At 43.6% G+C, this 42,195-nt stretch carries 31 protein-coding genes and 1 pseudogene (1 of these 32 running past the window's edge); 6 read left to right on the top strand and 26 right to left on the bottom strand.

Annotation, left to right across the window (positions count from 1 at the left end):
• Nucleotides 1-747, bottom strand: partial view of a two-component regulator propeller domain-containing protein gene (locus BSCG_RS13960; protein ID WP_032849528.1) — the beginning only. The gene continues 2,082 nt to the left of window position 1, outside the view; 747 of the gene's 2,829 nt are visible here — the first part of the coding sequence; the start codon lies at nt 745-747; the stop codon falls past the left edge of the window.
• Nucleotides 748-989: 242 nt separating this feature from the next.
• Here BSCG_RS13960 and BSCG_RS13955 point away from each other — a divergent pair, with 242 nt between their 5' ends.
• Together BSCG_RS13955 and BSCG_RS13950 are read left to right on the top strand one after the other, a co-directional pair.
• Complete coding sequence (locus tag BSCG_RS13955) at nt 990-3,359, top strand: TonB-dependent receptor (protein ID WP_032849529.1); 2,370 nt, start codon at nt 990-992, stop codon at nt 3,357-3,359.
• Between the two features lie 82 nt (nt 3,360-3,441).
• Nucleotides 3,442-5,631, top strand: coding sequence for an alpha-galactosidase (locus tag BSCG_RS13950; RefSeq protein ID WP_008776064.1), 2,190 nt, complete (start codon nt 3,442-3,444; stop codon nt 5,629-5,631).
• A 377-nt stretch (nt 5,632-6,008) separates the two neighbouring features.
• Here the strand turns inward: BSCG_RS13950 and BSCG_RS13945 are convergent, their stop codons facing one another.
• The 8 genes from BSCG_RS13945 to rimP all read right to left on the bottom strand — a co-directional run bounded on the left by BSCG_RS13945 (nt 6,009) and on the right by rimP (nt 16,551).
• Entirely contained in the window at nt 6,009-7,220 is a 1,212-nt protein-coding gene (locus tag BSCG_RS13945; RefSeq protein ID WP_008776065.1) for an aminotransferase class V-fold PLP-dependent enzyme, read from the bottom strand.
• Nucleotides 7,221-7,239: 19 nt separating this feature from the next.
• A complete protein-coding gene (sufD, locus tag BSCG_RS13940; protein WP_008776066.1) occupies nt 7,240-8,583 on the bottom strand; it encodes a Fe-S cluster assembly protein SufD in 1,344 nt (447 codons plus the stop codon).
• A gap of 13 nt (nt 8,584-8,596) precedes the next feature.
• Entirely contained in the window at nt 8,597-9,349 is a 753-nt protein-coding gene (gene sufC, locus BSCG_RS13935) for a Fe-S cluster assembly ATPase SufC (protein WP_004298251.1), read from the bottom strand.
• A gap of 42 nt (nt 9,350-9,391) precedes the next feature.
• The gene (sufB, locus tag BSCG_RS13930; RefSeq protein WP_008776067.1) at nt 9,392-10,870 is read right to left on the bottom strand and encodes a Fe-S cluster assembly protein SufB; all 1,479 of its coding nucleotides are present in this window, start codon (nt 10,868-10,870) and stop codon (nt 9,392-9,394) included.
• A 1-nt stretch (nt 10,871) separates the two neighbouring features.
• A complete protein-coding gene (locus BSCG_RS13925) occupies nt 10,872-11,405 on the bottom strand; it encodes a CvpA family protein (RefSeq protein WP_008776068.1) in 534 nt (177 codons plus the stop codon).
• Between the two features lie 190 nt (nt 11,406-11,595).
• Nucleotides 11,596-14,694: a translation initiation factor IF-2 gene (gene infB / locus BSCG_RS13920; protein WP_008776069.1), complete on the bottom strand. Its 3,099-nt coding sequence runs from the start codon at nt 14,692-14,694 to the stop codon at nt 11,596-11,598.
• Nucleotides 14,695-14,785: 91 nt separating this feature from the next.
• On the bottom strand, nt 14,786-16,081 hold the full coding sequence (gene nusA, locus BSCG_RS13915; RefSeq protein ID WP_004298255.1) for a transcription termination factor NusA: 1,296 nt from the start codon (nt 16,079-16,081) through the stop codon (nt 14,786-14,788).
• Between the two features lie 2 nt (nt 16,082-16,083).
• A complete protein-coding gene (gene rimP, locus BSCG_RS13910; RefSeq protein ID WP_004298256.1) occupies nt 16,084-16,551 on the bottom strand; it encodes a ribosome assembly cofactor RimP in 468 nt (155 codons plus the stop codon).
• A gap of 172 nt (nt 16,552-16,723) precedes the next feature.
• Between rimP and BSCG_RS13905 the strand changes: the two genes are divergently transcribed.
• Nucleotides 16,724-17,119, top strand: coding sequence for a hypothetical protein (locus tag BSCG_RS13905; protein WP_004298257.1), 396 nt, complete (start codon nt 16,724-16,726; stop codon nt 17,117-17,119).
• Nucleotides 17,120-17,243: 124 nt separating this feature from the next.
• Here the strand turns inward: BSCG_RS13905 and BSCG_RS13900 are convergent, their stop codons facing one another.
• A complete protein-coding gene (locus tag BSCG_RS13900; protein WP_008776070.1) occupies nt 17,244-17,942 on the bottom strand; it encodes a SprT family zinc-dependent metalloprotease in 699 nt (232 codons plus the stop codon).
• A 129-nt stretch (nt 17,943-18,071) separates the two neighbouring features.
• Here BSCG_RS13900 and BSCG_RS13895 point away from each other — a divergent pair, with 129 nt between their 5' ends.
• Nucleotides 18,072-18,854 (top strand): head GIN domain-containing protein, encoded by a 783-nt coding sequence (locus tag BSCG_RS13895; protein ID WP_004298259.1) that lies wholly within the window; start codon nt 18,072-18,074, stop codon nt 18,852-18,854.
• Nucleotides 18,855-19,036: 182 nt separating this feature from the next.
• On the opposite strand, the gene BSCG_RS13890 is transcribed toward BSCG_RS13895, so the two are convergent.
• The 9 genes and pseudogenes from BSCG_RS13890 to BSCG_RS13850 form a co-directional block, all read right to left on the bottom strand.
• Nucleotides 19,037-19,516 carry a hypothetical protein gene (locus BSCG_RS13890; protein ID WP_004309452.1) on the bottom strand — a complete coding sequence of 160 codons (480 nt, stop codon included), beginning with the start codon at nt 19,514-19,516 and terminating at the stop codon, nt 19,037-19,039.
• Nucleotides 19,506-20,015, bottom strand: coding sequence for an RNA polymerase sigma factor (locus BSCG_RS13885; protein ID WP_004309451.1), 510 nt, complete (start codon nt 20,013-20,015; stop codon nt 19,506-19,508). The genes BSCG_RS13890 and BSCG_RS13885 overlap by 11 nt, the downstream gene beginning before the upstream one ends.
• 33 nt (nt 20,016-20,048) lie before the next feature.
• Entirely contained in the window at nt 20,049-20,849 is an 801-nt protein-coding gene (gene argB, locus BSCG_RS13880; RefSeq protein WP_008776071.1) for an acetylglutamate kinase, read from the bottom strand.
• 56 nt (nt 20,850-20,905) lie between these two features.
• Entirely contained in the window at nt 20,906-22,798 is a 1,893-nt protein-coding gene (speA, locus tag BSCG_RS13875; RefSeq protein WP_004309449.1) for a biosynthetic arginine decarboxylase, read from the bottom strand.
• A 69-nt stretch (nt 22,799-22,867) separates the two neighbouring features.
• Nucleotides 22,868-23,938, bottom strand: coding sequence for a tetratricopeptide repeat protein (locus tag BSCG_RS13870; protein WP_008776072.1), 1,071 nt, complete (start codon nt 23,936-23,938; stop codon nt 22,868-22,870).
• Nucleotides 23,939-23,946: 8 nt separating this feature from the next.
• Nucleotides 23,947-25,713: an HSP90 family protein gene (locus tag BSCG_RS13865; RefSeq protein ID WP_004309447.1), complete on the bottom strand. Its 1,767-nt coding sequence runs from the start codon at nt 25,711-25,713 to the stop codon at nt 23,947-23,949.
• 9 nt (nt 25,714-25,722) lie between these two features.
• Nucleotides 25,723-28,222 (bottom strand): annotated as a pseudogene (locus BSCG_RS13860) (hypothetical protein).
• Nucleotides 28,223-28,478: 256 nt separating this feature from the next.
• On the bottom strand, nt 28,479-29,006 hold the full coding sequence (locus BSCG_RS13855; protein ID WP_004309445.1) for a shikimate kinase: 528 nt from the start codon (nt 29,004-29,006) through the stop codon (nt 28,479-28,481).
• Nucleotides 29,007-29,121: 115 nt separating this feature from the next.
• On the bottom strand, nt 29,122-29,724 hold the full coding sequence (locus tag BSCG_RS13850; RefSeq protein ID WP_004298268.1) for a nitroreductase family protein: 603 nt from the start codon (nt 29,722-29,724) through the stop codon (nt 29,122-29,124).
• A 139-nt stretch (nt 29,725-29,863) separates the two neighbouring features.
• On the opposite strand from BSCG_RS13850, the gene BSCG_RS13845 reads away from it, so the two are divergent.
• Nucleotides 29,864-30,499, top strand: a complete 636-nt coding sequence (locus BSCG_RS13845; RefSeq protein WP_008776075.1) for a viroplasmin family protein — start codon at nt 29,864-29,866, stop codon at nt 30,497-30,499.
• Between the two features lie 29 nt (nt 30,500-30,528).
• On the top strand, nt 30,529-32,301 hold the full coding sequence (locus BSCG_RS13840) for an ArnT family glycosyltransferase (protein ID WP_032849530.1): 1,773 nt from the start codon (nt 30,529-30,531) through the stop codon (nt 32,299-32,301).
• Here BSCG_RS13840 and BSCG_RS13835 read toward each other — a convergent pair.
• From BSCG_RS13835 to BSCG_RS13805, 7 genes are all read right to left on the bottom strand, one after another.
• Nucleotides 32,288-34,267 (bottom strand): LTA synthase family protein, encoded by a 1,980-nt coding sequence (locus BSCG_RS13835; protein ID WP_008776077.1) that lies wholly within the window; start codon nt 34,265-34,267, stop codon nt 32,288-32,290. The two genes, BSCG_RS13840 and BSCG_RS13835, sit on opposite strands and share 14 nt — an antisense overlap.
• A 46-nt stretch (nt 34,268-34,313) precedes the next feature.
• Nucleotides 34,314-34,733, bottom strand: a complete 420-nt coding sequence (locus BSCG_RS13830) for a GtrA family protein (protein WP_004314482.1) — start codon at nt 34,731-34,733, stop codon at nt 34,314-34,316.
• Entirely contained in the window at nt 34,717-35,673 is a 957-nt protein-coding gene (locus tag BSCG_RS13825) for a glycosyltransferase family 2 protein (protein WP_008776078.1), read from the bottom strand. Before BSCG_RS13825 ends, BSCG_RS13830 begins: the two co-directional genes overlap by 17 nt.
• Entirely contained in the window at nt 35,670-36,473 is an 804-nt protein-coding gene (locus BSCG_RS13820; RefSeq protein WP_004309441.1) for a polysaccharide deacetylase family protein, read from the bottom strand. The genes BSCG_RS13825 and BSCG_RS13820 overlap by 4 nt, the downstream gene beginning before the upstream one ends.
• A 14-nt stretch (nt 36,474-36,487) precedes the next feature.
• The gene (locus BSCG_RS13815; RefSeq protein WP_004298275.1) at nt 36,488-38,323 is read right to left on the bottom strand and encodes an ABC transporter ATP-binding protein; all 1,836 of its coding nucleotides are present in this window, start codon (nt 38,321-38,323) and stop codon (nt 36,488-36,490) included.
• Between the two features lie 120 nt (nt 38,324-38,443).
• On the bottom strand, nt 38,444-39,577 hold the full coding sequence (locus tag BSCG_RS13810) for an AAA family ATPase (RefSeq protein ID WP_004298276.1): 1,134 nt from the start codon (nt 39,575-39,577) through the stop codon (nt 38,444-38,446).
• Between the two features lie 78 nt (nt 39,578-39,655).
• Nucleotides 39,656-41,737 (bottom strand): BT4734/BF3469 family protein, encoded by a 2,082-nt coding sequence (locus BSCG_RS13805; protein ID WP_004309440.1) that lies wholly within the window; start codon nt 41,735-41,737, stop codon nt 39,656-39,658.
• Between the last annotated feature and the right edge of the window lie 458 nt (nt 41,738-42,195).

Raw genomic sequence — 42,195 nt, forward strand, 5'->3', positions numbered from 1 at the left:
TTCTCCAGTCTTTTTATTGAACCGTTTCAGTTCCTCTTCATGCACTCCGACAATCAGTTCATCGCCATAATCGCACAGAGTAAAGATGAAATCCCCTTTAAGGGCTTCTGTTGCATAGGGCACAAACTTATCCTGCTCCGGACTGTAACGGTAAATTCCCGCTCCATACGTACCCACCCAGACCGTACCTTCTTTATCTACACAGATAGACTGCGGAAAGTCCTTGCTTTTATCCTTACTGGGACAGGGAATATAGCGGAACAGTTTACCCGTCTCCACCTGATAGCGGAAAACTCCCTGATTCGGTGCATTCACCCAGATATTTCCTGAATGATCTGCCAGAATATCTTCAATCCAGTTGTATCTGATTTGCTCTCCGCTCTCTGTGCGGGCATCAAAGAACGAAAACTTCCCAGTAGCAAGCTCCTGAATATAAACACCATCATCCGTACCTACCCATAATTGACGGTGATTATCCTCAAAAAGAGCGGATATGACCTGATTGCCATGCTGCAAAGTTTCGTCATAGCAGTTATAAAGCTTCATCGACACGCCGTCATAACGATTAAGACCGTTGCGCGTACCCAGCCAGATAAAACCGTAACTATCTTGAATAATGGACTTGACATGACTGTTCGAAAGACCGCTTCCTCCATCTACACGGATAAAGTTATACTGTCCCGTCGCGGCAAAATCCGGAAGGAAAAAACAAATAGAAAGGAGAAAAAGCAGCAATTTCCTTTTCATACACAGATATTAGATAGCGACAAATATAGTTTTTTTTACGCTAAATGCATAGGAAGGATGAAACATTTGTTGCACGGATGGCAATAAATGTCGCACTGCAAAGGGCTATCGCACACTTGAAACATCTCTTGCACATCTTGACAAAAAAGAGTATAGCCACTTGTTTCTCCTCCTCCTATCTTTGCCTTCGTCAAAATGACACAACCGATGTGAACTTCCAAATCTTTAAATGAATACAAGTGATGAAAAAAGTAACCTTTAGTTGCCTTACTCTAGCAACCCTGTTGCAACTGATTCCTTCCAACGGGAATGCAGCGAACATTCAGGTGAACAAGAAAAAGACGAACCGAACCGAAATGAAGCAGGATACGATTCCTGCCAACTCTACTAAAAAAGAATCAGAAGAAGGCGAACGCAATGTGATGCTGAATGCTTCTGACGCCAACAAACCCCGCGAAATTCAAATCGGACTTCCCAGCGAGGACGTTAATGTCTATGAGAATGGACTTCCTGCCGTATATTCCTCTACCGTTCACAAACTTGCCGCTCATTGGCGTAGCGACAGCAGCCTGGGAGAAGTAGGACTTTTATCTCCTTCCGAATCGGCCATCACGACCGGTAATATTGCTTACTCCGTCAACTCATTCAGCAAACTGGGACAAAAGGATTTCCAAGGTATATTAAACTACCGCACCAATCATTTCGGTATGCAGAACTTCGACTTCAATGTTTCAGGAGCCATCAATGACCAATGGCTTTACACGGCAAGCATTTACCAGAACTTCGACCCGGGAAGTTTCGACCTGGAATTTACGAACTATGCAGACCGCACAGAGATTTATCATGCCGGCCTGACCCGTCTCTTCAACAACGGACGCGGCAAAATATCTTTGCTCTACAAACACTCCCGCAGTGAAAATCCGGCCAGCTATGCCAATGCAGCTCCTTTTATCTATGTCGGCGACGGCTCGGTCAAAGAGATAGACGGTTTCAAACTGGGAACAAATTCTTATGTTCCGCAGAACGGTTCTTTCCCATACATGGACGTAAGAGACGGAAAGATGAAAACATGGAACTTGGGCAATGGTTCTGAAAACCGTGCCAATGAGATTGCATTGATCTCCGATTATCGTTTCAGGAACGATCTGCTATGGAAATTCAATCTGAAATATATGGATGCTCCACGTGCCAACTATGTCGACTTCGGAGGCAGCACCATCAGCGAAGTAACCGCCAACGATGGTTTTACGTTATCAAACGGTGATCCGTATGAGGGACTGGCAGAAGGTCACCGCACCTGGTTGCACGTAGGCAAAGTGAAAAACTTCCTAATCACTTCCGAGCTAAACAAGACCTTTGGCAACCATGATCTGCGTCTGGGAGTGAACGAATGGTATTACCATCTTGATTATTATTCCTCTTCTCTGCAATGGATGGCCACCGTACAGAACTATCCACAGTTGCTGACTTCCACAACTACAAGTTCCCTGGACCCCACCCTGACCGGTCAGCGCGTACAGACATACGGGTACAACGAACTTAGTCCCGAATATACAAAGGGATATGAAAATAAACTCGCCCTTTACTTTACAGACAACTGGCAAGTAACTCCCCAATTCAATATCTATTATGGCGGACGCCTGGAATATTACCGGATGAGTGCCGATCAAATATCCGCTTCCCGTTTCCCGGGTTTCCGCATCGGCGACTTTACCACTTATAGCAAAGAGGAAGAAACAGGAAATATCATTGCCACACAACGCAGCATTCATCCCGCCAAAGTGGTAAAGGATAAACTGAACTATGCCGCCACGCTCCGCGCCGCTTACAACGTAACCGGGCAATTCGGCCTGACTGCCGACGGAACAGTAGCCACCCGCTTCCCACGTATCAACGAATATGCCGGAACAGGTCCTACGGAAGAGCAATACAAACGTGTCACCATACCGTTAATCCGTGGCGGTTTGTTCTACAAGAACAAGTGGATCAACCTCACCTCTATGGTTACCTATATCTCTAAATCTAATAATATTGACCAGCAAAACCTGACGAAACCGGGAACGGAAGAAGGAAAGACCGTATTGCTTATTTATAATATCAAAACACTGGGATGGACCACATCTGCCGAAATCGACCCGTTCAAAGGTTTTCACCTGCACGCTCTGTTCACGTATCAGAAACCTGTTTACAAGAACTATAACGCAAGCGTCACATTCAACGATGGTTCGGAAATGTCTGTCAACGCCAATGGGATGATTGTAAAAGAGATTCCGCAGATTCTTGTCGAACTCGACCCAAGCTATAATATCACGAAGGACTTACGCCTTTGGCTTAGTTTCCGCTATTTCGGCAAGACTTACGCCAATCTCCAGGAAGCCCTCTATTTCAACGGTCGCTGGGAAACTTTCGGGGGGATCAACTGGAATGTAAACAAGCATCTTTCTTTAGGGGCAACAGTCATCAACTTCCTGAATCAGAAGGGGGCCAGCGGAACCATCAACGGTTCGGAACTGATTACCAAAGAAGAAGCTGCCCAGTATGCCGGCAACTATATGAGTGGAAATTATTTACGCCCATTTACCGTAGAATTTAGCGCAAGCATTAAATTCTAGTTCATTCCTGACGAATTATAATTATCTTTGCGGCATTCTATGCCCACAAACTAACTAATACCTAATTAATTATTAAAAAACCATGAAGAAACTTTTCGTATTACTTATGGCATTGTTTACCCTGGCGCAAGTGGACGCCCAGGAAAAGAACGTTATCCGCATCGCAACGGACAACACAGACTTAATTCTCCAAGTAGCTCCTAACGGACGACTCTATCAGGCTTATCTGGGCGATAAGTTACTGAACGAGAAAGACATCAACAACTTTTCTCCTTACGTAAAAGGAGGAAGTGACGGTAGCGTATCCACCCGCGGATGGGAAGTATATCCGGGCTCCGGCGCCGAAGATTATTTTGAACCGGCTGTAGCTATCACGCACAATGACGGGAACCCGAGTACGATTCTCCGCTATATATCCTCCGAGCAGAAGGCAGTGGCGGGCGGAACGGAAACGATTATTCAACTAAAAGATAATCAGTATCCGGTAGAAGTCACACTGCATTACATCGCTTATCCGAAAGAAAACGTCATCAAGACGTGGAGCGAAATCAAACATGCTGAAAAGAAGCCTGTGACCTTATGGCGTTATGCTTCCACCATGCTTTATTTCTCCGGAAACGAATATTACCTGACAGAATTCAGTAGCGATTGGGCAAAAGAAGCACAAATGAGCACACAACCTCTGTTGTTCGGTAAAAAGGTGATCGACACCAAACTGGGAAGCCGTGCTGCCATGCACACCCACCCGTTCTTTGAGCTTGGTTTTGAACAACCGGCACAGGAAGCGCAGGGACGTGCCATGCTAGGTACTATCGGATGGACAGGAAACTTCCAGTTCACTTTCGAAGTGGACAACGTAGGTAACCTCCGTGTAATCCCCGCCATCAATCCTTATGCATCTGATTATGAACTGAAGCCGAATGAAGTGTTTACAACTCCTGAATTCATCTTTACTTTCAGCAACAACGGTACGGGCGAAGCCAGCCGCAACCTTCACGCATGGGCACGCAACTATCAGCTGAAAGACGGACAAGGCGACCGTATGACTTTATTAAACAACTGGGAAAATACTTACTTCAAATTCAATGAGGAACTGCTTGCCGAACTGATGAAGGAAGCTAAACATCTTGGTGTAGATATGTTCCTGCTGGATGACGGCTGGTTTGGCAACAAGCACCCACGCAACAGTGACAATGCCGGACTGGGTGACTGGGAAGTGATGAGATCCAAACTGCCGGGCGGTATTCCTGCCCTTGTACAGTCTGCCAAAGAAGCCGGAGTGAAATTTGGTATCTGGATTGAACCGGAAATGGTTAACCCTAAAAGTGAGTTGTTCGAAAAACATCCCGACTGGGCTATCCAACTGCCTAACCGCGAAACATATTATTACCGTAATCAGCTGGTACTCGATCTTAGCAATCCGAAAGTACAGGACTTTGTATATGGTGTAGTGGATAAGATCCTGACAGAGAATCCGGAAGTGGCTTTCTTTAAATGGGACTGTAACTCTCCAATTACAAATGTTTATTCTCCATATTTAAAAAATAAACAGGGACAGCTTTATATCGACCATGTACGTGGTATATACAATGTATTGAAACGTATCAAAGACAAATATCCAAACGTGCCAATGATGCTCTGCTCCGGCGGTGGCGCCCGTTGCGACTACGAAGCTCTGAAATATTACACAGAATTCTGGTGCAGCGACAACACAGACCCGATAGAACGTCTGTTTATCCAGTGGGGATTCTCACAAATCTTCCCGGCAAAAGCCATGTGTGCACACGTAACCAGCTGGAACAAGAACACAAGCGTGAAGTTCCGTACGGATGTGGCAAGTATGTGCAAACTGGGCTTTGACCTTGGACTGAAGGAACTGAATGCAGACGAACAGACTTACTGCCAGAATGCAGTTGCCAACTGGACGCGTCTGAAAAAAGTGATTCTGGACGGCGATCAATACAGATTGGTTTCTCCCTACGATGGCAATCACATGTCTCTCATGTATGCCTCACCGGATAAGAACAAAGCTGTGCTTTATACCTACGATATCCACCCACGTTTCGGTGAGAAACTGCTCCCGGTAAAACTTCAGGGACTGGATGCGAAGAAAATGTATAAGGTGAAAGAAATCAACCTGATGCCGAATTCCAAATCGAATCTGGCTGCCAATGAGAAAACTTATTCAGGAGATTATCTGATGAAAGTGGGAATCAATGCTTTCACAACAAATCAGGCTTTCAGCCGCGTAATTGAGCTGACTGCTGAATAAAAAGGAAGGAAATAATCGATAAAAAAGGGGGATTCGCTGTTATCAGCGTTTCCCCTTTCTTTTTACATACAATAATATTCAATTCATCTTCAATCGCAACAGCTGTTTCAATGGTTACAACTATTCTATTAGACGGAGGAAGTCTCTAAAAAAGTTGCAGCTACACCGTAACTTTTTACGATATAGCTGCATTAATGTTAAAGAGAGAGAATTTATATAATATAAGCATGGTCTCACGACCCTCCTGATATTCAATGAACATTTTGTTTCTTTACCTATTAGACGCACGAAAGCTCAAATCACTGCACTCGAGGCCCTCTTTTTTTAGTTAAAGAATAAAAAAAGCCGCTACTCCACAGGAATAGCAGCTCATATCTTTAAAACATCTTGCTGACACGTTCAATTCCTGCCACCAAAGTGTCTATTTCCGATTTGGTATTGTACATGGCAAACGAAGCACGTACAGTTCCTTCTATGCCAAGACGTTGCATGAGAGGTTGTGCACAATGATGCCCTGTTCTCACGGCAATACCTAGACGATCCAGCAACGTGCCGAGGTCGAAATGATGGATATCTCCCACCAGGAAAGAAATGACCGCTCCCCGTTCGGCTGCTTCACCGAATATACGTATATGGGGGATTTCTTTCAGACGTTGCAAAGCGTAAGTTGTCAGTTCATGCTCATGGGCGGCTATCTGTTCAATGCCATGTCCGTTCACATAATCAAGGGCTTTTGCCAGTCCGGTAGTTCCGATATAGTCGGGCGTACCGGCTTCAAACTTGAAAGGAAGTTCATTAAAAGTGGTCTTCTCGAAAGAGACATGCTGAATCATCTCTCCTCCTCCCTGATAAGGTGGAAGGCGATCTAACCATTCTTCTTTTCCATAAAGTACTCCGACACCTGTCGGACCATATATCTTATGGGCGGAGAATACCAGAAAATCGGCATCCAACTCCTGTACATCCACTTTCATGTGAGGAATAGACTGTGCAGCATCTATCAGGCAAGGTACACCATGCGCATGAGCTGTTGCGATCATCTCCTTCACCGGATTCACTGTACCCAGTACGTTCGATACATGAACTACGCTGACTATTTTCGTGCGTTCGGAAAATAGTTTTTCATATTCATCCAGCAGAAGTTCGCCTTTATCATTCATCGGGATGACTTTTATGGCAATTCCTTTACGGGCAGCCAACAGTTGCCAGGGAACGATGTTGCTATGATGTTCCATCACGGAAACAATCACTTCATCCCCTTCTTCCATAAACTCGTCGCCGAAGCTGGAAACAAGCAGGTTGATACTTTCTGTTGTTCCGCGTGTAAAGACAACTTCATTCGTGCTATGGGCATTGATAAACTCACGTACCGTTTCACGGGAAGCTTCATGCAGTTCCGTAGCTTGCTGGGAAAGATAATGTACGCCGCGATGCACATTGGCATTGACGGAATAATATTCATCCACCAACGCATCAACCACCAGACGGGGTTTCTGTGTTGTCGCACCGTTGTCGAAATAAACCAAAGGTTTACCGTAAACCGTACGGCTCAATATCGGAAAATCTTCACGTATCTTTTGAATATCCACGTTCATTATTTTTTAGTGGTTACTTACAAATGGCACAACCCTGACATCTATTCAACTCGCCACGGAAACGTTTCTCTACCAATAGATGCAAACGATCTTTCAGCGCTTCCAAACGAATGGTATCGATCACTTCGTTGACAAATGCGAACATCAACAGCAGACGGGCTTCTTTCTCTGCAATACCGCGCGAACGCATGTAGAATAATGCGCCTTCATCCAACTGGCCTACTGTTGCTCCATGCGAACATTTCACATCATCCGCATAAATCTCCAATTGAGGTTGTGTATACATTCTTGCATCACGCGTAGCACAAAGATTCCGGTTAGTCTGTTGGGAATTCGTATGTTGTGCATCGGGGCGCACGAGTACCAATCCGGCAAACGCACCTACCGACTGGTCGTCGAGCACATACTTGAACAGCTCATTGCTGGTACAGTTCGGTACGGCATGGTCAATACTTGTATGATTGTCTACATGCTGGTTTTTATCGGCAATCGCCATACCACAAAGGTTTATTTCGGCTCCTTCTCCTGCCAGCAACACTTCGGTTGTGTTGCGGGTAGTACCATTATGCAAAGTCATTCCGTTGAGCAATACATTACTGTTGGCCTCTTGCTTTACATACAGGTTACTGATACGAACTGTGCTTGTATGTGTTTCTTCCAGCTCATACATATCGAATACCGCATTCTCACCGGCAAATACTTCAATAACTTGTGTCGCCAGGAAGTTCACATTATCCATTGCATGGTCACAAATCAGCAAACGGGCTTGCGCGCCATCCTCCAGGATAATCAGTACGCGACGGTTCACCATAAAGTTAACATCTGCACGCAGGATATTTACCAACTGGATTGTTTTTTCCACCACCACATTCTTCGGCACATAAAAGACAACGCCATCTTGTGCAAAAGCGGTATTAAAAGCAGTCACACCATCTTTGGAGGTATCTGCCAGTTGACCGTAATATTCCTTCACCAATTCCGGGTGTTGCTCGGCCACTTCTTTCAGACTACCGAAAATCACACCTTCCGGCAGATTTCCTGTGGGAAGCGCTCTATTATAAAATGTGTCATTTACCACAAAATACAAGGAGGTACTCATATTCGGCACATCACACTTAAACACTTCATACGGATTGACCGGAATAGCCAAACGATTCAAGTTCAAACCGAAATCCGGTTCAAAGTACTTGCTCACATCCGTATATTTGTACTTCTCCATCTTACGGGTCGGAAATCCGAGTCGCTCAAAATCGGCAAATGCTGACGCACGAGGCGCATTCAGCACTTCGGCACTATGCTTACAGATCATCGCTTCCGTCTGTGAGAAAAGTTCTATATATTGTTGTTCAACCATCATCGTTTTATATTTGTCATTCTCCTACTTCTTTCTTGATCCAATCGTATCCTTTTTCTTCCAGTTCCAGAGCAAGTTCCGGTCCGGCAGTTTTTACGATACGACCTTTATAAAGGACATGCACAATATCAGGCTTGATATAATCGAGCAAACGTTGGTAGTGGGTAATAACGATTGTACTTGTTTCAGGAGTTTTCAGCTTGTTCACTCCTTCCGCAACAATACGGAGCGCATCAATATCCAAACCGGAGTCTGTCTCGTCGAGGATGCTCAAACGCGGTTCCAGCATAGCCATCTGGAAAATCTCGTTCCGTTTCTTCTCACCACCGGAAAAGCCTTCATTCACCGAACGGTTAGCCAGTTTATTATCCAACTCTACCACCGCACGTTTCTCACGCATCAGCTTCAGAAACTCACTGGCGGTCAGTGCAGGCAGACCTTTATATTTACGTTGCTCATTCACAGCAGCACGCATAAAGTTCACCATGCTCACACCCGGGATTTCCACCGGATACTGGAAACTAAGGAAGATTCCTTCATGGCTACGATCTTCGGGGCTCAACTCCAACAGATCCTTTCCATAAAAAGTGACCGAACCTTTTGTTACCTCAAAAGCCGGATTACCCACCAATACGGAGGAAAGCGTACTTTTACCGGAACCATTCGGTCCCATAATAGCGTGCACCTCACCGGGATTCACCGTCAGGTTAATACCTTTCAATATCTCTTTGCCATTAATGCTGGCATGCAGGTCTTTTATTTCTAACATGATATATTTACGATTTTACGATTTACTATTAAAAAGTCAACATCACCCCACGCTTCCTTCCAATGAGATGGTAAGCAGCTTCTGTGCTTCTACCGCAAACTCCATCGGAAGTTTATTCAACACTTCCTTTGCATATCCGTTCACAATAAGTCCGATAGCATCTTCTGTCGGAATACCGCGCTGGTTGCAATAAAATATCTGGTCTTCACTAATCTTGCTTGTCGTAGCTTCATGTTCTACCACTGCCGTCTCATTGTGAATATCCATATACGGGAAGGTATGTGCACCACACTTATCTCCCAGCAACAGAGAGTCACACTGGCTATAATTACGGGCATTATCCGCTTTCTCGGCCACGCGTACCAACCCACGATAGGAGTTCTCACTATGTCCGGCAGAAATGCCTTTACTTACAATCGTACTACGAGTGTTCTTACCCAGATGAATCATCTTCGTTCCGGTATCTGCCTGCTGATAGTTGTTCGTTACAGCTACGGAATAGAATTCAGCGGTCGAGTTATCGCCCGTCAGGATACAGGAAGGATATTTCCAGGTGATTGCCGAACCGGTTTCCACTTGTGTCCAGGATAATTTACTGTCCACTCCTTTACAGTTACCGCGTTTAGTCACAAAGTTGTATACACCGCCCTTGCCTTCTGCATCTCCCGGATACCAGTTCTGAACGGTACTGTATTTTACTTCTGCACGGTCGTGCACAATGATCTCAACGATAGCGGCATGCAGCTGATTTTCATCCCGCATCGGAGCCGTACATCCTTCCAGATAAGAAACATACGAATCATCATCCGCTACAATCAGCGTACGCTCAAACTGTCCCGTGTTACGGGCATTGATACGGAAATAAGTGGAAAGCTCCATCGGGCAACGTACTCCTTTCGGAATATACACGAAAGAGCCGTCAGAGAACACTGCGGAATTCAACGCTGCAAAGAAATTGTCCCGATAACCTACTACCGAGCCCATATATTTCTTCACCAAATCCGGATGCTCCCGCACGGCTTCACTGAACGAGCAGAATATAATTCCTTTCTCCATCAGCGTTTCCTTGAAGGTAGTCTTTACGGAAACAGAGTCCATAACGGCATCCACTGCCATTCCACTAAGAGCCATTTGCTCTTCCAAAGGAATTCCCAGTTTATTAAACGTCTTTATCAGTTCAGGATCGACTTCCTCTATGCTCTTCGGTCCTTCTTTCTTCTTTGTCGGATCGGCATAATAAGAAATCGCCTGATAATCAATTTCAGGGATACGGAGATGTGCCCAGGTAGGCATTTCCAGCGTCAGCCAATGGCGATACGCTTTCAGTCGAAACTCCAGCAACCACTCCGGTTCGTCCTTTTTCGATGAAATCAGACGAATGACATCTTCATTAAGTCCACGCTCAATGATGTCCGTATGCACCTCTGTGGTGAAACCGTATTTATATTTCTCCTCCGCAAATTTCCGGACAAACTCATTATCAGTCTTCTTTTCAAGTTCGTCTTTCTGATTGGGTTTCATTTTATTGGGTTCTTGTTGCATCTTTATCTTTATTCTCTAATATATATTGTTGCGTCATATTCTTCGCAGCAGGGAAAAAGATCCCCGCAAACGTTTCCATCGGATAATATAACAAAGACTCTTCCTTTTTTGTTGCACTAATTAACTTATTATCGCTGTCCACAAACTCTATCGCACCAATCACTACACTCGTTAACAACAGAAACTTAAGTGCTCCCAGCCCACTTCCTAACCAGCGATTCAACCAGTTCAACGAAATAGCCTGCATTGCTTTTGTCAATAGCGAGGCAATCAATACAAAGATCAATGGTACGGCAATCCAGATCATGATAAAAGCCAACACTTGCGCAACTGTCATTGAATCCGTCACTGTCGGGCAAAGCTTTTCCGCCAAAGAAGCATACAGAGCTTTCGCTGCCAACAGACCGACTATTAACCCCAAAATAGAAGCCAACTGACGAATGAAGCCTTTTACAAAACCTACAATCGCTCCGGCGCCTATTACAATAAGGATAATTATATCAATCGTTGCCACATTTATTATGTTATAAGCTATAAACCAATAAGTCGTATATAAGCTGATTATAATGAGAAGGTGCCGAATGATAAAAAATAAGGTGGTAAGGTGGTGTTCTGCAAACAGTACCACATTACCACCTCTTTATCAATCATGACCTCTGCTATATTATAACATTATAATACACTTATAACCTTACTATATATATTTACAGCGTCTGTTTCACTTCTATTTCTTCGAATGTCTCGATCATATCGCCTACCTTCATGTCGTTGCAGTTCACCAGACTGATACCACACTCGAAGTTTGTACCTACTTCCTTCACATCGTCCTTGAAGCGTTTCAATGCGTTGATGTTTCCGGTAAAGATTACGATACCATCGCGGATCAAACGAGCCTTGTCGCTGCGTTTCACCTTTCCGGTCTTCACCATTGCTCCGGCTACAAGACCGACTTTCGTAATATTGAATACTTCGCGGATTTCGATGGTTGCAGTAATCTGTTCCTTTACTTCCGGAGCCAACATACCTTCCATAGCAGCCTTTACCTCTTCGATTGCATCGTAGATGACAGAATACTTACGGATGTCAACACCCTCTTGGTCGGCCATCTTACCGGCAGCACCCGAAGGACGTACCTGGAATCCGACAATAATCGCATCCGAAGCAGCAGCCAGAGAAACATCAGATTCAGAAATTGCTCCCACACCCTTATGGATAACATTTACCTGAATTTGTTCCGTAGACAACTTAATCAACGAATCGCTCAACGCTTCCACAGAACCATCCACGTCACCCTTAACGATGATGTTCAATTCCTGGAAGTTACCCAAAGCAATACGACGACCCAATTCATCCAATGTAAGGATCTTCTGCGTACGCAAACCTTGTTCACGAGCCAGCTGCTCACGTTTATTAGTGATCTCACGAGCTTCCTGATCGCTTTCGACTACATGGAATGTGTCACCTGCGGCAGGAGCACCATTCAATCCCAGAATCAATGCCGGTTCGGAAGGTCCTGCTTCCTTGACGCGTTGGTTACGTTCGTTGAACATAGCCTTCACACGTCCGTAGCTGGTTCCCGCCAATACGATGTCTCCTACTTTCAAAGTACCGTTAGATACCAATACAGTAGCTACATATCCGCGTCCCTTATCCAGTGAAGATTCGATGATGGAACCCGTAGCATTACGGTTCGGATTTGCCTTCAGGTCGAGCATTTCCGCTTCGAGCAATACTTTTTCCAGCAAGTCTTCCACACCCATACCTTTCTTGGCAGAGATATCTTGTGACTGATATTTACCACCCCATTCTTCAACAAGGTAATTCATTGCAGCCAGTTCTTCTTTAATCTTATCCGGATTTGCAGTCGGTTTATCTACCTTATTGATTGCAAATACAATAGGTACACCGGCAGCCATCGCGTGATTGATCGCTTCTTTCGTCTGTGGCATCACGTTATCATCGGCAGCCACAATAATGATAGCAATATCCGTTACTTTGGCACCACGTGCACGCATAGCGGTAAACGCTTCGTGACCCGGAGTATCGAGGAATGTAATACGACGACCGTCTTCCAATTGCACGTTATAAGCACCGATATGCTGGGTAATACCTCCGGCCTCACCGGCAATTACATTCGCCTTACGGATATAGTCAAGCAAAGAAGTCTTACCGTGGTCAACGTGTCCCATCACCGTTACAATCGGAGCGCGCGGTTGCAAATCTTCCGGAGCATCTTCTTCTTCAACGATAGCTTGTGCCACTTCCGCACTTACATATTCAGTCTTGAATCCGAATTCTTCAGCCACCAGATTGATGGTTTCAGCATCCAAACGCTGGTTGATGGAAACCATGATACCAATACTCATACAAGTAGCGATAACCTGGTTAACAGAAACATCCATCATCGTTGCCAATTCGTTAGCCGTAACGAACTCGGTCAACTTCAATACCTTGCTGTCTGCCATTTCCTGATCTTCCAGTTCCTGCATACGGTTGGAAGCCATTTCACGTTTCTCTTTACGGTATTTGGACGTTTTATTCTTACCTTTGGTTGTCAGACGTGCAAGGGTTTCTTTTACCTGTTTTGCTACGTCTTCCTCGCTCACTTCCTGTTTGATAACCGGTTTCTTGAAGCGATCTTTATTGTTGTTATTTCTTCTGTTGTTATTTCCCTGTCCGTTGGCCTGGCCACCCTGACCGTTACTATTGCCGCCTTTACCCTGTACATTAGGTCTTGGAGCAGCAAAGTTGGAAGTTGCAACATTGTTAACGTCCACCTTCTCTTTATTGATACGGTTACGTTTCTTCTTGTTAGCAGCCGCTTCCGCACTGTCCTTAGGTCCGCTCTTCGCCAATTTAGAATCATCCTTACGGATTTCCTTGATGATAGCTTCCTTCATCAACTTCTTCTGATCCTGACGGATTTTTTCCTTTTCTTCACGTTCGCGACGTTTCTCTTCCTTCGATTTCTTCTTGGGACGAGTAGACTGATTCAATGCAGCCAAGTCGATCTGACCGATCACATTAATCTTTGCGCCTAATTCCGGTTGACGGATTTTGAAAACACCATCATCCTCCGGAGCCTTTTCCGCTACCGGGGTTACTTCAGCCTGTGCAGTTTCCACCTTTTCTTCTTCTTTATGTTCTTCCGCCTTCACAGGTGCAGCTACTACTACCTTCGGCTCTTCTTTTTTCACTTCTTCTACTACTTTTTCAACTTCTACCGGCTTCGTCTCCACTACAGGTTCCGGCACTACTACGGGTTCAACCACCACTGGAGTAGGCTCTACTACAGAAACAGGAGGTGTCACCACCTCTTCCTCCTTCACCTCGGGTTCTCTCTTCTCGGGCTCCTTTTTCACTTCGGGTTTAACGACAGGCCGTTCCACAACCGGTTCTTCCTGTTTCTGTTCCGGTTCTTTCTCTACCTTTTCAGGTTTACGACCGTTCAATTTATCCAAATCTATTTTTCCGACAGGTTTAAACTTCGGACGTGCATCCTCAGGTACGACTGTCTTAATCACATCTTCCGACTTCGGTTTTTCGGGCTGCTTTTCGAAGCCCTCAATCGATACCGACGCCTTATTACGTTCCTTATTCTGACGTTCCTGTATGAAACGCTCCGATTCAAGTCTAAGGTTCTTATCTGTACTAAACTCCTTTACGAGTATAGCGTATTGCTCCTCGCTAATTTTAGTATTAGGATTAGCCTCAACGGTATGCCCTTTCTTTTGCAGGAACTCAACTACCGTCGCGATTCCTACGTTCAAATCTCTTGTAACTTTGTTTAACCTTATCGTCATATTTTAAAATTAATGAATAAATGGAGCTTGTTTAATTGAAAATTGAGAATTAAGAAATAAAAGTCTGCTGCATTATATTGTATCGCAACTTTTAATCTTTAATTTCATCTTTATTTTCAATTGAAGGATCTTCTTCTTCAAACTCCGATTTCAAAATGCGTATTACCTCGTCCACTGTCTCTTCTTCCAAGTCCGTCTTTTCAATCAACATCTCACGAGGAGCATTCAACACAGCCTTCGCTGTATCGATGCCGATAGCTTTGATAGCGTCGATCACCCATCCGTCAATTTCGTCTCTAAACTCGTCGAGATAGATATCTTCGTCAGCTACATTCTCATCCAACTCACGGAACACGTCGATAGTGTACTCAGTTAACATACTGGCCAGTTTGATATTCAAACCGCCTTTACCGATAGCCAGCGAAACTTCTTCCGGTTTGAGGAATACCTCTGCTTTCTTCTCTTCCTCGTTCAGACGAATAGAAGAAATCTTAGCCGGGCTTAAAGCGCGCTGTATAAACAATGAGATGTTCGATGTATAATTGATTACGTCGATGTTCTCATTGCGAAGTTCACGAACAATGCCATGAATACGACTTCCCTTTACACCTACACAGGCTCCTACAGGGTCGATTCTGTCATCGTAAGATTCCACCGCGATCTTGGCACGTTCGCCGGGGATACGGGCAATCTTCTTGATGGTAATCAAACCATCATTAATTTCGGGTACTTCCATCTCGAACAGGCGTTGCAGGAAAACGGGAGAAGTACGTGACAAGATAATCTTAGGATTATTATTCTTGTTATCCACGCGGGCAACTACTGCACGAGCCGTTTCACCTTTACGATAAAAGTCGCTCGGGATTTGTTCGGTCTTAGGTAACAGCAATTCGTTTCCTTCATCGTCTAAAAGCAACATCTCTTTTTTCCAGATCTGATATACTTCTGCATTGATGATAGTACCTACCTTATCTATATATTTATTATAAATACTGTCTTTTTCGAGTTCCAGAATCTTGGAAGCCAGTGTCTGGCGAAGATTCAGGATCGCACGACGTCCGAACTTGGCAAAGATAACCTCGTCAGTCACCTCTTCACCTTCTTCGTAAGAAGCATCAATTTTCTGTGCTTCGCTCAACGAAATCTGCATATTCGGGTTAGTCAAATCTTCATCGGCCACAACTTCACGGTTACGCCATATCTCGAAGTCACCCTTGTCCGGGTTCACGATTACGTCGTAATTTTCATCGGTGCCAAACATTTTCGCGATTACGCTACGGAACGACTCTTCGAGTACGCTAACCATCGTCGTTCTATCGATATTCTTCAGTTCCTTAAATTCCGAAAATGTATCAATCAAGCTGATTGTTTCTTCTTTTTTGGCCATAACTATTTAAAGCTAATTAAGTATTTAGTATATTTTATTTGCTCATAAGTGAAGGTTTCGTCCTCTTCTACCAATTTCGGGCGCTTTGATCCTTCGGTTTTTACTTTCTTTTGTACGCCTACCGTAAACTTCTCTTCATCGGCATCTTTCAGTATACCGGCCAGCTTCCGTCCGTCTCCGGTCAGCACTTCCACCTCTTGTCCGATGTGGATATAATACTGTTGCAGAACTTTAAAGGGTTGTCCGATCCCAGCCGACCCTACTTCCAGTTCATAATCTTCCTCTTCGCGGTTCAGTTTCGACTCTATGAAGCGGCTAAGCTCCACGCAATCTTCAATCCAAACACCTTCTGCATGGTCTATTTCAACCACAATCTTGTCATCCGGGCTCACGGTTACCTCTACTAAAAAGTAGTCTTTTCCTTCCAGCCACTCTTCTACAATCTGACAAACAGTTTTCTTTTCTATCATTTATTAGCTATATAAGAACAAAAAAAGGAGCTTAATTGCCCCTCCACCTTTCATCCGTTTTCGGTTGCAAAGATATAAATAATCTGTTCGACTACAAAACATTAAAGAAAAAAAGTATGAATTAACAGTGCTATATTCGTATCTTTACGCCGTAATTCAAAAAATAACGACTATGGCACATCGTCTCAACACAAATAAACAGTTTATGGTAGGTAACGGAATTCTTGCTTTTGCCGTCATTTTTGTCGTGGTTATTTTTGTCTATATGAGCATGCGGCTACAACGGGAAAAGCAGGAAGAACGTCATTTCATCGAAAGCTATACGATCAGTCTGGTAAAAGGTTTTGCCGGAGATTCTATCTCTTTATTTGTCAACGACAGTCTGATCTCCAACAAAACCATGTCGGAAGAACCTTACACTGTAGAAATAGGACGTTTTGCCGAACAGAGCGCCTTGTTGATTGTAGATAATAACACAGAATTAGTGTCTACGTTTGATCTTAGTGAAAAAGGAGGAACTTATCAGTTCGAAAAAGAATCAGACGGGATTAAACAATTAGCCAAGTAATAAAGGTATTAACTAAGTCTGTGCCACCATATTGGCACAACCATGCCATCGCATTGTCACGACTGTGCCAGCGTGTTGACACAAGTGTGCCAACACGATAGCACTATCCTGGCAATAAAGTATTCTAAATCTCCGTACGATACTTTCTCAATTCCCCCCGCAAAGCCAATGCTTTTCCTTCTGTAAATTGATTGAGCAATACCCAAAATCGTTCGCTATGATTCATCTCGCAAGTATGACATAATTCGTGCAGCAACACGTAGTCTATCAAATGAGAAGGTAACAGAACCAGGTAATAGGACAAATTAATATCCTTTCGAGCCGAGCAACTGCCCCATCTGCCCTGACTGGAGTTTATTTTCACACTCGAATAAGGAAGTCCGCATTGCTTGGACAAGGAAGCCAAACGTGAAGGAAGGATACTTTTCGCATTCCGCCTCAACGATTCTTCAATCACCTTATGCAACCAGCTTTGCAGTTTCTCGTCCGTAAAATTCGCATGAGGCGGACAAACAATTTCCATAACCCCCAACCGGGAATTAGCCAGAAACTGATCCTTTTCACCGGACACCAAGGACAACTTAAAGTGTTCCGCATCAATTTTATAGTCCAAATCAATCAATGGCCGGGCTAATTTTTGACGGGAGGCCAGAAGTTTACCACGCAGATTCTCGATTGCCTGCTTCACTTCTTTCAATGTAGTGCCGGGAGGAACTGAAACATAAACAGCATCACTCTTTGTACGAAACACAAGACTCCTCGCACGTGAATTGACACGCACTATCAGACGTCCTAATTCGTCATCTTCTACGATCTTATCCATTATAATCCTCCTATCAACAGCCACAAAAGTAATAAAAAAGAAGATTCCAATGAAAAACTTCGCGGAAGATGCAACTTTATATCAGTTTCTTCCGTCTAACTGTCATATCAATCATAGAAAAACATAATTATGAAAACAAGTTTATTGCTCGTATTAGTCACCGGATTGTCTCTAGTACTTACTGCCGGCTCTTGCTTGCAGGGAAAACACGTAGTAGGCAGCAAAAACTACATCTCCCAAGAAGTAAAAGCCGATCATTTCAATGAAATCAAACTATTGGGAAGTGCCAATATCAGTTATCACCAAGACACACGCAGTCACGTGGAGATACATGGTTCCGACAACATTATACCACTTGTAGAAACGTATGTAGACGGTAATACATTAATGATAAAATTCAAGAAGAATGTCAGTATATGGAAAGGAAAACTGGAAATAAAAGTTTTTGCTCCGGAACTGAATAAGCTGTCAATCAACGGATCGGGAAATATAAAATTAATCAATGGAATACAAACCTCTAAAGATATCGAGTTCCATATAAATGGTTCGGGGAACATTCAGGGAGAAGGGCTTAATTGCCGAAGAATGGCTGTTTCAATTAACGGATCGGGAGATGTTAGACTGCAACAAATAGAGAGCCAGGAATGTCAGGCAGGAATTTCAGGTTCGGGTAATATTAATCTTAAAGGTAAAGCCATTCAAGCAAAATATGCTATTGCCGGATCGGGAAACATTCAGGCCGCAGATTTAGAAGCAGAGAATACGGATGCAAGTATCAGTGGATCCGGAAACATCAGTTGTTATGCAAGTCAAAAACTGGTTGCCCGCGTGAAAGGAAGTGGCGATATTGCTTATAAAGGCAATCCACAAGAAGTGGATGCTCCACGGAAAAACATACGGCAGATCAAATAAAGACAATTTGAACAAATACAGTCTAAAAGCATAAAAGGGCTACTGCATCACGCGGTAGCCCATTTATTTAGTTAGTTTCATTATAAAAATTTGAGAGAATTGAAAACTTCACAGTTTCGCCTTCGTTGTTGTTTTAATTAAGCACACTAACTATATTATATGTTTAAAGCAAATGAAAATGTCTATTCGTTTATAACTTGCACCTTATGGTTGATCTTCGCCAGGCTATCAGCCAGAACCTGTTCCGCTTTCACATCATTTGAGATAGCGACCGATGGTGCTGTTACTTGTTTACCAATGGTATCCGTTGCCAATACACTTCCGTCATCTCCGGAGAAAGAATGTTGTGCCACATTCCCCAAAGAAAGGATGATTGCAATCACGGCAGCGGCTTTGAATAGAGGAATAAAACGACCGGTCAGTGTCAAGCGTTTCGCTTTTACGACCGTAGGCTCCACCTCTGCCAGAATACGTGTATCAAAGTCTTCGCCCAGTCCTACTTCCTGCTGAACCTGTTGATAAACAAACAGGTTTTTATAGCGAAGCAAATGAGCCGGAACTTCCTCCTTTGCGAAGAAGTCGCGCAATGTTGCTTCCTCCTCAACGGAAGTTTCGCATTGCCAGTATCGCTCCAGGAGCTGTTCTATATCCTTATAATCCATATTCGTCAATTTTTAAATACCTTTGTTTTACTTTTTGTCTGGCTCTGAAGAGGTTCACTTTCACTTGTTCCTCTGTCAGATTCAGCAACCCTGCAATTTTCTTATAGCTTTCACCTTCAATGTCCCTCAGTTGCATGATAAGCCGCTGTTTTTCGGGAAGTTCGTTTACCAGTCTATTAATAATGTTCATTCTTTCATCATGAATCATCTGGTCATACGGACTGTTTGCATCAGGTTCTTCCTCCATTTCGGGGGTGAGTTCCACGTTTTGAGCTTCTTTCTTTTGACTTCGATCTATCGCCAGATTCTTTGCCACTGTCAGGCAATAGGCTTCGACCGATTCAAATTGAGACCACTCATCACGCTTATTCCACACTCTTATCATGGTGTCCTGAACGACATCCTCGGCTTCGGCCCTATCCAGGGTGATTCTGAGAGCCAATCGAAAGAGTTTATCCTTCAACGGCAAAATATCGTTTCGGAAGCTGATTTCTTGCATCTCTATAATAATGACGGGCTAGGATATGAAAAGTTACAGTCGCCCACTACTTTTTTTTGAATATTTTTTTATTCTTGTTCCACCAGAGTTATTAATCGCTGATGCTAAGGTGATTACCACTTCAGATACTCCTGCATTTATTGCTTCAAAAGAATTCTCCAACTTGGGAATCATACCTCCCTGAATAACGCCATCAGCTACATATTGTTCAAATTCGGCACGGGTGATTTGGGGAATCACACTGTCATCATCATTCTCGTCACGCAACACGCCTTTCTTCTCAAAACAATATACCAATGTCACATCAAACAAGGCCGACAACGCTTTCGCTGTCTCCCCAGCAATGGTATCTGCATTCGTATTCAGCATATTGCCGTGGCCGTCGTGCGTCAATGGAGCCATCACAGGAACAACGCCTTTATGTATCAAATCCGACAATAAAGTAGCGTCCACCTGTTCCACATCTCCCACAAACCCGTAGTCTACTTCTTTCACCGGACGTTTCACCGAACGGATTACATTCATATCCGCACCGGTCAATCCGAGTGCATTGACTCCGCGTGCTTGCAGACCTGCCACAATATTTTTATTCACCAATCCGCCATACACCATCGTTACGACTTTCAATGTTTCGGCATCGGTAATCCGACGACCATTTACCATCTTGCTTTCAATACCCAGTTGTGCGGCAATCTTTGTTGCCGAACGACCGCCACCATGAACCAACACTTTATGTCCGTCGATAGCGGCAAAGTCATTTAACAACTGACGAAGGGTGGCTTCCTCTTCTACGATTTTGCCACCCACCTTAATAACTGTTAGTTTTTCTCTCATTTCTTGATTTCTAATAAGTTCACCGAATGGAGAATCCGGCTCCGGCACCCTGCCGGTTATTCCAAATAAGTATATCCGTAAAGCCCCGAACGATAGTTGGAAAGGAATTCTTTTCCTTCTTCCAAAGAAATCTTTCCTTCTTTCACTGATTTCGTCACCCAAGTTTCGAGCGTACGTACCAGTTTCTTCGGATTGTACTGCACATAGTCCAACACCTCCGCTACCGTTTCTCCGTCGATAATCTGTTCGATATTATATCCTTTCTCGTTCACCGAAACATGCACGGCATTCGTATCACCAAACAAATTATGCATATCTCCCAAAATCTCCTGATAAGCTCCCACCAGGAACACAGCCACATAATAAGGTTCTGTTTTCTTCAGTGCATGTACAGGCAGATAATGAGCCACGTTACGGGTAGAGATAAAGTTGGCAATTTTGCCGTCCGAGTCGCAGGTTATATCTTGCAAGGTAGCCGAACGCTCCGGTTTTTCATCCAACCGCTGAATAGGCATGATCGGGAATATCTGGTCAATTGCCCAAGAGTCAGGAAGTGACTGAAACAACGAGAAGTTACAGAAATATTTATCGGCAAGCAGTTTGGACAATCCACGGAATTCATCGGGCGCATGCTTCAAACCGGCTGCAATCTGATTAATCTCACGTGTAATAGACCAATACAGACGCTCGATTTGTGCGCGGGTTTTCAGATCCACGATTCCATGACTGAACAAGTCCAATGCTTCCTCCCTGATCTGCTGCGCATCGTGCCATGCTTCCAACATCTTGTTCTGGTTCAGCGAATCCCAGATTCCATATAACTCCTGCACCAATTCGTGTGCATCCGGAGCAATTTCCTCCTCGTCATCCCATTCGGGCAATGTAGCGGTTTCAAGTACCTCAAAGATAAGAACAGAATGATGTGCCGTCAATGCACGTCCACTCTCCGTTATGATATTCGGGTGTGGGATACCATTTTTATCGCTCACGTCCACCAAAGTAGAAATAGAGTCGTTTACATATTCCTGGATGGAATAATTCACGCTGCCTTCGCTATTGGACGAACGGGTTCCGTCATAATCCACTCCGAGTCCACCGCCAATATCTACAAATTCCACATTGAATCCCATCGAATGCAACTGCACGTAGAACTGTGAAGCCTCACGCAAAGCCGTTTTGATACGACGTATCTTTGTCACCTGACTGCCGATATGGAAATGAATCAATTTCAAACAATCCTTCATCCCTTTGCTCTCCAGGAAGTCGAGCGCTTCGAGAAGTTCACTGGAAGTCAAGCCGAATTTGCTGGCATCACCTCCAGACTCTTCCCACTTTCCGCTACCGGAAGAAGCGAGTTTGATACGTATACCGATGTTAGGCTGCACATTCAGCTGTTTTGCCATCTTTGCAATCAGCTTCAGTTCGTTCATCTTCTCTACAACGAGGAAGATACGTTTACCCATTTTCTGGGCAAGCAAAGCCAGTTCGATGTAACTTTCGTCTTTATATCCGTTACAGACAATCAATGAGTCAGAATCCGTATTGACCGCAATCACTGCATGGAGTTCCGGTTTGGAACCGGCTTCCAGTCCGAGATTGAACTTCTTTCCGTGGCTGATAATCTCTTCCACCACCGGGCGCATTTGGTTGACCTTAATCGGATAAATTATAAAGTTCTCGGCTTTATAACCATACTCTTCGGCCGCTTGTTTAAAGCAGGAAGACATCTTTTCAATACGGTTGTCCAAAATATCCGGAAAACGTATCAACATGGGAGAAGCCACATCACGCAATTGCAACTCATCGACCAGTTCTTTCAGATCGACAGTCACTCCGTCTCTACGAGGTGTAACAACTACATGACCTTTGTCATTAATACCAAAGTACGAGGTACCCCAACCTGTGATGTTGTAGAGTTCCTCAGAATCTTCAATACGCCACTTTCTCATTTTCTGTTATTCAGTGTTTTTAGTAAATAATTGGACGGCAAAAATACGGATTAATCTACATGTTGGCAATTAATTAGACATTAAATCTTTCAAACGGTCCATATAACCACTATTTCCGTTACGGGCGTCATAGCGACGTGCCAGCTCTTCTGCCTGTTGATAGAAATAATTGCGAAGTTCGTTTACCTGATAAATTCCATCCGGACGATAAAGCGGGAACTCTTCCGGCAAAGACAACGAGACTTCCGGACGGGTTTCATATTTCAGAGCCTCTACCATATCACAGGAGAAACGATAATTCTTCAGCGTATTAGTACGCAAACTCCAACCGATACAGCGTTCGGTATATTCCCAAGCTCTTTCCGGCTTCGTCATCATATAATAGGCAATAAACAATCCCAGATAGAGCAAAAGATATTCATCCTTCTCTCTTCCCACCAATGCTTCTTCGGCACGTGCACACATATCGGCGGCAACCTCCGGTTTACCTGCTTTCTGTGCATAATAAGCAAGCTTCAAATAGGCCCGCAAATTGGCTTCATAACAAGTGACCTGCTTATTAATCAACGGTTGCGCGCGGCTGTAAGCCTCATCAAACTGTCCCGTTTCCAGATAATAATCCAGCATAAAGTTCAATTCACAAGCCTCACACGACTGATCGTCTATCTTCTCATTCAACATTTTATCAATGTATTCTTTCGCCTTGTCATACTGCCGCATCCAGACACATTCCACAGACCAGCGGTGATAATAACTCCGCAAAGAATATCCGTTCCGGAGGATACGGGTTTTATAATCCTCCCCAATTGCCTGTACCTGCTCCATCGGGATCTCCGGAAGATCGAACGTACAAGCCCATATCCACTTATATTTCCACAACAAGTCATCTTCCTTAATCACATCCTTGTGGTTCTCGTAATCATCCAGAATTTTAGAGAACACGGTAATCTCTTCAGCATCCGCCGAAAGAAGATTCAGTTCATAAATAAGATCCAGTCTCAACTCCGTAGCCCATTCCACATCTTCGTTCTCATCAGCGATGCGGATAGCTTCTTTCAATAGATTGGCTTTTTCGCGGGGATGCAGGTTGTTATTCTGTGTCTGCAACAGCAATTTTTGTATTTCAAGTGTGTATCTCATACTCTTTTTTAATTCAGGAAATTTATAAAATCATTCATTTTCGAAGTCATCAGTTCACTTAGCGAATGGTTGAAAAGCTCCATTTCTTCGCTGTTTACCGGATATTTACCTTGCAGAAGCGATTGTACATACAATATATGCACCACATGCTGAAACAGTTTATTGTCTCCTTGTATTTGCAATAAGGTCTGCACCATTTCATTATCCGCATTGAAAGTGAGTGTCGGCGGAATCTGCTTTGTAGTATTCACAGCTCCCAGTACAGCCGCCAACGGATTATTAGCACTTTTAGCAGCATTCTCCTTTTCCTCCGCCACAAAAATAACCGGAATATCCACCGGAGTAAAATGCTTCAGACGACAGATACAGCCAAACCGCTTCAACAACTCGTTCGCTTTCACCTCAAAAGCCTGAAACTCCTGGTTCGCCTCCACTTCACCAAACTGCTCCAGCAACCGTGAAGGAGATATTTCATCCAAAGTAAGTTCCGGATTCAGGCGGACATACTTTTTCAACAACGTTTCATCAAACGTATAAGCAGCATTCACGACCAGCCAACCCTGTGCTCCGGCTATACGCCGCACTTGCCGGAAATCCTCCAGATTCTTGGTATAACATATCACATTGCTTGCCGAACGAATACTTCCAAAACTACGCAAACCCTTATTGGTTTCAAAAGGAAGATAATCCATAAACAAACGAAGCAATTCATTATCCTCCGAAGCAATCGCCTTGATATGAAAGTGATGAACATCCAGAATCCGATTGAACATGGCACGGTCATTCTGCACCAATCCCCGCAGATAATCCTTGATAGCCACCCCGATCTCTTTCCGGGCATCTTTCAGTTGGTCATTACTCACCAAAGACTCCCGGGAAGCGGTAGACAGCAACCCGTCCGCATTCACCAGACAACGGATAAAGAAAGCCCACGACGGCAACAGATTGCAATCATCCTCACTCAACAGCATACGTTTGAGATAGACCTTATGAGAGTTGCGCACTGAAAATTGTGTACGGAAAGGCAGGACATAAAGCACCCCTTCCACCTTGCCGCTTTCAGTATAGATCCGGAAAGCATCGAGAGCAGACGATTGAAACACTTTCGCTCCATAATCCAGCAACTCCTTACGAGTCGCCTTCGGGTCAAGCCATACAGGCGAAGGCGTATTTACCAACTCCTCTTCCCCCTGATAATGCAGATAGATAGGATACGGCAGCATTTCTCCGTAACCGACCAGTATCTTCTTAAATGTTTCATATTCAAAAAGATGCATCCAATCTCCTTTCGGGTGCAATACTACCTGCGACCCGATGGGCCGTTCTTCGTCTGATAAAGTCAGCTGATACGTCCCATCCACTTTTCCACACCAGCAAACAGGCTGTCCGCCCATTGCAGAACGACTCTCTACGGTGATTTCATTGGTCACCACAAAACAAGATAACAATCCGATACCGAACCTTCCGATAAAATCGTCCGCATCGGGAGTATCCCGCTTTGAGCTCTCCCCGATAACAGTCAGAAAGCGATAAACTTCCTCCTCTTTCAGTCCGATACCATTATCCCGAAATACCACTGTCTTGTCCTCATTCAGAAAGACATCGATGCGACCTTTATAATTCTCGTCAATATTGCGTAGTGCCGTGATGGCATCTACGCAATTCTGCAACAGTTCGCGAACAAAAGTATTCGGGTTACTATAAATGTGCTCTGATAACAGGGCAATCATACCTTTAAGATTGACCTGAAACAGATTATTCCCTTCTTTTTCCATGTTCCTCTTTTACTTCCTCCTCCTTCCGGTGATTTTAAGAGCTTTCTCATTGCCATTCTCTGCGGCCTTTTCGAACCACTCCATTGCAATTTCATCGTTTTCTTCCACGCCATTTCCTGTCAGATAGGCATTTCCAAGTTCAAATTGTGCTTTATCGTTATTTTTCTCGGCAGCTTTCAGCAACCATTGCACTGCAGCTTCCGGATCAGGGTTACAACCTTCGCCATACATCATCATCTTGCCCAGATAATAAATTGCAGCGACATTCTCATTCCCCGCCGCATCCGTGAACCAGCGATAGGCCTCGGCATAATTCTGTTTCACACCTACTCCGTTATAATAGCAAAGTCCGGTACGATACATACTTGTCGTATTTCCATTATCCGCAGCCAGTGTATAATATTTAAAGGCTTCCGTTTCATTCTCTTCCACTCCGATACCCATTTCATAACAGATACCCAGTCCTTCACTATACCATTCATATTCGGCAGCTTTCTTGAAATAAGCAAAAGCCTTTTCCGACTCATTCAGGCTATCATAGTCATACAGATAATACTCACCCACACGCAGCATAGCCATCGGAATCTCATTAGCCACTGCCTTTTCATACCATTCCACTGCCGTTTTATTATCTTCCAGACAGGGACCGCAACCGAAGAAATAATAATCTCCCATCTTAAACTGAGCATAGCCATAATCCTATTCAGCAGCCTTCATCATATATTCCACTGCCTTTTGTGGATTCTCTTCCACGCCATTACCATTCTCATAAGCCATCCCCAGTTCCGTCAGACAACGGGCTTCATTCTTTTCCGCCCCTTTACTAAACCATTCGAGTGCCCTATCCCAGTTTTCTTCCGTTCCGATACCTTCTCTATAGCAACGTCCCAAAGCAAAGATCGCATCATTATCGTCCGCTTCAGCTGCCTTTGTATACCAGGCAAAGGCCTCTTCCGGTTTCACTTCACCAAGAACACCCTTTTCCATATAAAGACCTACACGGAACATTGCATAAGGATAACCCTGTTCGGCAGCCTTGCTAATCAGTTCAAATGACTTTTCATAATTCTTCTCCACTCCATCGCCATTCTCATATAAGAATGCCAGTTCCACAAGGGCAAAGCAAGCACCCAGTTCGGCCGCTTTTTCATAATATTCCCTTGATTTTACAGGGTCCTTCACACCGCTATATCCATTAGCCAGATAAAGAGCCACACGGCAATACCCATCGGCATTATTCAGTGAAGCCGCTTTTTCATAAAACTCTAAAGCCTTCACATAATCCGGTTCTTCAGACAAGAAGCCACGTTCATACATCCAGCCCAAACGATAAGCTGCACTTCCCGAACCCAATTCAATGGCTTTCTCCAACAACTCTTTCGCGCGATTCATGTCTTCCGGCACCAAATCACCGTTGAAATAAATATTGACCAGTCCTTCGATACCTTGTATATAATCATCCTCCACGCAACGGTTCAGACACATCAGTCCACGTTCCACGTTCTTATATTCATCATTATACAGGTAGATCAATGCCAGTTCATACGCACTGTAGGGTTCACAATAAAGCATGCCCTTTTCCAGCCATTCAATCGCCTTAGGCATATCCAGCCATTCCTCCTCCTGATAGTTATATCCCAGGAAATTGGCGGCAGACCACACACCGGCATACCAAGCCTTTTCCCAAAGTTCAAAGCTCAGTTCTTTCGGTTTATTCAGTTCCGGGTAACGGAAATAAAGCGTAGCCAGATTTTTAAGACTATAAAGATTGGGAACTATTTCCAGGGCTTTTTCGTAATAAGCAGCTTCCTCTGCCACGTTACCTTCCGCCCTGTCGAGCGCATCCCCCAACGCTGCATATACATGAGCACGCAAACGTTCACCTTCAGGCAGTTCGGCAAGCAGTTCATTCCGTATCTGTAATGCCTTTGCTTTATCCCCTGCAAATTCTTCGGCAAAAGCACGATAATGCTTTCCCCATAAAATAGCTTCGGGAGAAGTGAGAGCTGCAAAACGCCGTTCACCCTCTTCTTTATCTTGTTCGCAATAGAATCCCATGTATCGCCAATAGGCAACAGTTGCTTCCGCTTCAGCCCAACCCATATCGGCGGCCTTCTCGTAGTATGGAAACAAATAACTCATGTCCCGCTTTCCATAACGGGCTTCGGAATATTGTGCCCCCTTCTGCGCCCATCCCGCACCGCTAAACTCTGCCACACGGTCGCATACCTGCATCACCTTTTCCCACCAGAATTCATATTCTTCCGCGTTGAGTTCCACCTCTACGTTACAGTCAAAAGCACTGAATATCAGTTCAAAAAAAATCTTCTGTTAATTTCTCGTCTTCTTTTGTGTCCAAAGCATATTCACATACAGCCAATGCTTCCCACCAGTTTTCCGCACTTAACAATGAAGCCGGTGTATACTGCGGAAACCATACCCTTGCAGGCTGTCCGGATGCTTTAATTTTAGCGGATAACTCCCCAAATTTCTCTTTTAAAGTTTTCATGATATAGAACTTTACCTTAATTTTGTGTTACTAGTCAATAAAAAATCTCATAACGAGTGCAAGGTACAAATATTGACCGAATGCACAAACAAGAGTCTCAAAAAAAACGAAGTTCCAACAAAAAGAGAACATTACAACTACCTGATTTCTGAATACAGTAAAATTCCTCCCAATAATCATTCATTATCAGGCACAAATTACACACATTCCACAGCTTTCCAAATGACGATTACACAAAATATAACGACTGTTACTTCTACAATCCCAAAAGTTGTCGCAAACATTGCACCGATGTTTCAATCTGCCAACGATCTTCCAATTCGTCTGCATTAAAGATATATTGTGCCTGATGATAAAAAGGAGCACGCTTCTCGAGTGCCTGAACAATGAACGCTTTCAGTTCTTCATCCTCTTTACCCTGAAGAATAGGACGTTGTTGTTTAGCCACACGCAAGCGCCTGAACAACACATCCGGATGCACCTCCAGAAAAACAGTCTTTCCGGTCCGGTTCATAAAATCCATATTATCATAAAAACAAGGCGCTCCACCCCCCGTCGAAATTACCACATTCTCAAACTCAGCTACTTCATGGAGCATATTTCTCTCCAGCTCCCTGAATCCTGTTTCGCCTCGTTCAATGAATAATTCTCCAACGGTTTTGTGAAAACGCTCTTCAATATACCAGTCCAGATCGATGAACGGTATATTCATTTGCCGGGCAAAAGCCTTACCCAACGTCGTTTTTCCGGCACCCATATAGCCGGTAAGGAAGATACGAACCATAAATGATTAATTTTGCTCACAAAATTAATCATTTAATGAAGAATGAAGAATGAAGAATAAAGAATTTTAGCCATTATGCCATCCAATTCTTCATTATTCATTCTTCATTCCCGATTTATTTAAAGATTCTCACCCGTTCTTCAAGCGGCTGGAATTCTTTTTCACCCGGTTTGCCGAGAGGAAGTCCGAACGGCATTTCCGCAATCAAATGCCAATGTTCCGGCAAATCCCATGCACGGCGCACTTCTTCATCAATCAACGGGTTATAGTGTTGCAGCGATGCTCCGAAACCTACATCTTCGAGCATTACCCAGATAGCTAACTGGTGCATGGCAGAAGTCTGCAATGACCATCCCGGGAAATTCTCCTGATAAGCCGGGAAAGCCTCCTGAAGCCCTTTCACAACCTTCTGATCCTCAAAAAACAATACAGTGCCATACCCACAGGCAAACGAATGATCTATCTTCTCCTCTGTCTTGACAAACGCTTCAGCCGGTACAATCTTCTTTAATGCGTCCTTCACAATCTGCCACAATTTCTTATGCGATTCTCCCAATAGAAGTACCACACGGGTAGATTGCGAATTGAATGCCGACGGTACGTGGCGCACGGTCATATTAACGATACATTCGATCTCCTGATCGGATATAGGTGACTGATTAGTAATTGAATAGTAAGTTCGACGTTGTTTCAAAGCTTCACTAAAAGATCTTTCCATAATAGTTCCTTTCTTATTTTATATTCTTAAAACTCTCTTTTTTTTATAACAAGTATCCCCCCTAACTTGTTCAGTTAGAGAATATATTTGTACCTTCGCAGCGTCAATTCATTGACTATCTAAATTTATCGTCAGAAAAATGGCAAAACAAAAATTTTATGTCGTATGGGAAGGCGTCACACCCGGGATTTACACTTCCTGGACAGACTGCCAGCTTCAAATCAAAGGATACGAAGCTGCCAAATACAAATCATTCGATACGCGCGAAGAAGCGGAACGCGCGTTGACAATGTCTCCCTATGCTTATATCGGCAAGAATGCAAAGGCTAAATCAGGAGGTCCTAAACCTTCTTCGGATACTTTACCTTCTTGTGTGATCGACAATAGCCTGGCTGTCGATGCAGCCTGTAGCGGTAATCCGGGACCGATGGAATATCGCGGCGTACACATTGCCAGCCGTCAGGAGATTTTTCATTTCGGCCCGATGAAAGGCACGAATAATATCGGCGAGTTTCTAGCCATCGTACACGGGTTGGCGTTGCTGAAAAAGAAAGGTTTCGATATGCCCATTTACAGTGACAGCGCGAATGCCATCAGCTGGGTGCGACAGAAGAAGTGCAAAACCAAGCTCCCCCGCACTCCGGAAACGGAAGAACTGTTTTTATTGATCGAACGGGCAGAAAAATGGTTGCAGGGAAATACGTATACTACTCGTATCCTGAAATGGGAAACGAAAGAATGGGGAGAAATTCCGGCCGACTTCGGCAGAAAATAAAAGAACATAAATTTCAATATAAGAAAAAGATGAAAACATTGACTTCAAGCAAAGCTTTCTGGCTGTTACTAGTCATTTGCGTAGTTACTATCCTGCCTTTCCTCGGTTTATCGGAGTACCACACCAAAGGGGAGCCTCGCGAATCTATTGTCTCCTACTCCATGCTGGATAGCGGAAACTGGATTTTACCCAGAAACAACGGAGGAGAAATGGCTTACAAACCGCCTTTCTTCCACTGGAGCATAGCCGCTGTTTCGGCAGCAGTAAACGGAGGGCAAGTCACAGAAATGACCTCCCGCTTGCCGTCTGCCATCGCCCTGATCGCCATGACTCTCTGCGGTTTTCTGTTCTTTGCCAAAAGAAAAGGAGTGGAATTGGCGCTGTTAGCCGCCTTTATTACCCTGACTAATTTTGAACTGCACCGGGCCGGAGCAAACTGCCGGGTGGATATGGTATTGACAGCGCTCACCGTTGGCGCTCTGTATTGTCTCTACAAATGGTATGAGAAGGGACTCAAAGGTATTCCCTGGCTGGCCATTCTCCTGATGAGCTGCGGCACACTGACTAAAGGACCGGTAGGTACTATCATTCCATGTTTAGTGGTAGGCATCTTCTTGTTACTCCGGGGTGTCAACTTCTTCAAAGCATTCTTGTTACTTTCCGCCTGGGCCATTCTTTCACTCATCCTGCCTTTCTGCTGGTATGTCGCTGCTTACCAACAAGGTGGAGAAGAGTTCCTGGCATTAGTTATGGAAGAAAACTTCGGTCGTATGACTAATACCATGAGTTACAATTCATGCGTGAACCCCTGGCATTATAATTTTGTGACCCTATTTGCCGGATACGTTCCCTGGACACTGTTAGTCGTGCTCTCCCTGTTCAGCCTGACTTACCGTAAGTTCAATATCCAGCCAGCCGCCTGGTGGAAACGTTTCACTGCTTGGATAAAGAATATGGATCCGGTGGATTTATTCTCTTTCACCAGTATCGTTGTAATCTTCGTCTTCTACTGTATTCCGCAGAGCAAACGTAGTGTATATCTGATGCCGATCTATCCTTTCATTGCTTATTTCCTTGCCAAATATCTATTCTATCTGGTCAAGAAGCAATCTAAAGTCATCAAGGTATACGGAAGTATTCTTGCAGTAATCAGCCTGCTACTGTTCACCTGCTTCATCGTATTAAAATGCGGACTCATCCCTGAAACTATTTTCCAGGGTCGTCACGCGCAGGACAATATTAATTTCATGCGTGCAATACAGAATATCAGCGGAGCAGGGGCCTTATTCCTGATTGCCATTCCTACCATTCTCGGTATCTACTGGTGGTTCTATCAACGGAAAAATGCATTGAACAACCGTTTCCTATACGCTCTCGTTGTGCTTACAATGGGATTATACCTTGCATTGGACGGTGCTTATCAGCCGGCAGCATTAAATTCGAAGTCGGTCAAATTCATCGCTACAGAAATAGAAAAGGTTGCGCCGGAAAGCGAAGGAACGATGTACGAATTCATTGAAGAAAGTCTGCATGCAGCAGGTGACCCCGTACATTATTTCGAACTCAATTTCTATCTGCACAATCGTCTCGACAACTTCTATGAGAAACGTCCTTCGGAAGGTTTCTTGTTAATCGGCACGAATGATGCAGAGAAATATCTTCCCGAATTCGAGAAAGAAGGGTATCAGTTTGAGGAGGTATATGAATCCCCTAAACGAGTACTCCGGCAAATAGCCAAGATATACAAGTTCGTTAAAAAGCAACAGCCTGAAAATACCGAAACGACTCCTATTGTTGAGTAAAAGGTATAGAATTAAGCGTTTTTCCATGCTTCACAAGGAACTCCGCCGATTGGAGCATGGAAAAACTATATTCTTTTAAAGGCAAAAAGCTATCATCCATCGGAACAGCATTCAATTTGCCGTTACCGATATCATAAGTAAGTTCCTGCTGAGTCTCGTAATTATAAAGGTAGAGTAACGTGTCATTGCGTCCCACCACCATATTGTCAGCAGTATAGAACATACAGGGACGTTCTTCCTTCAGCAAGTCCACTCCAAAATTATTCTGTAGATAATCAATATTCAACAGCCCTAATATTGTTGGCTGTATATCTACCTGACCGCCAAATGCAGTTTTCTCTTCCGGCTGAATACGGTTGGAGTAAATCATCAGTGGAATATGATTATAAGATTCCGGCAGTTCACATTCGGCGTCTCCCACCAGTTTGCCATGATCCCCTTCCAATACGAATATCGTATTATCAAACCAGGGTTGTTTACGCGCCTCTTCAAAGAACTGACGCAAAGCCCAATCCGCATACTCAACGATCTGCATCTCCGGTTCACTTGTTTTCGGATGGAAGAAAGGAGGTATCACATACGGCGGATGATTACTGATGGACAGTAAAGTAGCAAAAAACGGTTGTCCGGTGGCAGCCCGCTGATTCAATACCGGAATTGCATAGTCATACAAGAAATCATCCTGCACTCCAAAGCTATTCACAACCTTATCAGCCGGATAGTCTTCTTGTGAAAACACTTCATCATAGCCGTTCGTCCGGAAGAAAGCGTTCATATTATCATACTGCCCTTCATGCGTCATAAAGAAAAGGTTGTAATAGCCGTTTTCTTTCAGTACGGTAGGCAGTCCCGAATAGCGGGGAATGACAGAGCCTTTCATCAGGTTCCGTTTCATCATAGCCGGAAAAGAATACAAGGTGGCATACAAACCATGGTTCGTATGGATTCCTGCCGAATAGAAATTGCGGAAACTGATAGAACGGGTATACAGGCTATCCAGGAAAGGAGTCAAAGTCTCCGATTGCCCGAAATGCTTCATAAACTTGGCGGACATAGACTCCATCATAATCAAGACGACATTAGGACGGCGTTGTTGCACGCTATCCGCTTTTGCAGCACGCCTGTAAACAGCCAACGGGGAAACATTCGCATCTCCCGGACGGTTGAGCAGAGCTTGCGCCTTGGTGATGGCTTCCTGTTCATCCATCAGATGCAAGTATTTATTTTCAGGCCTCATATCATCCATCACACTCGTCAGCAGGTTAAAAGTAGGACTTACTCCCAGTTGATTGAGAAAAGCATCCTGACAGAAATATGCCGCACTTACTTTGATCGGGTTATAGCCTGTACGCCCCCGGATTCCAAAGATGCAGAGTCCGATTAAGCAAGCACCGATCAGAACCGCCCCTCCTCGCTTCCAATAAGGAAACGGAGCGGAAATGGTAAGGCTACGATGATGGAAATAACGTGCCAGATAGATAAGCCAAACTACGAATCCGGCCAGAAAGAGAAGGAATAATCCGATGGACAGATAATAGGCACTTTCCCCCAATATCATTCCGGCGGTAGTTCCCGCATAACCGAACCATTCGAATATGGAAGAGTTGATATGTTTAAAGAAATAGGCAAAATAAGGAATGTCCGACGCACTGATTAAATAAACCAATCCATAAAAGACACTGAAAAAGATCGTAAAGAAACGAAACAACGCTTTCCCATAATAGTTGCAAACTCCACACACTACCGCAACCACCAGAGGCAACAGAAGGATGTAACAGCCTATCACATTGTCAAACCAGACACCATGCACAAAAGCAAGCATCGGAAGTGTCTTATCCGACAAGGCTTCAGAGGTCAACTGATGATAAGATGAGATAAAAAGCACCAGGCGAAACAGTCCTGCGATCAGTAAAGCCGAAACATGTATGGTAAGAATATATACAACAAGATTTAGAAAACGTTTCATAATAGCCTTTTCTTTTTATGAATTAAATGAAAGGGATTGAATAGTGTTATTTCCTCCCTTTATAGATATAAACGAAATGAAGAATCAGGAAATTGATAGGCACCACGATAATCATTACCAGTATCGGTGCAAGCAGTTCACCCGCCCCTATCCAGAGGAAGAGATTCAGTAAGCCGATCTCAAGCAGGTAATTAATCAGATGACTAAAGCCAAACCCAACCGCATTGCGAGACGAGGGCTTGGAACGAAAAGTAAAAAAGGTAGTCAGGAAATAATTGCAAATAAATCCGACGGCATAACCTGCCGTAAAAGAGATATTGGCGTTTGCAACCAGTAAAACCAGACAATACACTCCGTAATGAATAGCCGAGGATACAGTGCCGACAACTCCGAAACGAACGAATTGCCAGAACTTATCCCGCCAGTCCGGATGCCTGTCAAATATAGCTTTACTTATCTTGGTCATCGTATAGTACTTCTTCCACATTATAGAGCGGACGACGTTTTACTTCTTTATAGATTTTCCCAATATACAACCCGACAGCTCCTATTGACATTAGAACAATTCCACCGACAAACCAGACAGACAACATCAAAGATGCCCAGCCATGCTCTGCCGTACCCGAAATTAAAGAATACAATACATAAATTCCTATCAGTATACTGATAAAAACAAATATAATTCCCAGATAAACAATACCGTAAATAGGCTTCACCGAGAAAGAGGTTATTCCGTCCAAGGCCAGGCTGAACATCTTTCTTACTGTATATTTGGAGGTTCCGGCTGTCCGTTCCCGGATTACGTCATCTACCGTAGTAGAAGGGAAACCCAGCAACGGGATAATACCACGCAGATAGACATTACGTTCCTGATAATGAGACAACTGTTCCAGCACTCTCCGGCTTAGAAAACGAAAATCCGCATGATTGTAGATAGTCTCCACTCCCATCCTGTGCTGTAATTTATAAAAGGCTGTTGCAGAAAGACGTTTCAACACGGGGTCTGCCTGACGAGATACTTTCACTCCATATACAACATCATATCCTTGCGTATAGGCATCGATCATCTCCTCAATCGCATTCAGATCATCCTGCAAATCGGCATCAATGGTAATAACGGCATCACTCCAGTCTTTAGCGGTCATCATACCGGCCATGATTGCATACTGATGTCCCACGTTTCTTGCCAGATTCATTCCTTTTATATAAGGATTCGTTCCGTGCAGTTTCTTAATGATGCTCCATGTACGATCTTTGCTGCCATCATTCACAAAGAGCACAAAGCTGTCGGCACTGATCTTTTCTTTCGCCACCAACTCATCAAACAAGGCTGTCAAACGGGCGGCCGAATCTTCCAACACTTCCTCCTCATTATAGCAGGGGGATACAATAGCCAATTTTATCATTTTTCGTCCGGTTTATTTAGTTCAGCCAGTTTTATCTGTGCAAATTCCGAGTAAGTCATAAAAGCATATCCTTTTTCTTTCAGTTTGCGGATAAGCATATCCAGACGTTCCTCCATTCCTTTACCGGAATGATTGCGGATAATAAAAGGCATCTTAAATTCAGGATGTTCACCCAACGGGTAGAATTCCCACGGGTGGAAATAAGTCACAAAATATCCGTCATGCTTCAATACCCGGTTTACCAGGAGTTGATACAGCCACATCGGCAGATTATGACAAGACAACCAGAATAGCGGGAAACGAATCCACGGAGTTACAGAAGCCGGAATCTGAAGTAACTTACCCGTCATAAAGCAGGTACGGGGCTCCGACAAATGCATATATCTTCCGGGGATAAATGCGGGATTCAATGAGGAGTTATATACATACCCCATCCGTTCAAGTTCCGTATCTGATACGGGGAACATACGCGGCTGGCGATAACCTTGTATCGTCCTGCCGGTAAGGCGTTCCAGAATTTCTTTTGAACGACTGACATCCGAAGCCTGTGGCTGCCAATGGTCACATCCATGCGCAGCAACTTCATGCCCTTCGTCCATAATGCGCCGCATCACTTCCGGCGCATTTTCTGCAAAATTGCTTGTACAAAAGAAAGTAGCTTTCACCCCGTTTTTTTTCAGGCAGTCCAGTATCTTGTTCGTACCATAGACTGACACTTTCATTGCTTCATCCAGCGGAAAGTCTACACCATGCTCGCGAGGTACATCAAATTCTTCTGTATCAAAACTTAATAATATCATTGCAATATCAAGAATTACAACTGCTGCATATCATGCAGACGTTTATAGTAACCGTTTAACTCAATGAGTTCTTCATGCTTACCACGTTCCACAATCTCACCCTCATACAGTACACAGATTTCATCTGCATTCTTAATCGTAGAAAGACGGTGGGCAATAGCAATCGTCGTACGTGTTTTCATCAAACGTTCCAACGCTTCCTGTACAAGACGTTCTGATTCGGTATCCAAAGCAGAAGTAGCCTCATCAAGAATCAGAATCGGAGGATTCTTCAAAATAGCACGCGCAATACTGATACGCTGACGCTGACCACCGGACAATTTTCCGCCACGGTCACCGATATTCATATTATATCCTTCCGGTTTCTCCATAATGAAATCATGCGCATTGGCAATCTTCGCCGCCTCTACTACTTGTTCCATTGTCGCATTCTCCACACCAAAAGCAATGTTATTGAAGAATGTATCATTAAACAGAATAGCCTCCTGGTTTACATTACCAATCAAACTGCGCAAATCTGCAATACGTACATCACGAATACTTGTTCCGTCAATGGTAATATCACCTTCCTGCACATCGTGGTAACGCGGCAACAAATCGACTAATGTAGATTTACCGGATCCCGATTGACCAACCAGTGCGATTGTTTTTCCTTTGGGAACTGTCAGGTTTACATGCTTCAACACCTCTCTTTTACCATCATAGCTGAAAGAGATATCTTTAAATTCGATTCTATCATTCAAACCTTTCAACGGTTTCGGATTCGGAATTTCCTTAATCTTATTCTCTGCCTTCAGGATTTTGTCCACACGTTCCATGGAAGCCAACCCTTTCGGAATGTTGTATCCCGCTTTAGCAAAGTCTTTCAATGGATTGATTACACTATATAAGATAACCATATAGAAGATGAATGTAGGAGCATCGATGGTTGCATTCTTTCCTAAAATCAATGTACCTCCAAACCACAATACAGCTACAATCAGAATCGTTCCTAAGAACTCACTCATCGGATGAGCCATAGCCTGACGTATAGCAACCTTGTTTGTCGCATCCCGGAGCTCGTTGCTACATTTGGTGAAGCGGTTAATCATTTTATCTTCCGCAATAAAAGCCTTGATGATGCGCAAGCCTCCCAGTGTTTCTTCTAATTGTGACATCGTATCACTCCACTTAGCCTGTGCTTCCAGTGATTGACGTTTCAGTTTTCTTCCGACGACTCCCATCAACCAACCCATTCCCGGTAATACAATGATAGTAAAAAGAGTCAACTGCCAACTAACCGTAACCAATGTCACAAAATATATAATAATCAGAATCGGGCTTTTCATCAACATATCCAATGAACTGGTAATGGAATTTTCCACTTCCCCCACATCACCACTCATACGAGCTATAATATCTCCCTTTCTTTCTTCCGAGAAGAAAGACATCGGCAGACGCATTACCTTAGCATACACCATAATACGAATATCACGTACCACTCCTGTACGTAATGGAATCATCACGGCTGAAGAAGCAAAGTAACAACCGGTTTTAAACAATGTCATCACCATCAGGAATAGTCCCAAGAAAATAAGAGCTACAGTGGGACCATTATCCACAATCATCTGAGAGATGTAATAATAGAAGTTATTCTTGGCAACATCTGCTAAATCGCCACTACCCCATTCCATAAAATGGTACACCTTATCTGCTCCTTCTGTTTTAAACAGAATACTCAAGATAGGAATCAAAAAAGTAAATGAGAACACATTGAATACAGCAGACAAAATATTCAGCAAAATAGCCCAGCCGATATACTTCTTATAAGGCGACACAAAACGTCGCATTAGTTGTAGAAATTCCTTCATTATTTACCATTAAAAAAGTTAAGACCGCAAAGATACAATAAAACAGATTAACAGGCAGCAGTTTCTATTAATTATTAACGCGATTTATCGAAAAGCCCTCTTCAATAAATGAAATATGACTTAATAATTCTCTTTCAGCCAAATACCCAAGAAACGATCATATATTTGACAAATACCCATTTCCTGAGTCACAAAATCCTTTTCCAGCAACCCTTTTAGTGCTGCCTGAACTGAACTAGCAGAAGCCAGTTTGTATTTTTTAATAAAAGTGCCGGAAGTGAGAGCTTTAGCCCTTCCTTCTTTAGTGATAGCAATTAGCAGTTCCTTTTGTTTCTCCGGCAAACGAAAAAGAATTTCCGAATAAGTATATCTGAATGAATCAATAATCTGCCGAATAGCCCCTGACACCATTCCCACTTTACAAACTCCGTACTCCGGGGTCATATCATAAAGTGTATTCAATACTTTTTGTATATACCATGTGATTCCTTCAAACTGTTGATAAACTGTGGTAACAGCACTTTCCTCTATTTCTTTGCCTGCACGTTTGAAATGCATACTTGCAAAACGAATATATTCTTCTAAAGGAATACTTTCCAAATGCATCATTGACACACTTTGATAAAAAGGTCTGGAAGGCGTCAAAAACATATTCCCCATCACATGTCGCTGGCTCCCGGCAAAAATGAAACGCGCATTATTACAATGCTGCACATAAGTCCGGAGAGTAGCCTCTACATTTTTCTCCACATATCCAGTAATCTGCTGAAATTCATCAATAGCAATCAAACAAGGCTTATCCGCTTGCTCTAAATACCGGAAGATTTCATCAAGCGTAGTAGCCGGAGCTTGTATATCTCCTAATCCCAGATTCAAAGAAGGCATACCATTCACATCAAAAGAGATACTAGCCTGCAAAGATTTTACACATTCCCAAAAGCCATGCAAAGCTTTCTTCCCCATAGGTTTCAGTACTTCCAAAATCTCCTTACTAAGTGCAAAGACCAAATCACGCAATGAACGGCTATCATATATATCAATAAAAAAGGTATAGTAACCCTGTTTAATTTCAGGAAACTGAAAGCAATGACGGATCAGCCCTGTTTTTCCCATTCGCCGGGTAGAGACAAGAGCCAAATTATTCCCATTCATCACCTCGCGCACCAACTGTTCGCTCTCAAAACGGCGATCGCAAAAATAATCAGCAGAGACATATCCGCTTGTTATAAAAGGATTTCTTATCATAGTCTTCATACATCTCACGTTATTACGCAAAGATAATTATTATAAAATAATAAAAGCCATCTACTATACATTATTTCATCATCATCCTTACTCTACAGGCATCACATGATAATAAACCCCACGTGTTTTCCTAAACGACTTTACTCTCAGCCTCTGCAATATACGTCCGAAATAATTAACTTGTCCGGCAGAGAATTTCATTTTACTTGCCTTTTGTATCCGCTGCAATATATCCGCAGCAAGCAACCATTCTCCCTCTTCTTCCTCTTCCGCTGCCCGGTAATATACCTGAAACAATTGTTCAATCGCCGGCGACTGTTCAAACTCCCGGTTAGCCTCCGTCATAATCGCCTCCTCTTTTTCATCAAACCAATAGCGCTCATTACTCCGCAATGCAGCCATTGCCTGTGCATATAACTGCTCATAATCAATAGGGCGGACCACATCTATCACTCCCGTCACCTCGACACCGATAAAACGGCGACTGCCGGAAGTATCCGTCAACAGATCCTTATGATTACTTGTGCCTATAAAAGAAGCGTACCGGCGGAGTTCCTCCACTGCCGAAGCATTCGGACGTCGCGTATTGACAACAGGCTTTTGCAGAATATGCTTGAGAAAAGACTGCTGACTGATGCCAATCTGATCGAACTCATCCATATTAATCAATAAAAAGCGATTCAAATACAGTTCAGCATCCCGTTTCCGACTGAAATCGATACTGTCCGTATAATATGCCTGTAAACATGGTGGTAAGATCAAGCGGCAAAATGTAGACTTACGATAAGCTTGCGGGCCTATCAATATAGGCGAAGTGCTATTCGCATGATTCTTACCCATCCCACGCCAATGTGCGACCATACTAAGAAACCAACGACGAAACAATTGAGTCCAATAAGGATGGTCACAAGGAACCCGTTTGGCTAAATTGCCAATATAATCCTTACCGTTCCAACGAGGAAGGTCATAAAGAAACTCTTCAATAGGTTGATAAACCGGTACATGATCCGAATTCAGGAAACGCACGACATCTTTATCCCAAAGTTTAAGCCCCTCATATTGTGCATTCATTGTAATGCTTGCCATCAACCGTTTATCCACCGGAAGAAAATAAAAATTAAAGCTATTCCGTTCGCGACATTCCACTTGTGACGTTAGTTGGTTGAAACGGAAATCATAACGCCGTTTCATAAACTCATCCATCTGCATGACAAATAATTGTTCCGGCAACAGGCTGCTCTTACTCGCAAATCCCTCTGAAGTCCGATATACATTCCGTACAGTCCCCCGAACCAATGTATCATCTTTTGGCAAACGATAATGCGCCCGACACCATCGCACCGTATCTTCTTCAGGAATACCGGCGCGAAAACAATACCCGGCCAGATTTATCAACAAAGACTGTTTATCACCTTCTTCCGGTTGATAACCATCCTCCTCATCCAGTGCACGTGCGAAGGCTGCTTCAAAAAGAACAGAAAGCGCATCACATCTTTCATACCCCGGTGCAAGCCGTTGCAATGGTGAAGTTTCCGTTTGCACCCGTTCACGATAAGTGGTTTCGCCCGGCATAGCCACAGGTTGTTTCATATAAATAGGCATCGCTTCGGGATTAAAATACAAATCCGGATCAAAAGTCCAGCGACAATATTGTTCCAATGAAGGTTCTTTCAGTTCGATATCAAAAGGAAGTTGGGGCTGATAGAATTTCACAGCCAACCGATAGGCGTGTGCATGAAAAAGCTCTGCCTGTTCACGGGTTTCCGGTAAAAGGTCATTGGGATAAGTAAAACGGACCCATATCTTCACTGACTTTCCGGAAGAACCGGTGAAAGCTAAATAAGTTTGCGGCAGCTCCCTCACCCGCTCTTTCACTTCATCCGCTTCCATATTCCCGGATAAGTTATTCACCTGAATCATCACAATTCCGTTGTATTCACTCATGGTCGTTATTCCGTCTTTGCGGAAAAAGGCCGCTGCAGGTATCACCTTCTGCACTTTCTGCACATAGTCATTTTTATCACCCGGAAGCATAAAAGGCAGGACTTCTCTCATTTTTGAAACAGACTGTGCTTTGGTTTCCACTTTCATTTGCTCTACGAGCTGTTCGATTCTTAACGTACGCATAGTGTTCACCTTGCCATCGTCTCTTACCAATGTTATTCTCATTGCTTAATTAATTTATTTGTCCTGCATGTGTTTGTAGGGCGATTATTACCACAGACAAATGTACGGTTAATATCCCGTATAAACAAATTTGACACCTCCCAAACGCACGTCCACTAGTAATGATTTGCAATTCTTATTCTCATATTCTCATAAGTTTCAGATAAAACACACAAAATCAGCATAGTACACCATGAGAAACGTTTTTAAATCCGGTATTTCTCATACTTTGTCTTTCATTTTTACTCAAAAATTGTCTATTTATCATAGTATTCCGGATCATTTCTCATAGTCAAATACCAACCATTCATTTCGCTCATTGGCCAACCTTATTTTACACAGCCCTCATCTATTATTTACATGTAAACAACCGTGTAATTATTTGTTTTTCAGTTAATAATGTCGTATCTTTGAAAGAGGATCTCAATCGTTTCACTACAGTGAACGGTTCTGTTCACTAG

The organism is Bacteroides sp. 2_2_4 (assembly GCF_000157055.1).
Lineage (GTDB): Bacteria > Bacteroidota > Bacteroidia > Bacteroidales > Bacteroidaceae > Bacteroides > Bacteroides ovatus.

Bases quoted from the DNA above. Each gene is read 5' to 3' on its own strand.
- BSCG_RS13955 (WP_032849529.1), top strand. From the start codon at position 990: ATGAAAAAAGTAACCTTTAGTTGCCTTACTCTAGCAACCCTGTTGCAA.
- BSCG_RS13950 (WP_008776064.1), top strand. From the start codon at position 3,442: ATGAAGAAACTTTTCGTATTACTTATGGCATTGTTTACCCTGGCGCAA.
- sufD (WP_008776066.1), bottom strand. From the start codon at position 8,583: ATGATGGTTGAACAACAATATATAGAACTTTTCTCACAGACGGAAGCG.
- sufC (WP_004298251.1), bottom strand. From the start codon at position 9,349: ATGTTAGAAATAAAAGACCTGCATGCCAGCATTAATGGCAAAGAGATA.
- sufB (WP_008776067.1), bottom strand. From the start codon at position 10,870: ATGAAACCCAATCAGAAAGACGAACTTGAAAAGAAGACTGATAATGAG.
- infB (WP_008776069.1), bottom strand. From the start codon at position 14,694: ATGACGATAAGGTTAAACAAAGTTACAAGAGATTTGAACGTAGGAATC.
- nusA (WP_004298255.1), bottom strand. From the start codon at position 16,081: ATGGCCAAAAAAGAAGAAACAATCAGCTTGATTGATACATTTTCGGAA.
- rimP (WP_004298256.1), bottom strand. From the start codon at position 16,551: ATGATAGAAAAGAAAACTGTTTGTCAGATTGTAGAAGAGTGGCTGGAA.
- BSCG_RS13905 (WP_004298257.1), top strand. From the start codon at position 16,724: ATGGCACATCGTCTCAACACAAATAAACAGTTTATGGTAGGTAACGGA.
- BSCG_RS13900 (WP_008776070.1), bottom strand. From the start codon at position 17,942: ATGGATAAGATCGTAGAAGATGACGAATTAGGACGTCTGATAGTGCGT.
- BSCG_RS13895 (WP_004298259.1), top strand. From the start codon at position 18,072: ATGAAAACAAGTTTATTGCTCGTATTAGTCACCGGATTGTCTCTAGTA.
- BSCG_RS13890 (WP_004309452.1), bottom strand. From the start codon at position 19,516: ATGGATTATAAGGATATAGAACAGCTCCTGGAGCGATACTGGCAATGC.
- BSCG_RS13885 (WP_004309451.1), bottom strand. From the start codon at position 20,015: ATGCAAGAAATCAGCTTCCGAAACGATATTTTGCCGTTGAAGGATAAA.
- argB (WP_008776071.1), bottom strand. From the start codon at position 20,849: ATGAGAGAAAAACTAACAGTTATTAAGGTGGGTGGCAAAATCGTAGAA.
- speA (WP_004309449.1), bottom strand. From the start codon at position 22,798: ATGAGAAAGTGGCGTATTGAAGATTCTGAGGAACTCTACAACATCACA.
- BSCG_RS13870 (WP_008776072.1), bottom strand. From the start codon at position 23,938: ATGAGATACACACTTGAAATACAAAAATTGCTGTTGCAGACACAGAAT.
- BSCG_RS13865 (WP_004309447.1), bottom strand. From the start codon at position 25,713: ATGGAAAAAGAAGGGAATAATCTGTTTCAGGTCAATCTTAAAGGTATG.
- BSCG_RS13855 (WP_004309445.1), bottom strand. From the start codon at position 29,006: ATGGTTCGTATCTTCCTTACCGGCTATATGGGTGCCGGAAAAACGACG.
- BSCG_RS13850 (WP_004298268.1), bottom strand. From the start codon at position 29,724: ATGGAAAGATCTTTTAGTGAAGCTTTGAAACAACGTCGAACTTACTAT.
- BSCG_RS13845 (WP_008776075.1), top strand. From the start codon at position 29,864: ATGGCAAAACAAAAATTTTATGTCGTATGGGAAGGCGTCACACCCGGG.
- BSCG_RS13840 (WP_032849530.1), top strand. From the start codon at position 30,529: ATGAAAACATTGACTTCAAGCAAAGCTTTCTGGCTGTTACTAGTCATT.
- BSCG_RS13835 (WP_008776077.1), bottom strand. From the start codon at position 34,267: ATGAAACGTTTTCTAAATCTTGTTGTATATATTCTTACCATACATGTT.
- BSCG_RS13830 (WP_004314482.1), bottom strand. From the start codon at position 34,733: ATGACCAAGATAAGTAAAGCTATATTTGACAGGCATCCGGACTGGCGG.
- BSCG_RS13825 (WP_008776078.1), bottom strand. From the start codon at position 35,673: ATGATAAAATTGGCTATTGTATCCCCCTGCTATAATGAGGAGGAAGTG.
- BSCG_RS13820 (WP_004309441.1), bottom strand. From the start codon at position 36,473: ATGATATTATTAAGTTTTGATACAGAAGAATTTGATGTACCTCGCGAG.
- BSCG_RS13815 (WP_004298275.1), bottom strand. From the start codon at position 38,323: ATGAAGGAATTTCTACAACTAATGCGACGTTTTGTGTCGCCTTATAAG.
- BSCG_RS13810 (WP_004298276.1), bottom strand. From the start codon at position 39,577: ATGAAGACTATGATAAGAAATCCTTTTATAACAAGCGGATATGTCTCT.
- BSCG_RS13805 (WP_004309440.1), bottom strand. From the start codon at position 41,737: ATGAGAATAACATTGGTAAGAGACGATGGCAAGGTGAACACTATGCGT.